Below are 57671 nucleotides of genomic sequence, written 5' to 3'. Positions count from 1 at the left end.
CGTTCTGTTCCCTAAAAGTAAGTATGTGTCGCCTACGAGGATTGCTAGTTATATAAACTAAAATTTTCCTCACATAATTTTATGAAGTTCTCCCGATTATTTATTACATCTTCTAAAATCCCCTGCCTATACAGCGAAACCAGTAATGCAGCCGATTTGGCTTGACAGTTAATCGATTTTTTCGGATTAAATTCGATATCAGTAAAAGCATCAAAATCCACCAATTGACTTAAAAGGTCTTTGTTGTCATAAACAGATTTTATGTATAACCAATCATAAAAGAGGGTCGGCGGATTGTTGGGCCAAATTTCCCCCAGCAGATTAAAATGAGTTATCTTTTCTGATGTCTTTAATCGTGTATCTCGTTTTGCATCTATTGGCAACCTATTTAATAAATCTATAAATGGTCCTCCGTTTTCAAAAACTTTACTGCCTTGAAAAACACATTCTAATAAATACGTCTGGTTAGTGTTTAAAAAATTTACCTCTAAATTAAAAGCACTAAGCTGAACGCCAAGTTTTTCAGTTGATTTACTTGAAATCTCTAATACTTTTAATCCTGGATTTTTTTCGAGGAAACTATCGTGCAAGGATTGGATTGACTTTACTTTTTGTGAAGGAGCAAATCCTGGGAACCATGTAAATTTGGTTACTTCTATTTTAACTAATTTTTCATTCGATACACAAAATACCGGTCTAATTGCCATTAAAGACCCTCTTCCTATTTTTATAGTCCCACTCATGGAACTTCAATTTAAGTTTTATTCAACTCCCGCAGGCAGTCCAAAATCCTTTTCAATAATTTTAAGAATCATTTTATATGCATCACACTGACCTAATAGGTATCTTTTGTGTGCAGAATCATAGTGGTTACTTTTCATTTTTTCATTGCTGTCGTCTAGAAAAATCTGAATCATATCGATAAGACTTTCTACTTTTTCCTTTTTGTAAGTTTGAGCCATTAAAAGCCCCCCTTCCATCTCAACGTTTTGTATTTGAGCCAAATTCATACACTTTCAGATTAATTAAAGCAGGCTTTACATCGCCTCCAATTATACGGCTGACTGATTTCGTCTGCTTTCATGGTTAATGCCGATATTTCGTTTGAACAAAACTTTGGATAGCGTGTTGTGTACGTTCCAATTCTTGAAGGAACAGTTAAATGGCGACATCCAACTTTATGAAGAACATTCCCTGTTTTTCCTCCAGCTCGGTTGAAAGCAAACCCGTTTCCATTCTCCAAACACCAATCTTCATAAGCTTTCTCTTGATTAAAAAAATAGAATACCACTTCATAACACCTCTTTTATTAAAATACCGATAGAGATAATATAAAGAAACAATTCTTCATTTTAGATAGGAAATCCTTCTTAAAAATACATGTGTAAATTGATCTGTTATTTTTTACGAAAGGCAGATTCATTCCACAAAAATATCATTATAATTAGACCAAATTGCAAAAAATGCCTTCAAAAATCATTTTTGAAGCAAAAGAAAACGTTTTCAATGCAAAAATGACGGTGAAAATTGATTTTTCGTCATTCGATTAAAGTTGCCATTCCCGTTATGGTTAAGAGGCCGGTATCGGACGCTATAACCAAATGTGTTGAAGGGTGGCAGGATAATCATGAGTATTAAATCGGGAAAAATTGAAGGTTTTGAAGAGTATTCGCAGTTTGCCAATTTGACAGATTTTAATCACAATATGGAAATGTGGCTACTGGAGCAAAAGAATCACTTTTCTAAAGGAGAATTGATGGGGTTAAAACGGCTGGTTCGCTTTGCGGCCAAAATTCCTGGTGTCTGCAATACGAAAATCGGTACGATCCTAAAGGCGATTCATGAGGAATATCATGACAATGGCATTTCCCGTTCTACCTTTAAACGTATGGTCCTGAAAGCAAAGGAAATCGGTATTCTCACCGTTCATGAAACCGAAAGAAAAAACGGCTCACAGTCCAGCAACCTGTATGTTTCAATCGTTTCCCTACAAATGAACCACCCAAAGCGGAAATAATGAACCAGCCAAAAGAAACTAATAATCTTTTAAAAACTGAAAAAGATCAAAAGAATAATAAACGTAAAGAAGAACCGTTCGTATTGGATCATACATATGTAAGCAGCCGTGTTCCACAGGAGTTTGTTCAGCTTGTTCAGTATTTCTATTCTGATGCTAAGACAATCGAAGAATATTGGCATATGACTGTGATTGCTGCCTATCGCAATAACAGTGAAACTGAACAAGAACGGATGCTGGAAGTAGCCATTGATTCGTTTAAGCAGCTGGTTCGGAAAATGAAAATGACTCATGCCGTTAAAAACCCGATTGCTTACTTCTACGGGATTCTGATGAAACAATTTAAGCACCGTTATTACGAGGACCTTTACGAAGTACATAGTTATCCAAGTACTTCATATAACGATCCCTTTTTTGATAATCCGTTGTTTCATTCCTGGGAAACTAATTTTGATAGCAACCACTCCTAAATGATTATTTTTTTGAAAAATTGTTTGGGTTTCGCACTTTTGATTATTCTCGAGTATCATTGCATTATGAATGGTAAAGCCTCCACTAGTTTAAAAACCTGTGAAGGCTATTAGATTTTATTATTCAATGATAACTACCCATTCACGATTTCTTGCCCAGGCTGAAGAATCTCCACACCTTCGATTTCCACTGTTTCAGGATACTTGATGCCAGCCCCTGTATTGAGGCATACCACATGTTCATTCTCTTGAATCCAGCCTTGTTCACGCAGGATTCGAGCTGCTGCGAAGGTGGCTGCTCCTTCTGGACAAATGAAGTTTCCTTCTAAAGAGGCTACCTGCTTTTGCGCCTTTAATAGATCTTCTTCTGAAATCGCAATCGCACATCCATCAGTTGCATAAAGGCTTTCTAATACTAAAAAGTCCCCTAACGCTTTAGGAACGTTAATACCGAAGGCAGATGTCTGAGAATTCTCAAAGAACTTCGATTCCTTTTCCCCTTTTTTCCATGCTTCTACAATCGGGGCACAGCCTTCCGCCTGTACGGCTACTAAGCGAGGAAGCTTGCCTTCTTCGATCCAGCCTAATTGCTGCATTTCAAGCAATGCCTTATAAATGCCAATGATGCCGACACCGCCGCCTGTTGGGTAGAGAATTACATCAGGAACCTTCCAGCCAAACTGTTCGACAATCTCGTAGCCCATCGTCTTTTTACCTTCAATCCGATAAGGCTCCTTTAGCGTCGATGCGTCATACACACCATGATTTTGCACAAGACTGGCAACGACTTTTCCAGCATCACTGATTAAACCGTTAATTAAATACAAGTCTCCACCAGCAATATATACTTCTTTACGGGTAATTTTCGGAGCATCCAAAGGCATCACAATCGTTGCCTTAATGTTCGCCTTCGCAGCATATAGCGCCCAAGCCGCCCCGGCATTTCCGTTTGTCGGCATGGCTAATTGCTGTACGCCCAGCTCCTTCGCTTTAGAGATTCCCACACTGGCCCCTCGTGTTTTGAAAGAGCCTGTAGGAATGATCCCTTCGTCCTTGATATATAAATGCTGGATGCCATACTCCGCTCCAAGAGACGGAAGCTTCTCTAACGGCGTCATGCCTTCGCCAAGCGTTACAACATTTTCCTCTTTATGTACAGGCAGTAACTCATGATAACGCCATAAGCTATTCGTCCGCTTAGCAATGTCCTCACGGGATACATTTGCCTTCACTTCTTCTAAATCATAACGTACCAATAAGGGCGAACCGCATTTACATAATTGCTGAACCTTATGCTCTTCAAATGTCTCGCCGCATTTTGGGCATTCTAGACTAGATATGTAACTATAGTTTGTCATTTTTCCTCCCCCTATAAAAAGTAAGAACACAATACAACTCTATTAAGGTCCAATCGACTAATTTTTCAATCTATTTACACCTAAATCTTAATCCTATATTTCCGATTAGTCAACTGCGATTTAGAAGTGGTAGACAGGTAGATATTTAGTTAAGATAGGTAAATATATTCGCAGATTGATGGGTCATGTTAATTTCCGTTTACGTATTTTTCATTTATTTTTCATTTGCATGAAACCACAAAAAAAAGAACATTATTATGCGAAAATTATAGTGAGTGTATTTTTATTCTCGAAGAAATCTTTTTATTTACATAAGTCTCTAAAATGGAGGAGTTAAACATGAAAAAAATCGAGTCGGATCTCCCAAAAGAATGGATTGAGTTAGTCAAAGAAGCAATGAAATCTGGTATAACGAAAGAAGATTTTAAGGTTTTTTTAGAAAAAGAAAAAGAGAATAGGAAAAACCAGAAATAAGAAAAGGCTGCCCAGTTCCTTAACTTGTTTAACAATATGCCACATGAGTTGGATCAGTAAAAATCCTTTCCAGTTGCACGTTATTTTCGTTTTACGATATTATTAGTCCTAATCTCTGTCGAGTTTTTTGGAATTTTTTTCAATCTGGAACAAAAAAAAGTAGTATTATTACATTATGATTAATTAGTTCTTTAACACTACATATTGAGAAAGAGCAATCCTTTACGAAAGTCATAGACTCTATAGCCAAGGGCCTAAATATTTTCATGTATTGATGGCTAGGTTGCCAAATTTCAGGAGGCTGGATAATGTCTGTTAAAACGATGGTAAAAGAAGAATTGGAACAGGAATGGTTGGACCTCATGTTAGAAGCGCGAGATTTAGGTATTTCCATCGATGAAATTAGAGATTTTTTACAACAATCTTAGACCCATTACGGTCTATTTTTTTATCTTTAGAATACACAATTGTAAGATAAGGTTTAAAGATGAGTTGGATTTCGGGACGGACACGGCATTGCTATCTTGCCATAATTATGATGATTTACATAGAGAGAAAATATAGTCTGGCCCCAAAATGGCACGCCCTATGCTTTGATAATTGGTCAAAATAGCTAACAACCTGAACTTTCAATATTCCTCTCCCCCAAAAACACAAAGATGCACAAAATACCAGTCTATTTGCCATTAAAGACCCTCTTCCTATTATTATAGTCCCTCTCTTGTTTTTTTCTTTATCATTTTTTTATTGTAAACCGCTAAAAAACAACAAAAATAGTAATAAAATACTTCCAGAATTCAACAAAGTACTAGATTCCGCTGTACTAGAATAGAGGAGAAGGGAGGGAAGAATTTAGTAGAATTTATCAACTGCTGAAATTGTGTGGAAAAAATTGTTGAACGAGGAGGAAGATGATTTGAAATCGAAAATTTTTAAAGTTTTGGGAATTAGTATTGTTGTAGTCTTGCTTCTATCCATGATGACCGGTTTTTCAAAACGAGATTCTACATATGATATTAGGCCAATTGTTTTTGTCCACGGCTTTTTTGGATCGGCTAATCAGTTTGAATCTCAAGCAATGCGCTTTTCGAGTAACGGTTATCCTGACAACTATCTGGCTGCATTTGAGTATGATTCATCTACTGCTAGTATAACACCAGCCGAATCCAGATTTACAAGACTGGATGCATTGATCAATCAACTTCTGAAAGAAACGGGAGCTGATAAGATTGATTTAATGGGCCATTCTCTCGGGACAACGGAAATGACCAACTATCTAAACAGCTCACCAGAAAGAGCGAGAAAGGTAGCACATTATGTGAATATTGATGGTGTAGCTGGAAAAGCTCTTCCGGGAGGCGTCCCGACTTTGGCCATCTGGGCCGAATTGGGGACACCAGGTCGAACATTTGTAGGTGCGGAAAACGTGACATTAGCTGGTCAATCTCATGTGCAAGCGGCTACCTCGCCTGAAGCTTTTGCCCATATGTTTAAATTCTTTACCGGAAAAGAACCGAAAACAACGCAAATTGTGGCGGAACCGCGCGGTCAGGTAAGACTTTCAGGGAAAGCCTTGATTTTCCCACAAAACACGGCTCCGGAAAAGGCTACATTGGAAATTTATAAGGTGAACAACAAGACAGGAGAGAGGGAAAAGAAGAAGCCGGAAGCCGTCTTTACGATTGCAGCAGATGGGTCCTGGGGGCCTTTTAAAGCTAAGGGTGGAGACAACTATGAATTTGTGATCATCCGTGACGGTGTTGCAAACCATCATTTGTTCTTTGAAAAATTTATCCGGAGCGATCATTTCGTTCGTTTACTGACCTCTCCGCCAGAAGGTGGGGTCACTTCATCAATGGATACCAGCGACCATCATACAAACTTAAGCATTAACAGAAGCAAAGAGTTTTTCGGCGACCAGGGTGCCAACAATGACATTTTAAAAATCAATGGCACGAACATTGTGAACACCGGGAATTCCGCAGCTAGCCTACGAACCATCAACTATTTTGTCTATGATGAAGGTGCTGACAAAGTCAATCATTTGAATGTTCCGACCAAAGCGTTCGCGGGATTGCCATTCTTAAAAGGAGTAGATATGTATATCCCCGGAGCCACCCCACCGAACAGTACCGTTACAGTTGAATTGCAGTCCAGAGGCAGCAATGGGAAGAAGCAAGTTATCAATCTTCCTAACTGGGCTTCATCTAAACTCAGAAGTGTGACCGTTCAATTTAAAGATTATGTGCAATAAGAAATAGATTGGAGTACCTAGGAATATTGGTGCCTGACCCACTGGCTTTGCATCGGTTGAAAAATAATACAATAAATAAGTTAATAAAAAGTATTTATGGAACATAAAAAACTCCTATTGCAGAAGTTAACATGTAACATTAAAAAAATAAACCTAAAACAAGGGTCAGATACCAATCGCGTTAAGGTTTTGCGAACTGGGGGTCTGACCCTATGGCCATTATTTTTAACGCGGCTGCTCCCTGCAAAGCACCAAGGAATTTCTATAATTTCTACTTAACTACGTAAAAGAAAACGTTGGATTTTACCACTTGGTGTTTTGGGTAAGGCATCAACGAATTCGATCATACGAGGATATTCATGAGCAGATAAATTACTTTTTACATACTGCTGAATGTCCTTTTCTAGTTCCTTACTAGGAACATAACTTGTTTTTAGGACAATATATGCTTTCACTACCTCGCCACGACGTTCATCCGGTACGCCAATGACGGCCGTTTCCGCCACTGCTACATGCTCCATTATGGCACTTTCCACTTCAAACGGACCGATACGGTAACCGGCACTTGAGATGATATCGTCATTTCGTCCAGAAAAATAGAAATAACCATTTTCATCATAACTAGAATCGTCGCCCGTTAAATAATATCGTGAACCATACAGATAACGTTCTGCTGTTTTCTCCTCGTTTTGATAGTAGCCTCTAAACCAAAAAAGTGGAGACTGCTCTCTATCAATACTAATTTGACCTTCGATATTTGGTCCTGCTTCGACACCATGATCATCTAGTATGGTAATTTTAAATCCTGGCATTGGTTGTCCCATCGTACCCGGTTTATAGGTGCTTTGTAAGTCAGGATGATGGTGATTATTGATGACCATACCCTGCTCTGTTTGCCCGTAATGATCATAGATCGGTAGACCCAAATAATTTTCGGCCCATTTGATCACATCACGATTTAAAGGTTCTCCCGCACTGGATAAAACACGGAGTTGTAACTTTCCTTTTAAACTACTATCGATTCCCTCCGCTCGCATCGAACGATATGCTGTAGGTGCCGCTGCAAAATTCGTCACTTTATATTCTTGGAATACTCGTAATGTATTTTCGACATTGAAAGGTGCATTGTAGACGATAAATGTTTCACCAAGAAGGAGAGGCCCGATAACTGCATAATATAAACCGTATGCCCACCCTGGGTCAGCAATATTCCAAAATACGTCCCCTTCCCTTAGATCTAACCCAAATCGCATATAGGCTTCAAAGGCAGCAAGAGCATATACAGGGACTTGCACACCTTTTGGATGTCCCGTAGTTCCTGAAGTATAAAGAATAATGAATAAATCATCCTTGGTGACGACTTCGTTTCGCTCTAATGGTTCTGTATTTTCGAATGTTGACCAATAATCCAGATCTCCATCCACTGGATTTGCATTGACAGTAATCACTTTTATTTTGTTTGTATCAATGGCGTCCATCCCTGCTGTGGTACCTTTTAGCTTTGGACGATTATTTGAATCCGTAATAATGAGTTCAGCACCGCTGTTTTCCACACGATAAAAGATGGCTTGGGGACCAAAGGCTGTGAAAAGTGGGACATGGACAGCTCCTAACCGCCAAATTGCTAAGACGGAAACAATCAATTCGGGGCCTTTTGGCAATAAAACCGCCACACGGCTTCCTTTTTTAACTCCTAAAGATTTTAATACATTTGCAAAAATGATAGAGTCGTTCTTTAACTCACCATATGTATAGCGACGCTTTATTCCGTTTGCATTTTCATAATAAAAAGCAATTTTATTTTCATCATGGCGGTCACAAAGTAATTTAGTTACTGAAGAAATTGGTTCCTGATATTGCTGAATAAAATGCTTCACTTGATCGTTGATAGGATTGCTCATTTTCTTTCCCCTCCACAGAATATAATCAGATTTATGCGTAATTATCAAAAAATTAGGTATACTGGAAAAATTCTTCACTTTAGTAAGGAATTCCTTCTTAAAAATACAAGTGTAATTGATTTAGTTACTTTTGCCAGAGTAAGATTCATTCCACAAAAATATCATTAAAATTAACCCAAAATGCAAAAAAAGCGTTCAATAATCATTTTTGAAGCAAAAGTAAGCGTTCTTAGTTTAAAATGACATTCAAAATTAATTTTTGGTGATTCGATTAAAACTGCTTTTCCCGATAGAACGAGTAACAATAGAAAAAATCCCCCGAATTATGATAATGATTCGAGGGGTTTTCGTATATAGATAAAGCGAATTTATAAAACTATACAAAAAATTGATTGGCATATGCTAATAAGTTTTCCTTTATGCCGCTAAAATCTTGTTGTAAGTCAAGAGATACAACAAAAATTTGATTACCTTTAATGTGATAAATATGGTTAGGTTGATTTAATGAGGTTGTTTTCGCATAAAGTAACATACCTGCAACCGTTTCACCCGGCTCTTTTTTCCAGTTATTTATATATGTAAATATTTGATAAAGGTTACCTGATTTTTGTTTTGCAGCTCCACCTTCAAATCTTGCTACCATATTCTCAGAATAAAATTTGGCATCCACAATCAATATTTTTTTATCTTTTTTAAGTACAAGGTCTGTTTGCATAATCGGTAATGCATCTCCGAATCCATCATCAACACTCCACTGAATTTGAGGATGGGATACATTATACTTCGTTTCACGTTTAAAAAATGCATAGATGAACTTTTCATATAAAGACGATAATCTTTGTTCGTCCTGAACTTCTTTCATCATTTGAGATGTAGAGCTTTCATCAAATAATAACTGCTCATAAAGATATCTACACACGTCTACAATAAATTGATAGCGAATGTTTTGGCGGTTATATCTAACGTTTTTCCATAGCTTCAAATCTAGCTCTACATCTGATACCTCTGTAAAATAAGGCAGCAAACCGTAAAATAATCTACGCTTTTTTTTGCTTATGTTATTTGAGCGCGATATGTAAACAAGTGTCGCTTTTATAATTTGATTCAACAATATATTTTCAGAGAACTCATCATAAACCACTGCAACTTTCTTATTTACCAACGCATTTTTCTTTATTGTAGAATTGATATCAATTTTCCCCTTAATAACATTGGAAGTCTCTTCAACACTTATATAATCTTTACTTAATCCTCCGCGAATCAAAACAGGTATACCAATCGATAAAATTTCTGTGTAAAGCTCTTTGACGTTCTCAAACTTTTCTGTTCCGATTTGTTTATACTCGGAAAGGTTTAGCGTTTGATATGCATAGGAAAGCATATAGTATATATTACGAATTGGAATATTTTTATTTCTCTCCATCGTAATAACCTCTTAGTCGTTCCGCCCAATCGTTTGCTTTCTGTTCATCATCAAACCAATACTCGAATAATTGTGGGATAATTTCATATTCGATTACTTCCTCTATACGATTAGCAGTATCTACTTTATAAGCATCACCTACAAAATAGCTATGCCCAATTTGAAAGCCTGTCCCAAGCTCTTCAACAATTTGATTATTTAAGATTTTAATTTCATCAATGATCCGATTTAAAGCTTCTGGATCATTTACTCCGTTTACATATGACTTAAATGTCTCATTTTGAAACGCCGGTTTAATTTCAAAAAACGAAAATCTTCTTCTAAGTGCGTAGTCTAACAAAGCTAAGCTTCTATCCGCCGTATTCATCATTCCAATGATGTATAAATTCGGTGGCACAGAAAATTTATCATTAGAATAAAGGAGATTGATTTGCACGCCTCGCTTATCAGCTTCGATAAGCATCATTAATTCCCCCAATATTTTACTCATATTCCCCCGATTAATTTCATCAATAATAAAGAAGTAATCTCGTTCTGGATCCCGTGCTGCTTTTCTAGCAAACTTCACAAACGGACCTTGTTTCAGTTCAAAGCCATCTCCTTCAGCTTTTGGACGGAAGCCTTCAATAAAGTCCTCATAACTATAGCTTTGGTGGAACTGAACCATATGGACACGCGTTTCATCTTTTTCTTCCATCATTACATACGCTAAACGTTTAGCAATAAATGTTTTACCTACTCCCGGTGCACCTTTCAAAATAAGATTTTTTTTATTTTCAAGTAGAGAAATTAGACGTACAAGCTCCTTCTTTTCGATAAAAACTTCGGAAAGAAACTCTTCCATTGTATAGGGTTCATTATCTTGTACAATAGGTTTAGATTCAATAAAACGAATGTAGTAGTCAATTGAACTTCCCGAAACACCTTTATATTTATTGTAGGATTCATCGGATAAAACGACATCCTTCAACTGCTTTAATTGTTCAATATCTGTTTCACCAAAAATTGTAGCATCATAATGGCGCTCTATATCCTTTAATGCATTTACTTTTTGTGTAACTGTGTTATCATTCAAGCTAACCCCTGTATCAGTAACTTGATTGGATAACCAATTTCGAAATTCATTTACTTCAGTAATTTTTGGATCGATAAAATCTTCATTCATTACTTGTTCAATTTCTTGAATAAGGTTTGGATAAGGATTTAGACTTGTTAATGTTTTTTGAGCAAAAGTCTGATGTAGTTCCCATTTTCCAACTTGAAGCCAATCTACTTTTCTTCTATGTTTATACTCTAATGCATCATCATCGTAGTAGTAATCTCCTGTAACAACACCGCGTGCGAGGATTTTCTTAATCCCTTCTTTCACATATACAATGTCGCCTGTTTGAATTTCACGGTAGAAATCCCACACAGCCTTTGTATCATTGACAGGGCGCACCCCATCCGCTCTTTGCTCAGCTATTTTTCGTTCAACAGCTTCTTTTGAATCATAGTTTTTTAAATCCCCTAAATAGTCCCAACCAATTGCAATCAAATTTTCTACATGGAACCGATCCCATAATCTTGAATATTCACCTGGTGAAATTACCCAATAATTAATGCTGTTATCAATTTCATCTTCTTGATTCGCAATTTTCTTCTCTTTTTTAGGATAAGTTAAAGTAGGATTTTCATCATAATATAAAAATATTAAATATGATCGCAATAAAACGCCCCAGTCAGGTATCCCACCTAAATTATTAGGCTTACTTCTTACTCCACGATTATATTCATCTTCTGCATATCTTTTTCTAAATTGAATTCTTGTCGTGCCAAACCTCTCTGGATATCGAGGTATACTTTTACCAGTTACTAATCTCTCAATATCCTCATCACTTTGTTCCGTGATTTGTTGGTAGATTTTTTTATATTCCGAATATGATCGATACTCAAAGAAATTTGCCTTATATCCGCTAGCTAATTCAAACTTTTCTAACAGATATCCAAGTTTTTCAAGATATGGTGTGTACCATATACCTGTTTTTTCACCTAAATTTTCCGTAACCCAAGCTTTATATTTTTCTTTTTGTTTATTCACAAATTCATTCATGGCGCACCTCCAAAAAGAACTTTTCACCTTAAATTATAACACTGTGCTACGTTAATAATGGACTTACCTCCCATTTTGGTCCTCTAGTATATTCTAGATGATAATATGCTCGGAACAAATCGTTTTAGAGGAAATCCTTATATTCATTAACTTATTATAAACCCTAATATTACCTTTCTTTATAGTCGATATTCAGAAAACGCAGGGGAATCTTTTAAGAAAAACTAATATGTAATTTGTATTCCTCAAGGACTCTTGAAAAATTATAATACAATTCGACCCTGCGATTTTGCGAAAGTTCTCCTAGGTATTCCTCAATTTGTCTCCAAAAAGTCCTATCTTGATATTCATAAACAGCGCAAAACACCATAAATACGGAAAGAGATTCCTTGAACAAATAACTAAAACTCTGATTCATCCCTTTACCATATAAAATCTTGATCGCTGCTGCCAAGTGATTAAAATCCTTCTCAGACAAAGGTAAATCACAAGCGATACCATTAACTTTCAGTAATTTCGGGGTAGCAGAAACAATTTCTTGAAATAAAAAAAGAGCCAACTATTCATAGAATAATTAACTCTTTCAATAAAGATATCCGAGAAACATTTGTAATACAAGATTTATCGAGTAGTGACTATGCACCGGAGTTATTCTGAACGATTTATTGTAGTACTTTTACTTGAATCTATTTTTCCTTTCCTCATACATCGCTCTGCTCACCGTTTTTTGCTAATATCCTCGTAGATCTCGAACATTTCATCAGCTTCTAAATCTGTATTAGCTATTGAAGTAATTTCCGTTATAGAGAATTTGGATTCGATTGCCCAAAGGATAATTTTCATTTGATCTGCATCAAAACTTGGATTGGCATAAAGCTTGATCTGCTCGATAGGATAGCCCTGTTCTATACCCCAACGGATTCTTTCCATTTGTTCCTCATCAAAATGAGGCCGTGCAAAGACATCGATTTCATCGGTTGTTAGCCCATGCTTTTTACCAAGCTTTATTTGTACTAATTGTGAATCTGAAAAATGCCCTTGATCCTTACACATTACGCTCACCTACCTACTATTTAACATGGCCAAAAACCATAATATAAAAATAAAAACTGCGATACCTATAATGATTATCAACGATGTTTCCTCCTTAATTTGCAATACCTATATACTTCTCCCATTCCTTATCAAAATCGATTTTCATATTGAAGATGCGATTAATGTTCTCTAAGTCTTCTTTAACAGAATCAGAATAGAGATTCATTAGCATAAAACGTTCTTCCATTGTAGCAATTTCATCTGCCACTTGATTCAAGATACTATCTATTTCAGTATTAGTTTCAGTTTCTAAAGTGGCAATGGCAGAATCATACTTATGGCTCGTTTCAACAAATATTTTTTCGATATTTGCCATCATAAAACCATATCTTACATTAAAAAGATCCGCCTTCTGTAGTATCAGCATCACCAAATTCGTTGTTAATACAATTGCAAGCATCTCAATAGCTTCCACTAAAAAGGATGGAATTGAAAATTGTTTCTCCAGATACTCCATTAAAATAATAACAACAGTATTTGCTATGGTAACTGACATCAAATTAAAAATACTATCCGCTTTTTGAGCTGGTGTTGCATTTTTGTCAAATAGAATTTTGACAGAATCCACGAGAGCTAGAACTAAATCCTTCACTAGATTCATAATGCGCTTTATTGTATCTTTGACAATAGTTAGTAAGATATCAAAAAATGTTTTTAGGAGCTTTTTAATAGAGTTTCCGGCAAAGTTGGCTAGAATATGTTTCAGTTTTGATGACACATACTTAATAATACGTTTTCCTGCTTTTTTTATCTCATGAAAAAAGCTTTCTAACGCTACAGAGCCATTGCCTAAAATCGTTTTGACTTCATAGACAAGTGGCGGTAGGGCATAGTAGATTAATTGACCGGTCATAATTTTCCCCATCGACATCGTGGTTTCGAGGACTGCATCACCACCAACTTTTTTATAGTTTGTGTATTTTAATGCTGTCATACTTTCAACATTTCCAATATGACGATAGTTTCTCTCAAGTTCCTTCTTTACTTGCTTTGGAACTTTTCCATCTTCGTTTATATAGCCTTTATCGAGAAGCACCTTTTTCGTGTCTGGTGAGGCGTTCTCCCACTTTTTAATTGTTTCTTCAACGTTGGCAGCAGTACCCTTGGACTGATTGGCACGTTCATTGATCCATTGCATATTATCCTCGGAATTATATATCTTTTTAATTTCTTCCACATAAGCCTGATCCAAATAATTGGAATTGTAGGAAGCATCTTTTACTGCCCGAACATGATCACCTTGAATTGTTTCTTTTCGTTCCGAATGACCGGTTAAATCATCGTTCATGAAATCACTATCAGCATTTATTTCACCGTACTTATAGTCAGAACGGGAAGAGTATTTCTTACCGGTTTTATCATAGTACGGTTCGTTTTTATTACGGGGTCCCTCGAATACCTTTTTAGTGGCATCTGCATTACGTTTATTGATGTTTTTTAACGTTGATGAAAATTCCAGATCATCGTTGTAATTCATGACTTCCTTTTGGTATTCGGTATTTCCTTGAAGAGGATCATATTCATCTTTATAATCAAACGATGTGATTCGTTTCGCTAATTGATCTACTGTGATGTATAAATCTCCCATATCAAAATACTTGCGGACAACTTGTCCAGAAATATCTCGTGCACATGAGGTGACTAGCTGTGTCCCGATATTCGTGGATAACAATTCTTTCATATTTGTATTCATTTGTGTCATAATATTTAGGTATATCTTCTTTTCTTTTTCAGCTAGACTATTTCTAAGTAGTACGACTTTTTTAAGCTCCATGTCTATACTCCTTCATCATGTTAATTGATAATTCTTTTTCTTGTTTAACTAGAACACTTTTTTGATCTTCAAGCTGCTTAAAATCGATATTCGTTGTTTCTTCATTTAGCAATTTTGTAAGAATCGGAGTGTTATAGATTTTTTTACATAAAATAAAAAATAAAAAGGAGTTCTTAACGAATCGATAATGTCGATCATAAATGGTCCCTTGTAGTAAACTAATATCCTTGTTCATTGGCGTATCCGATGGATTTTGATGAACTAGAATCATATTCTTAATGGATTCAGCCTCAAGCATTGCTTCAACCAATTCCATTTCAGGAAGGATCTTCTTTTCGATCGTTTGGTCAATCATTGCGATTGTAGAGTAGTATAAAACACCAATTTTTTTATCCGTATTTATCCGTTGTTGTTTAAAATCAATTCGCTTTTCACGGCTTTTGATTTCCATTTGAAATTCATTCAATTCTTCTTTCATTGAGGAGTTTTGACGTCTAGTCTCAGACCGTACACCAAAGATGGTTTTGAAGAACGTTTTAGTGAAGACATCATCCTTACTCCAATCAATATCTTTAATATAACTATCTGTGGATTCGAAAGCTTTTGTAGGGATGTCTACAATTTCTTTTTGTTTTTCATCTGCAAAGGTAATTGTACTTTCAATATTCCCGAATTTAACTAAAAAATCGAAAAGATTTTCAATTTTTACTTTTACCTTATCTGTTCTAAAGTTGTTCAGTTGTTGAATGCCTCGATTAAAGTCTTCAATCAATCTGTTTAATAAAGCGATCTTAGTATGAACCGTTTCCTTATGTTCCGAATGTACATCCTTAAATTCTTCTACTAACGCTCGCCTGTCCGCTTCTCCAGTAAAAGATTGTACCTTACTTGATGCCCAATCTAAAAAGCCCACCTTTACACCTCCTTATAGTAGATAAACTCTTGATGTCGACTATTATCTTTACATGCAATAATTACACCGTCTTTCACTAAAAACTCAAAGCGATTATCCTTTTTAATAATAAATTCCCCTGTATTGCCAGTAGCCACATACTGTCCATTTTTATTACTAAAATTCACCTTAACCGTTTCCATAGGAACTTGCTTAATCGTTTTATTTTTGATTGTAAAAATAATCATGAATAAAAGAATAAAAACTAAAATCAAAGCAACTAACAACATATAACAATTCCCCCTTTTTGCAGGAGAATGGTTCTCCTGCTGTTTTTCCGAGTAAAGTTTTTGCAGGAAATCCGTCCCACTGCTCATAAAGCACCTTATGACAGTTTTATAAGTCTTTTACTGTTTGTTTTTTTGCTTCATTTCCAGCATGGTTTTTTTCTTTACTTGTCATACCAGATAATAAGATAAGTCCATTGGAATAAATCAGTGAAAGGAATGCCAAATTCTGTATATGACGTAAATCTATTTTCCTAAACAATATTTTTCACAGGATCCCTCTTTTAGGCACACACGTAGCATCTGCTATTTCAAATATCTCTGGCGATATATGTAGATGCACCTCCAAGATCCAAAATAGTGTAAATATCCCCTTTTTTCTTACTTTCATATTTGTTAATTCCTCTTTTTCATTAGGACATTATGAAAAATCCCCCAAATATACATTGAATTCGAACTAGGAAATAATATCTACGTTTTATTTTAATACATATTAAAACAAAAACAAGAAAGTTTTCGCTTTCGCATTTGGCAGTTTTACTGCTCTCGTTCAAGCATGTGACAGTTATTTTCTACTAAGATGGGACTTAAATCATAGTTCCCTTAGGAGTTATTCTCTCAATCCAAAAGAGCTCCAATGAAAATTTTATACTTTACACATATTCTAATAGTTTTAAGAAATTTACACTAACCAAATTTGGTAAAACTGAATTGATTTTTCCAAATGAATTAATATGCCATGGGCAGTTAAATCTTGTAAGCGGTACTGTCAATTTTAGTAATTTCGGGATAGCAGCAACAATTATTTAAAACAAAAAGAGCTAACTATTCTTAGAATAATTAACTCTTTAATAAGTGATATTTATGAAACATTTTTGTGAAATAAATTTATCGGATAGTGACTAGGTAATTGTGTTGATCGTTATGACCATAATCATCTTCTTCCTACAATTCAGCAGTAGATTCCCTTGCCTGCTGTTCCATATATTCTTCACGAATCTGAGATAACGACTTGCCGCTATCTTTATGAATGGCAACACATATGTCTGTACACTAGACCAGCCATAGATATCCCTTAACCATGCTTGCATAGATTGTTCCTTAGCATCTACCATGATATTTCCATTAGGTAGAAGCATTCCTTCATCGCCTCGATCTTTAGCGATAATAATGTCACCGGCTTTGACCACTCCCCAATTAAGCATCGCATCTATCTTAGGTAGTGTCCGTCGAGTACCGCCTTTATTTCTTTTTACCGGTGAAGGTAAGGTTTTATCCATTAGATTTACATAGTAATCAGCATAATTTGCTACAGGCAAAAGTTTTTCAGCATGTAAATAAATAATGCCGTCAACCTTATATGGGGTAAGCTTAATGCAACTCATATCTACACGATTATTAATTAGCCAGGACACTGCGGATAATGTCTGTTCATCAAAGTCTGAAGCAATCAAAATAATCTTCTGCTTTTTATTAAAGCTATTTTCTGCCTCGTTGACTTTCAAAAATTCATTCAACTTTCGGATGCCGAGCTCATAGGAGGTCAGTTCGCCAAGTTCAAATTCACTGCGGTGTTTATCGATATCAAGGAGCATACACTTTTTTCACAAGATCGTCCGGGCTCTCTATAGTAGCATAGCTGGCAGCGTTATCGAATCGCTTGAAATTCAAAAGCCTCTTTCCTTCCCTCAATGTCCTTTCGATCACGTTTAATTTCGATCAATACGATATTCCCGTTATTATCAATGGCAGTTAAGTCACTTCGGCCATTCTTTTCATTCTTGACTTGTTGACCTACAATAAGCATCGATTCCTCATCATCACATAACATATCAATGCTGCACCGTATGATTTCTTCCATATCACTTTCTTGCATGCCAAGATCTGAAAAAGTGACTGGCTCTATTTTTTCGGCTTTCTTTCCCTTTAAAATATACATATTGAACCCCTCATATTGATTTAAATCATCACCCATCAGTTTGGTCATTCATTAAATATTTTAAAATAAAAAAGTTATTTAGTTATCTATTCAGGAAAGACCAGGAGTTTTTTGTCAGCTCAAAATGTCCTAATGTTACTGGTATAAGTGTCCTTAATCTGCTTCTGAATCTTGAACAATTTAAAATAAAAAGCACCCTAGGCATTAAAATGGGGGGTTGTTTTGATCGAGACACTATTAATTTTTCTGTTCTCCCTTTTCATCAAAACACTCTTATAGGGACATCAGATTCGTCAATTACCGGACAGGCAATAACGTCAACTTTCTGACAAATTAGTTTAGCAAACACAACTCTATCGTTCTTAGACAAAAGTAGGGCGGTGCTAGGCACCACCCTTCATCCTGAGATCCTAATCTACGAAGAAAATTCCCTTATTTTTTTATTAACGGGTTTAAACCAAATAGGTTTTTAAATGTATTTTGCAAAATATGAAGCGGGTAGGGAACGCTCAAATAGGAAGCATAAGTTAATGAAATATTTCGTAAGCGATGGATTTCTTCAATAATAGACCAATTGTTAGCCGTTGTTTTTATTTTGAGTGCCGTTCGATTAAGGTAAGCCTTATTGGCCAGTTGGCTGTTTAAATGCACAGGGATTTGATGTGTTATTGGTTTGGGTGGGACTGAAAAATAATAATCCTCGTCTTTTGTTAAGAATGGTCCGAACATCGCTTCTTCATGCTTTTCCCTGGCAATATAAGGATTTTTATATTTGCTCGGTGACAGTAACCCTATTTCAAAGCTAATCTGCTGATGATTATACTCATGATGTAGCTGTTCATACGTATCCTTCTGTAAATAATCCAAAAACACCACCGAACCTGGCTCAACATAATCCTTTATGAATGTAAAAAACTTGGCTTCCGTAGCAATAAATTGTTCCATTTGTGCGGTGATGCCAAGAGTCTTCATTGCCTCGCCATATTCATACCATCCTTCCTGCCTCGTAAACTTATAAAATATCTTGCCATTTTCGAACTTTGATAGAGCATACACATATTGCGGTTTTTTATCTTTAACTTTAAACTCAAATTTATCGGCAAAATAAACTGGGCAAACAGGACTTTTTGCAACATGAATCATTTGATTTGTAAATCCTTCTTTTTCGAAAATCTTATAAAACGTCATCCTCACCTTTTGCTTCATTTCATCTTGCACTTTCATAAATTTACTTTTCAATTTTTCTAGTTCATTTTTAGTTTTTTCTGATGAGTTTAGTACATACTCATCATTCAATCTACTCATTTTATTGATAATGTTCTTTAAGTAAGCGACATCAATATTATGAGAAACAAAACCTTTTTCCAATAGGGCAAATTTTACCGCGGCTTTCGGATCAATGGATTTATTTTTATAATTTGGCATATCGATGATAAAATAGCTATTTTCAGACACATCAAAAGTCAGCTCTTTAATTACATCGATTCGATCCAGTGTACTGGAAAGATAGCCTTGTAATCGATCAAGACTTTTTGAATAAGGGATTAACTTATCCGTAAAATGGACAATAAGTTGGAAGTCCCCTTTTCCTGGAAATTCCTGATCTTTATATAAATAGGTTAATGTCCCCTTTTCCTCTTTTACGAAGGAAACAATATACCGGTGAACCGTTGTCCGAAATTCTGCAAATTTCCCATTCATCATTTTGAGTTCACCGTTTTTATCCAAGGCAGGCTTGGTAATCTCCTCAATAGCCGCCTTAACTATCGGGATGGCAAGGTCTTGACTATCCGTTGCAACCACTACTTCCAGTTTTTGTTTCACATAGAAATCTGGACGGTCTTTTTTTATACTCCCACCTTGGATGAGGGCATTTTCAACATAAATAGGCGGTTTGATGGCTTCCACTCGTTTATATGGTAGCAGTGATGAAACATGATTAAAGATATGTTGGTGTTCGTTTAAACTAAGTCCCGATTTAGCATTATGAGTCCTCCCCATATCTTCCAATTGATAGGGTATAAACACCCCGTCGTTTAAAAAGCTGATTTTATCGTTATATTCTTGTTCTTCCCCATGGAACCTGGAAGGCTGTTCAAAAACGTCATGATAATCCGGCAACCTAATGCTGGTATTAAGGCGTAGGTAAGACCGGGTCATTTTCCCGAAAAAGATTACTGGCTTTTCGTTTTCCGCATCCCATTTTACCGGTACTCTTATCATTTTCCGACGGTGGCGATTGTTGATGATTACATAGGATGTACGTTGTTTCACACCCTCACCCGACGGATTCGGATGAAAGCTATACTTTCCTTGGTCGTCCACCAACTTTGCCATGATGAATCTTGTCTTTTCTAAGTAGAAATTAATACGCTTTTGATTGTACGTATTGTCTACAATCATTTTAATCCGATATGCTATCGTTATTTTTCTCTTTCCTTGTTTAATTATGATAGGATTCGATAATAAAGAAAAATTAGTGTCATTATGGTCTGGCAGCCATTCGGTTGGGAGCACAATGGAGGTTACACTTTGATGCCGAGTATAGTGTATTTCCGGAAGATTTTCCTTAAGCCAATCATAATGGGAATAAATGATTTCATTTCCGATAAAAGGAATGATCACCCGGTCAAAGTCCTGAGAATAATATAGATCCATTAGAGCTTTCTTTTCATAGTTCAAACAATTTGGCGGCAATTCAAACTTCTCTATAATCTCCGAAAATCCATTGAGCCAATCCTCAACAATGGTCAATATTCCCTCGATCACTTCATCCTTTTCCTCCTCGCTGAAATCGGCAGGGAGGAAGAGCCAGTAGCGATTGCCGTGAATAACATCCCAATCGAAATAAATCCCAAGGATTTCCGGATAAAAATAAAGAAGCACTGCTCGTAGATTAGATGGGTAAAAAGGAATATTTTGATCATCAGCATAAGTAACGAACAAATTGGATAGTTTCGACGGCATCTTACATGCGATTACCTGTTTTTGCCTGAAATCTTCGGGAATCAATTGTAATGCATGAATGGCCGCAATTTCGTCTTTATTTTCCTTTAAAGTCATTGGCAGCTGTTCAATGACTTCACTAATAAGCGATTTACTATGAGACATGAACGGATTCTCCTCCATTTTCGTTTATTTTTTCTGGGCTAAAAGCAGGTCTTGAAGCGCCAAATATAAGTCATGGTAAAGCTCCTTTGTTTCTTTCGACTGACTGTTTTCCAACATGAAAAGCCAGTCATGCAGTAAAGATTTGGTCATGGCTCCTTTATCTGAGGTCGGCATCCAACTGGCATCAGCCAGTAAGATTCTGGCATCCGTTTCCCCTCTTTGGGCGCGGCCGATGGTTTGCCTTACGTCCTTCATTACATACCAAGAAATTGGATAGCGGTATTCATCCTCCAGCCTTGAAAATGTTTTATCAACAGAAAGTAATTTTTTCATTAATAGTAAGGAATGTCGCTTTAAAGCCAAAGCCCCCTTCCCTAATACCTGCTGATTCTTAACAAGATTTCTAATATAGGGATAAGAGGAACCGCTCATCACTTTGATCATATCATCAAGCTGACCAGGAGGCGGTAACGGGCGGACCAGGAAAATAACCGTTCCAAAGAAAGATTTGCTACTTCCCTTTTGTAAAATGTTTAAACCTGTACTAATTGGTTTCATTGGTGCGAGAAGAATTCTCGAGCCAAATCCGGCAAATTGCTCAATCAAATTTAACGGAATTTGATTTTCTTTCAATCTGCTGTTATTCCGTGCCAACGAATAAATGGCATGGTTGGGCATATGGCGATTTAATTCCATATGAACGACATTGGCTTGTTCATATGAATTGGTAATAAGCAATACTCCCCGGCCGATATCGCTTCCCCTTCGCTGATTCCAAAAGACTAATTCCTTCATAATTATGGATGGCAAATCGCCCATGGCCATTTTCTTCAACGCCTGCTTTTTTTCTTCGTCACGCAGTCCGGAAACAGAAATTGGTGTATTATTTTCATCATTACAGATAGCAAATTCGATGGTAAATTTACTTTTTTGATTTTCCGATACGGTACTGCTTATGATATAATCCACTTCTTTCTCGATATGAAAATGCGGGGAATACGGTGCAACACTAGTTCCTGACAACAAAACAACTGCAGGTCCTTCAATCCCATCAATATCTCGGTAAACGCGGGAAAATTGTAACAATAATTCTCTTCCAACTCCCCTATATTCATATAGGGAGAACGTCCCTATCTCTTCACTTTCTCCCACTTTATATTGATACTGGAAGCTCCGTTCAGTGAGCGGTTCTGGCATAAAAGGTATATACTTTTTAATAAAGTCAAATCTTTTTTCAATTTCATGTTCATCATGTAGCGGAAGCGATCCAATAAGGTTTATAAGCATCATATAAAGATGATCAAACTGAATTAAAAAGACAGTAAACATAAAAAGGGCTGTGTGATTCATTGAAAGATCCTTTTTTAATGGCATCTTTAAGATATTGCTCATTTTATCAATCAACTCAGCTACAAGCTGATGCATATGTTTTGACCTTAAATCAATTGCAGTGAATTTTTGAAGTTTAATACTACTGAATCTTCTGAAAAACGATTCGATAGGCTCCCTCAAATCAGCTTCTTCTTCCGCGATTTCCAAAATGGCTTCTTGAAATCGTTCACTATCCTCACCATTCACAACCAATTTTTCCGCCATTTCGCTGACCATTTCAAAAATTGTAAACGACCTGTTTTTTAATGAATGGCGAAGGAAGCTGCTATCCAATAAGAGCCCGATTATATTTTTCACCATTATGGTAGCATTTCTGGTATGTTCAATAAAAAGGTTGACATCAGTATTGTTTGCATGTCGGTGGCTTAGTTCTAATTCGTTTTTTATTGTTAAAATTTCTTTTTCGAAGGTTGAGTCAAGCTGTCCAAAAATATCGTTATGTGTAACAGGGAGGATGTCCATTCTTTCTTGGGAACTGTCTCCTTCATCCACGAATAGTAAATCTAAATATCGATTTGCAATTTCAGCATAAGACATGTTCATATCATTAAAAATGGGTAGGGGCCTTGATTTAAACAAGGAATCAATCGTGCCGATCCATACGTCTGCTTGTAGTAATGCCCGATCCCTTGTTCCCGCTCCGCAAATTGGATAAAAAGGACAACTCCGTTTTTGCTTTTTGCCGTCAATAGTTATGATTAAATTTGTACAAGGAAAATGGCCTTCCTCCCTAATCCCAGCTAGCGTATTGAGAATACAGTCATTTGAAAAATATGTATATTCCTGCTGTTTAACTAATTCAGATAAAGGCTGCCGGAGGAAATCCCCGCTCACTTTACTATGTAGACTCGTTATTTCTGTTCCCAAGTGTTCAAGGATACTAGTTTTCCCAATAATGGGAGCTGCAAAGATTCCATGCGATTGGAGCCTGTTTACTTGCTGAAACACATCTTGGACTTTAGTTAAAACTACGCCACTTTTTGCCCCATATGTTCGGACCCTGGCTAATTCTAACTCAATAAAGGTATTTTTCCCTGAACCTGTTTTCCCAATGATATGGAGTAACGGCTTGTATTGAAACAAAGACGGTTCTGTCCCATTTATTGCATTAATCTGAAAGCTTTTTCGTGAAACAAGGTAATCTCTTCCGGTTTTCCCATATTTGCTCCGCTGTAGATGAAGGAAATTAGCTGCTTCCATATAGGGATCGGATTTCATATCAACACTTAATTCGGACAACTCTACTTTGCGCCGGTTTTCACTTCTAGAAAACTGCATTTGCTCCAAGCAGTTGTCTAAAACCGCTGAGACTGTTTGTTGGCCATCGGGATTATTCATGGCAAGCATGTTTTGAACTACAGGCGATCTTTCTTTTATGGAGTCCCAAAGATGGGCGGGGATGGCATTAATCACCATCTCTTTATTTCTTATTTTAAGGGTAATAGGACCGTCTTCTGCCTGAAAAACGGGCGGAAGTTCTTGCCTTTGATGTTGATGAAATATAGGCTCAAAAAATAAGTCAAAAAATAAAAAACGATAGCGGGCACAGTTGGTTATTTCGATTTTCATAGTATTTACTCTGTTATCAAACACTACAGTGAAATTACGCCTTTCTTCAGACACCAACATATACAGTTCAAGGGCTTCTCGAAGTTGGAAGAGTGTATACTTGCCTTTAAAATGCAAACTTATAATATCGATTATATATCTTTTGCTATCCTCAAATGGGATTAGGTCTAATTGTTTGTATAGAATCGACCAGAGATCTTCGATTAAGAACGATGATTGTTTAAAGCAAATATAAAAACCATACATGAGCGACTCCATTTCGTAAACCGGCTGATAGGTTTGCCAAAGATCATTTTTGGATGATAGCTCTTCAAGCAAAGTGACATATTCTTCTTCCTCCTCACTTGACTGCAAACTAGAAGTGTCCAATTTTGAATTATAATTGGCTTCAATCTCCTTTTTTAAACTATTTTTTACTTTAATAAAACTGGGCCGCACATTACAGCCCCCCTTCTAATCTTTCTATATGGTGTATAAAGCTTTTTGTAGAATAAACACGATAGTGGATGATTCCATTTTCTTTAAGTTTCAGGTTCACTATTTTCACATAATTATTTTGGTTCCGCTTATTTGTTACGACGATATAGGGACTCTTTATCTTTCCGGCATTTGCTAGCAGGTAACGGATGAGATTGTTGGGAGATTTATAGTCTTTGACATCAATAAAATATTGGTTCTTTTTCGTATAAACTGCGATATCCCCCTGCTGTTCGATTTTTGGATAACGCACCAGTCTTTCAACCACTGACTGCTCCAGGAGTTGATGATACACATCCCTTTCTGCCAGAGTAGGAATCGTGGTGGATCTCTGTATTTGCGCTTTTAACCGAATATCCCATTCTTTTGGTAATGCCCTAATGGTAAAAGTGTTAAAAGACGATTTACAATCAGTTCGGACACAACGAATGGTGTCATTCATTGTTCGTTCCGCTGTCCAGCCGCAATGCTGACATACATAAAACTCTTTATCAGCCGGGATGTGTTCGTAGCATTCAACCATATACTTGGTTAATAGCGGGTCAATCTCTTTAAATTTTTTGATTTCAAGATTTCTTTTCCTTTCCGAATGACCCGGATGATCGGATAGATAGTCACGTATTTCCTCATATACCTTTTGCCAAAAGGGATAATTATCTTCTTGCTCCGCCTTGTTTATACAATAGTTTAATATTTTTACAATCGGCTCAGAGACAATTTCATGATATGAATTTTCCTCTAGCAGCTCTAAAATGTCCTCATTTAATCCTGTCCTAGTTGTAATAATTGCCAAGTTGGTAGGAATACCCTCTGCCTCCAAGGCGTCTAGCTCCTGATTATCGAAGTAACCCCAAGTCTCAATTGGTGTTGTAAACAACGCCAGAAATTCAATGATGTTCAATGGAAAAGTCTTCATAGTCGATTTCGAAAACATATCAGATTGAACCGTTTTGTAGAAATCATAGAACCGAGCATCATGCACAGCAGGAACAATCCTACGAATATCCTTATTTATAATCTGCAAATGCTCAAAGATATAAAATATCTTTTCCTTTGGTGTCATATCAAGTAAGACCATGTTATTCACCCGCCTTATCAATTAGATAGTTCCGAATGCGGAACCTTTTGATGAAAATCATAATTGGAAATCTATGTGTTGTCAACAACTTTTTTCCAATAATAAAAGTTTTCAAACGATATAGTCCGAAAGGTCTATGCGCATTTTGGCGATTACCTCCTGAAAAAAAATGTACTTGATTTCGAATTTAAGTTTTACAAAAAAAGGAAAAACATAATCAAATAAATGATTATGTTTTTCAAATTTAGAATATAAAATTTTCACATTAATATATTTGAAGTCTACAGTCAATGATTAATAATTTAATAAATGAATAAAGAATAGTCGATTGGTTGTTTTCCTTTCTTATTCATAATTAAAATAAGGAATTTGTTAGGAACTTTTCTTTTGAATGATAAGTTCCAAATCTAAGTAGTCTAAAATTTTAATTAATGTTTGGATATTATAATTTTCCCCATGAAGTACTCTTGAAACTTGAGCTGGTCCCATTCCATTAATATGTTTCGCTGTTTTCTTTATTGAGAGTCCATTCTCTTGAATTCTTTCCTGAATTATTTTGGAAATATTTAATTTAACTTCATCTATTTTTTCATATTCATCCGAAACCATTAAAAAATCTTTCAAACTCTTCTCATTCACTTTCATCTCTCCTTTCATTCTTAATTCTATAACTTCATAAACTTAGCTCTACTCAAATAGGGTTGGGTTTACAAGAGGAATGTGATATATTCCTCCTGTATCTCCCTTTACCTTTGTTCCTAAATTTCTAGTTTTTCAATTTGAAATGTCTCTGAATTCGTTTGGAATGTTATTAACAAGTTTCCGGACTTGCTGTTTATTTGATATGTTGTTTTTCCACTTCCTATTGAACATATCATTTCTCCTCCTAATAACGAATTATTTTGGATTCCAAAGATACTTAACCTTTTAAAGAAAGTATACAACCTTTCTTTTTGAGATTTTGATAGATTAAGAGACATCATTTGAAAAATAACTTCTTCTAGAAAAGTGAGGTTAGGAAGATCTTTGAACATCCTAATCATTTAATCACCTCATTATTTTGTTCTGAGCAGACTAAGTTTCACCTCGATTCTTTTATTTGATGATTATCATATCATAAATTTAGTAAATAATTAACAAGCTATCTTCCCATTCTTTAACTAAGTAGTTATAGACGTTATAATTTTCAAATAAGGCCTGCTTAAAATCACTTAAATTTTTCTAGTACAGATTTTTAAAAGGCCGATTTTTTTTAGTTTTTCGTTTACATATCTTCTGTCCCCATTCTTCAATTCGGTCCGCTGTTTGAAAAATAGAATTAAAACTTAATTCTGGTAATACTTTGTTTTTTTCATTTTTGTAATTCACCAAGTACTTTTCAGATGTTGAAATAAGTCCTAATCTATTACAGATTATGTAGGTCACGGTTTCAGCTTCTATTTCCTCTGTTATGATATTGCAGTCTGAACGATCAACCCACCAATTTATTGGGTCCATACCAAGATGACCACAGAATATATGAGCGAGTTCATGGATAAGGGTTGAGAATTGATCATTTTGTGGTAAATTAATATTAATTACTATTTTGTAGTTATAGACCAAAGGTGGTTCCTTTATATCATAATCTTCCTTATTATTTTTATTAACCCTCTGTGCATACCCCGCTTTATTTAATGCCAAGGATTCCATTATCACTTTAATTCCATTTAGGTCACAGTTACTAATCACATTTTCAAGAAAGAATTTTGGAAATTCCCCTTCTGTTTTAAATGGTCTAAGTATTTCTTCTGGAATATTCCTTCCAACTGTATCCATAACATCGTATAAAAACATAACTGGACCAAATGGTTGCAAAATTACCAGGGGTCTAGCATCCTCTTTGGGATATCTTTCAAAATTTCGTTCCCAATCACGGATAGAGGCTACGTAGGTTAAATTGGGATTTTGAATATGCATTAGCATACAGTTATATGGAGAGTATTTCTTAAATTTACTTATAAAACGAATTAATTCCATATACTCTTGACTATTTCTATATATTTCTGTCTTATAAAACAACTCATCAATAGCAGTCAGTTCGGAATCTTTTATTACTAATTCTTTAGATTCTCCTTGTTTTAAGCTACTTCTAAATATCACTATATTAGAAGTTGCTAAATTGGCAACTAAATAAGATAGATATAAAGGTGAATTAACGCCTTCATAGATTATTACTGTATCAGAATTTTTTATCATTTCTTTTTGTAAAGTACCATGTATAACAGTTGTAGCTAGTACTCTAGAATTTGATATCAAATTTTCTCTAATTGAAATCAATTCATTATTTAACGTTTTAAGATTTTCACGAGTTAATTTTGCTTGGAGTTCAACATTATATTTTCTTTTATTGCATTCATTTACAGATTGGTAACTTTCTTTATATAACTTCATTTTTGTATATTGAATATAAAGGTCATGTAATTGTTTCTGGGTAATTTCAAGTTCTTTCTCTTTACTATCTATATTGTTCTTGATTTCTCTTATTTTGCTTTGAAGAACATCTCTTTGACTTATCAATTTATCTCGTCTATTCCCTATTAGTAATAATCGGCATGGAGATTTACCAAGCTTTTCAGTTAGCTTTCTTTGTTCTTCCAGTAGACTATCTTTTTCGAATTTTAGATTATCCTTTACTCTTTTCACTTCATCGACATACGATTCATAAACTTTTATTATAGTAGTAAGTTCTTCATTTTTTTCAAAAGCTTTAATAACTTCTTCTAAATGAGATATTTCAGTTATATACTTACATAAATCATATTCATTATTATATATTTGATTTTTTATTTTTTTGTAACAATTTTCTTCTAAGCACTTTATGTCGATTATATTTTCATAATCAATTAATTCCTCTTTTATACTTGGACCTAATCTTAATATTTGTCCTTTAGTAAATTTGTTCCAAGGTTTCAATAAATCTAATATGACACTATCTACTAATATATTGTAATTAGAAGCAAACAGGACAGTCTTCCCTTTACTAAAAAACCGTTTAACTAAATAAGATATTATAGAAGAGTCTTCAACAAAAGTTGAGCTTTCAATTACAGTATATTTATTAGATGCAACATGTGAAAAAAAATCTTTTTGATTATTAACTAAATTATTTGTTATGCTATCCCTTATTTGATTTTTTTTATTTGATACGTCATCTTTTCCTAATGACCGATTAATTAATGTTTGCACACTATTATTTTCGGCAAACTTTAGTTCGCTTAAAACTTTTTCAAGAAATATATTATATTCAATGATAAGATTAGCACTATGAATAAAATATCCAAAATCTTTATCCAAAGATATCTTTAATTTCTTTTTGCTTATACTAAGTATTTCTCCCTGAGACTCTTTGTCGGCAAATAGACGTATTGGTGTACCGTCTAAGAGTTCCAAATCCTCCTCTAATTCAAATTCATACATATAATAATCTAGTGCATTGTAGTTAATTTTATAACCATTTGAAAGGAGAACTTCCATTGTTCTTTTCTTGTTTATCAAATTCATATCTTTTTCAATAGAATAGATTAGATCATTGATATCCACGGGCAGATGATCTCCTTAATTAATATTTACAATACATGCAATGATTTTTCGAAAGTTAAACTACTTGTGAATAAATACTTAGCATACTTTCATTTTTCCATAAAAATAACGGATAAATACACTGGAATTTATATCAAGTATTATATTATTATATTTTCAAATTTGAAGGTCTTTTTACCATTCAAACCTTTCCATTTTCTCAAAATCAAACCAACTCCATCCATGCTGTGGAAATTTCCAGTTTCCATCCTTAACTAGATTTCCTACACACCATAATTCATCACAATTCAATATTTGCTTCATCTCTTGTATACGTTCACGATAGTTTTGATTAAACCCCTTCCGTTTTGGATAGCCGCCCCATGCAACAATAACCCGATCTCCATTTTTGAGGTTTTCAATTATGGTTTGAATTTTTTTATTGTTTTTACTTAAATTATCACCACCATATATGTTCTCATCATGAATACTATTAAACACTGAGCCATAAACAGCGAATAAATTTAAGATGATTACCTTTGAGAAATTTTCCTCATGTTTATATACATAGTCAGTTACCTTGTATATAGTCTCGTCTGAAAGTCTCCGATTATTGTTGCAATCATATTTTCCAGCTTTACTAGGATTTTTCATTATCACAACTGCAGTTTTTTCTTTCTTCTGATTACGTTTTTTAAATGGCATTGTTATAGAATAACGATAATAACTAGTATCTATCTCATTTAAGGGTGGATCAGTAATAATATTTTCCTCATCTATAAAGTTCGAAAAATATATAGGCTTCTTTTCTTTTTCCTTAGTCATAATCTACTTTCCCTCCTATCCGAGAATAACATCAGTATTATACAAGATTTATCCCAAGTAATGTTAATTGAACTACTTATAATTTATTAGCTAGATTCTTTAAATTATAAACATAAGTTGGATCCTTAGTTACTTTTATGACAGCAGTTATTAGGTCAAGTTTCTTTGTTTTCTCAAGATTTCCGTTAATTACCTCTAACAAAATTAAGTACTTTTCCAAAGGATAAACATTTCTCAATTGATTCATAGATATATTATCAAAAAAATTGGCAATATCAGTGACTACAACATAGTTATATATATTAGTAAAGTCCCATATTCTACTTTGAAAATCAGGCCAAAGTTGTCTCCAATCATATGGAAATGAATCATCAATATCCTCAATTGATTTTCTCCCATGACTTCTACTAAAGTATGACTGTTTTGATGGTTGTTTACTTAATATTATGGGGGAAATACCATCAACTATGGTTTGTAGGACTATTGCATCTTGAGGAGATGGTATTTGTAAATGCCTAGATATACCATTCCCTTTTTCAACTCTAATAATATATGATTGCTTGGGGTAATAAACTCCACTAGTCACTTGATTTAAAATAACATTAAATAGTGAGTCTTTGTTTTTATGAAAATCATAATAATCATGTAAGTCAGTAACTTCTTGCTTCCTTAAACCATCTCTTACTGTATTTTTCCACGCAGCCTTCATATTCGAATGTGTAAAAACGGAAGTTAAATCAACTTCTCTCTCTTTCAATCGAACTGTGCTATTTGTTAGTATCATAATTTATCACCTGTACAAAATCGAGATATACTATCATTCGACAAAACCCATGATTTTCCTGCAAAAAGCCAGAAATCATTTGATTTCTGCTAGCAAAGTTATTTAGTTCATACAACCCCCAAAGCCTTAAAAACAGCATCTTCCGGACTTTGGTAAAAACTAATTTGAAACTTAGCAAATAATTCTGGTGGAACAGTCCCTATATTAACAGCAGAAACCATTGGTAATAGAACTTTTTTTTCCCCTGAATCAAAGCAAACCTGTAAAACATTTGCAAGTTCTTCTACCTTGTTAATAGTACCACTTATACTTATTGCTCCAAGAACAGCAAATTGACTTTGCACGGGCTTTTGCATGGCTCCAGAACACAATGCAATAAAGGCTGCAAGAGACAGTTCACTAGTTAACCCAATCCCATGAATATCCTGAATATGCATCAAATAATTCTTCAAGGTTTTACTTATCGAACCACTTATATTTTTACTGTTGGCTTTAAAATATCGAAAAGCAGTATCAATACTTTCTTTAGCTTCACGGTCCGTCCCAAGGCCAGTTCTTTCAAACTTACCACTGCCACTAACAACTTCGGTTTCAATTTTTAAAAGTACCAATCATGCCTGATTTACCACGTGCAACAGTGTATATATGTCCCGGCTTGCCTAAACCTTCAGGGATAATTTTGCCGCCACCTTGTTCTGGAACATTCTACCTTTTTCACCCGTTTTCCTCAAAAACAAAAAACACCCACAAACATTGATATATCAACGTTTGTCAGTGTTCTATAGTTTCTAAGATACCGGTGGTCGGGATATAGAATCCTATCTAAAGTTTTTTTAATGGCTTGTGTAAAATAAAATGGATGTAAAAAATTTATAAGTAATACCCCATTTATTACTTTTACACAATTATGTAAGGTATCTTTACCTAAAAATGATTAGTACTAATATTTAATTATAATCATTATGTAATTATGTAATCATTGAATTATAAATTCATGGTATTACTTTGAAAGATCCTTTTCTAAAAGTAAACGCTTAAAATTTTTAAACACTATTTCTTCAAAGTCAGGTATTATTTTTTCTATCATTAAATAAATATTCTTTATATCTTTTGGGTGAATTGTTTGCTTATTTATCCTAACAAATGGTCCATCCGTTTCAAACAACAGCAAGTTCCGAGGAATTCGCTCAATAACTTTTTTTCCACTATTGGTTAGTACCATTTTAGGGTTAATTGAAAAGTAATATCCATTATCTACAAGTTTATCCAAAGTAGTTAACTTCCCCGTGTACCAATGTAAAATAGCGTGTTTCACTTTATTATTTAGTAGTACCTTTAAAACATCGTCCTCAGATTGGTTTGAATGTATTGAGTACACTCTTCCTTTTGAGAAATGAGATGAGGTAACATAATCAAAAATCTCATATTGTTTTCTTCGTATTTCCTTAAATTCATTCTTATAGTCTAATCCTACTTCACCAATATACTTTGTGTTATCTATATATTTATCAAACAAGTGATATTTAAACTCAAATTCGCTTGCAACCTGTGGGTGATAACCCAGACACAGCCTTACATATTTATAGTTGTTAAATACCTTTTGATGTTTTTCATATAATTCCGGTAAATTTGTAACAAATAAAGTATAAATACGGTTCTTTTCATAACTCTCAGCTATTTGATCTGGATATGAATAAAAATCAATGTGGACATGAGTATCAATTAGGGTCATACTTGTTTAAAAACCTTTCAAATTCATTTGAAAACTTCTCTAACATTTGTTTATTTCTTATTAAGTAATCCTCAATTCCTTGATAATACTCCTTTTTTACATCCATTTCAAGGTGAATTCGCTTCTCTCTAATTAGATAAAAATAGTCCATGAAGTACTGAATGTTGGATTCATAATCTTTTCGATAAACAATTTCTGTAATATCAGAATACTTTATATTATAATCATAATAGTACTTATCATCATATTCTTCATTATCATAAGCTGCAATGGAAATTTTTCTAAGTAAGCAAGGAATGCATATACCACATTGTCCTTTATGAATTCTTTCTGGATGAGTTCTACTCTGACCACACGTAAAAGTATATTTTATTTGTGATTTAAAATTCTTATCCATGTTATCGATAATTTGCCCTTTTGTTTCAAACATAAAAGGGTGATTTATTTTTATATCAAAATTCTGATTAAATAGAATATTATTATACATATATATTGTCTTGGGGTGAGTTGTCTTTGTTGTGAATCTACCGGAGATTTCTGGGTTTAATGATAGTATTCCATTTTCGTACAAATACACTTCATTTGAGTTGTTAAAAAAGGCATTGGCGACTGCAAGTGCCATATACAGTAGTGATCTAGTTGCTTGGGTGTAGGTATTTTTTCTTAGATTTGGTTTGTCTATAAGTAGGATTTTAGACTCCGCACTATTTATTTTTCTATAAAATTCAGCAATTTTTCTTTGTCGGGTAGCTTCCTCATTTTTGTTAATGAACCCAATGTAATCGCTCTTTACTCCATTTTTGTAGTTAAAAAACGCTCCAGATAATGAGTCTAATCCTCCCGAAAATAATGTAGTGTTTAAATCAGAGTTAATAGAAAGTGTTATATTTTCGAAGGGTTCAAGTTTATTTTCATAAAAACTTAGATTATATTCATCACCTGAAACCCAATTAGCAAGTTGTTCAATATCCCTTTTAGCATTCTCCCATATATTAGGACGAAAAAGTGGAATATCTAAATTTATCGTTCTTGGTCGATCTCCAACTTTTGATTCGTATATGTCTGCACAATAGATACTACCCATTATAGTAACAAAATCTAATGGTATAAGGTTTGATTCTTCATCGTTGTATGAAAAATCTTTCAATAGATCTTTGTGTAGGTTAGCAAGGAATTTATACTCTAGCGCCATTAAAATACCCCGAATTCAGCATTATCTGTAGCTTTAGTAATAACTTCTAATAAATTGCTGAATGAGACCTTCCTATCAACAAAATCATTTACTTTTGAACACACTTCGTTATTCATTATTTTATCTGTTAACGAGGTAACCATTTTCTTTATCTGTATATATGATAAATCTTCATAACTATCTTTTAGGGTCTCGTATAGTTCACTTAAAAGAAGTTGGTAGACGACCTGATAAAATAATAGTTGTGAAAACACATATACATCAAAGGATTCTTCTTCTAGTAATTGAGTCATAACAATTTTAAGTGCTTTCTCTAAAACTTTAGAATTAATTTTGCTCCCGTCTTCTATTTCTTTAAGTATCATTTCTAAAAATTCTTGCTGCGTGAGCTCATCTTCAATTATTTCTTTTTTTGTTTTGCCCTTATATCCACTGTTACCTAATGAAATAAACCTTTTAGTTACTACCTCAATAGTGGTGTTAACTACCTCTTCATTATCCAAAGACTTTGTTAACGATTCTTGAGATAAAACTACTTTTGAGATATCAGGAGCGAAAACATTCAGTTGATCTAAAGGTTTTTCTTTAAGCATTTTTTTAATTTCGTTATTCATGTTTTTCTTCGATGTTCCCATTACATAATCCCCCCTTGGTAATTTGATTTTTTTATGAAAAATAATTGAAATAGAATCTATTACTATTATAAACTATTTTTCTCAATATACAAAAGTTTCCAAAACAAATATACAACCCTCGTATTTTGGCGGATGTTAATAACAAGGGTGGATAAATATGTCTGAATCAATAAGAGGAGTTATCGCTAGTGCCTACGACAGATTGGAAGAGGCTCATTGGAATATTCATCAAATTAAAGGGTGATAAAAGAAGTTCCTCAGATACTTCAAATGGAATTAAAAAATAGAACTTGCTTTACGCAATGGTACAGGGAAAGACGTCAAATTACAAATGCAGATCCCTTGATTGCAGACTTATTTAAGAAGCGTGATATTGTAGTACATAAATCAATGTTAAAACCATAGAGGAGTGCTTATCTTGGTATAACTGAAGGAAGAAGGTTAAAAATGGGAATGCGTATGCCGCTTGATCCATTTCAAGTAGCGATTTTCTTATGGTGAGATATCTGTTAATAAATGCCAAATCTAGTAAAGATATGGATGTTTTTTGGATATTGGGTAACGATGAAGAACAATTACCATGTATCGTGCGTCATTGGGGATTAGAACCTTTTGAAGATGAAATCTTGGAGTTAGCTGTACAAGCATGGGAACAAATTACTGTCTTAATAAAAGATACTATAGAGTGGTTGGGTGACGATCCAACTCAATTGAGACTAAGTATTGATTGCATACATAGTAGTTCTTCAGTTGCTCTTTTAACTTATAGGCGGGAATGGATAAAAATCTTAAATAAAGCAATTGATGGGGGAAAAGAATTTAATGAACTAATGCATATACTTAGAGGACTAAGATATCGACATTAATATCAGGATCAATTGTTTCTTATAATTCGATGTATAAACTGTATAAACAAAAGAACTTATACCTTCCCCATTTAGGTTTAATTTCGTGTAAAAAGTAAGAGAGATATTATTAAAAATGGGGAAATTACACTATTATTTTAATACAAAAACGAAATCAGCCAGCAATTTTTTGTGCTGGCTTGCTACAATTCTTAAGATAAACGATTTAATATTTACATAACCCTTCCTTGAATTAGAAAAGTAGCCTAGTTCGGCAGATGATCCTTAATTCTTGTAATCCATTGGTTGAACAAATAATTTCCTTTTAAGAGCAGATTATCAGCAACAGCTATTAACCTGACAGATTCATGTAGCATTTTTGAATTGGATTTTACAAAAATAAAAAAAGCAAAGAATTTACATTCTTTGCTCAGCCTAAATATTATTTACTCGGTCCCTCAAGTTCTTTTCTCAATTCATCTGGAATCAACTCTTGCAAAAAATGAAATGCCGTTTTTCTTTGCAAATGTTTAGTTAAGTAACCAAATAACTTTCTCTCTAATTAAATTCCAATGATTTGTTCCATTTTCACTTCTTCTACGATATAATGTTGTTGATTTACCACATAAACATATACTGATCCATTTAATTCTTGGTAATCATTTAATTCCAATTGCTGTGAAAGCAACTCTAAATACGGTGTTAATAAAATAAATCGTGTATTCCCCTCTGCTTCTTCACTCGTGAAATCGACTAAGCCAAATGCATTCTTAGCACGGATATTTAATCGTCCATTTTGATATTCATACTCTTTTACAGCTTCTATGAAATCTTTTGGGATAATACGTGCTGCACTTACAATTGGTTGTACATGCAGTTGTGTAATCGGCTTAATGGACCGTAACTGAATACTTCTTTCCCTTTCAATATCTTCAAGCCTATCTTTACTACGTTCCTCTAAGTCTTCAATTTGAGTATAGGTTTGGTTAATTAATGCGCTATTTTTATTATTTAAGTTATCACTTAAATAATTTGTTAATCTTTCTTGTAGCGTTTGCATTTGTTCATCAAATGAACGACGTAAATAAGTACTCTTTCTGTTTAAATAATCATCACGTTTCATTTGAACAGATTGAAGTATTTTTTTTGCTTGAAGAATAGATTCTTTTTTAAATGATTTATCTTCTGTACCTACTGTATTGATTAATTCAAATTGCTTTTGGAATAGGAAATACGGATCTACTTGAATGAACTCCCCAGTTTCTCTTTTAGCTAATAACATTAATTCTTGTTCTAACTCTCGGCCTGTACCATCAACTACACTAATACGGCTAATTTCTAATGTTAAAGGTTCACTAACATACGTTTTTACTGTACAAATTGGTAAAGCCACTTGTTGTAACTCTTGACTCGCTAATTCCATCGCTAATTTTTTTAATGGATGGTCATTCGGTAATATAGATAACTGTTCTGTTTGTTTATCTGGTCTTAATGTAAACCGTAATGATTCATCAGTTCTTAAAGAATATTTTCGCTTCTTAATTAGTTCACGAATATTTTTAGGGAAACGATCAATTCGAACTGTATTGCCATCATTTGAGATATTTACTTTAATACGTGTTTCTTCAAACTGTTTTACTACAAACTCACCATAGACTCGCGATGGCATACTGCTAATTGAAATTTCTTGATATGCACGTCTTGCACCCGGTAAATCAAAACTGGAATCATCTAAGCGTTCTTGTTTAGCTAATTCTAATAATCGTTCATGTTCTTCAGATAATGTTTTTTCCATTTGTGCAATCAGCTCATCTAAATTTTCACGGCCGCTAATTGCTTCCTCCATTAAGTGAGATAAATCGATATTATTTTCTTCTAGCACCTCACCAATAATATCATAGACTTGATCTTGTCCTAAATCTGTGCGCATTTGTTCCATCTTATCAAGTAGACGTATCAGTACATCTCCTTCACGTGTATTCTTCGCAACAAGATTAAAAACGAATACTTCATTCTTTTGTCCAATACGATGAATACGTCCCATACGCTGTTCTAAACGATTTGGATTCCACGGAATATCGTAGTTAATCATTTGATTACAGAATTGAAGGTTAATAGATTCTCCCCCGGCATCTGTAGCAAGCATAATTTGGACATCATTTCGGAATCGCTCCACTTGTTCACGACGTTGATCCATCGAAAAATTCCCAACAATTTTTGTGACTTCAGGTACATGTTGTAGGAGCTTTCTTTCAAGATAATATAAAGTATCTTTTGATTCCGTAAAAATAAGAATTTTTTCTCCTTTGGAAAGCAATCCATCCTGACCGAATAACGTGTTTTCAAGCTCTATATATTTACGCTCAATATCCTGATTTACGAGCATCCCTGCTTTACGAACTAATCCATCTAGAATTTCTATTTCTAACTTTAGTTCCTCTATATCAATAACATCAGTTTCTCCTTCAACTAAAGTCTCTATTTCTTCTTGTTCGTCTGTTGAAAGTTCATCGTAGTCAAATGGCTCAATTGATTTATTGGCCGTTAACTCAGACTCTAATAATTCTTCTAACTTTTCTTTACGTCGTTTTAGGGATAAATAAATAGCATCTAAAGACGAACTTAGACGACGTTGTAAAATCATCATCGCAAATGCTACGTTTGGTTTATTATTTTGTTTTGCTCGATTAAAATGCTCGCGTGCATAAGCAGTTACATCTTCATAAAGCTCGCGTTCACCATAACTTAAATCAAATGTAATTGTCGTTGTCGTTCTTTTCGGAAATAACGGAGTACCATCAAAATTTTTCATTGTCTCCTTTAAACGACGAATAACAAAAGGATTACTCTTTTCATATATAGAATCACCTGTATTTAAACGTGAAAAAATATCATGGTCTACCAAACTCATTAAATGTCGGAAATTTTCTTTATCTCCTTTATGGGGTGTAGCCGTTAGTAATAAGCAATGCTCTGTATGACGTAGTAAACTCTCACCAAGCTGGTAAATTTTCGTACGATTCACTTTACGTTTCTTGATGCCATGTGTATATGCAGCCATTTTATGAGCTTCATCAACGATTACTAAATCAAATTGTGCTTTTAAAATAAATGCTTTAATTTCTTCACGTGAAGCCCAATAAATTGATGCAATTATTTTGTCATGTGATTCGAATGGATTTACTTCACTTGAGCTATTTAATAAACTTCGATTTACAATGGTAAACTCTTCTCCAAACTTATCTTTTAGCTCTTCCTGCCATTGTTTCAGTACTATCGGGGGAACTAAAATTAAAATTCGCTCTGCTGCTTGTCTTGCAATTAACTCACGTATTAACATACCCGACATTATCGTTTTCCCTGCGCCCGGATCATCCGCTAATAAATATCGTACTTGAGGTGACTGTAACATGCGACTATACACTGCTTCAATTTGGTGTGGAAGGGGGATAATCTTTTTGTTTCCTCGCGCACGAGCCTTCGAAAATTTATCCTCTGTCTTTAAAATGTAGTATTGTAAATAGTGTTGCAGTCTTTCAGAGTTAAATGAACTTTCCTCATCTTGAATGTTTTCTAATTGTGATAGTTGCGCCCTATCTAAATACTGCTCATAATATTTATTAGTTTTACGCCCAATTGATTCAACTAAAAATAAATCATCGTCAATTTCTTCAAAATGCTTAATTTCAACAATTTCCGGCCAAAAAGATCCTTTAATAATTTCTCCTATCTTTAACAAAATAACATCCCTCTCAATACTTACGTTCTCTTAGTTTAAATTATATAGTAAACTCCCAGATACTGTTAGAAGAAATATAAGAAAAAAAAACTAGAGAACGGAAAAATCAGAACGAATCAACTCGTACTCAAAGCAGAATCGGTCTAGTAATGCTTGTGCATTCTCCTTCGAAGCACCCAGTTCAAGAGCGATCAGTATTTTTGAGATGCGATAGATTCCGATACTAGTAGTACAACTATTCGTAAGCAGGTAAATATAAAAACTTCTCTCTTCTACATTCATCTTTTTAAAAAATGGTTCTTCCCAAATTTCAACATTAATACCTCTACGATTTCCCATGATTAACACTTCCCTTTTCATTATTTTTTAAAAAACTTCAGGTCGCCTTAGGGGCTATTACTTATGCCTAGAGGTTAACGAACGCCCCATATTGTTTGTTAAACCCGAGCTCAATGGTCCCGGTCGGTCCATTGCGGTGTTTTGCCAGAATGATTTCCATCCTGTTTTTCTTTGGCGAATCGCTATGATAATAATCGTCGCGGTACAGAAATGCGATCAGGTCAGCATCCTGTTCAATTTGCCCGCTTTCGCGAAGGTCCGAGAGAATCGGGTGTTTGTCATGTCTGGATTCGACTCCCCGGCTTAACTGCGAGAGGGCGATGACCGTGACGTTCAGTTCCCTTGCCATGGTCTTGAGCGCCCGGCTGATTTCGCTGATTTCTGCTTGGCGGTTTTGATAGTTTTTTCTATCGCCTTCAAGAAGCTGCAAATAGTCAATCACCACAAGGAGGCGCCTATTCTCACCATATTCCTTGCGCGCTTTGCGGACCTTTGACCTGATATAGGCCACATCCATTCCAGCCCGGTCAAAGATATGCAACTGCAGGTTTGACAGTCTTCCGATTCCATTGGCAAATTGTTCCCACTCCTCGTCCCCAAACGACTGTTGCGGATTCCGCATTTTGAGGCTGTCGATTCGCCCTGTGCATCCGGTCATTCGCTTGACGAGCTGTTTCTTGGACATTTCCAGTGAAAAAACAAGGCTCACATCATTTTCTGCTGCTTGAAGTACCAAATTCAGCGCGAATGCGGTCTTCCCCATACTTGGCCGTGCCCCGATAATCACCAAGTCTGAAGCTTGAAATCCGCCTGTCAACCTGTCCAAATTATGAAAACCGGAGGGGATTCCGACCATTTCACCTTGCTCCTGCTCGCACTCTACAAATAACTCCACCAATGATGAGGTGATTTCACCCGTGTCATCGTCGGTCTGCTCTTCTTCAATTGTCATGAGTTCATGGATGCCGTCCCTTAGTGTTTTGTCAATATCCTCACTGGTTGCCTCGTCGATTATTTTTTGACCAACTGCGATCATCTTTCGTTTTTTGTCGTACTCCTTGACCAGTTTTTCATAGGAGCGAAAATGGGCTATACTTGGCACACTGCCTGCCAATTGGGAAATGTAGCACATCCCTCCGGATGTCCGAATTCGCTCTACTCCGATTTCATTGAGTATCGTAACCAGGTCAACTGGTTTTCCTGTTTCCACTAGGCTACGAATGCCCGCATAAATGAGTCTTAGATGCGGAAGGTGCAGCTGTTCCGGGCGAACATTACACTCTTTTACTAAGTCACCATCGAGGAAAAAGGACCCGACAAACGCTTCTTCCGCTTCTTGATTATAAGGTTCAAATGGTGTCATCCTGCTTCTCCCTTTCTATGCCCAATAGCTTTCTGATATTGGCCAGTTCTTTCTGTACGACTTCGTTCGTTGCCGGCACATCATGACGGGTGAGGATGACCTTTGTCTTATCTGGATCCGGAACAATTCCTGATCCAGTGGACTTTATGTAAAGCTCCGACACCTTGGGTGGAAAAGGTGATTGCCGCACGTGTTTTAGCAGATTCTCCTCCATGTCGACAAACGTACTGTCCTTCACTGCCTCGTGCCAAAGGTTCACCTTCTCTTGATCAAAACTAAACTGTTCATAAAACACCGAAATCATTTTCAATAGGGCAAATGTTTCCCGCTTATTCATCTAAATCAAAGTCCTCCTCGTTTAGCTCTTTTTTCCATGACTTTTGGTTGCGATAGGCCTCAAATTTCGACCCAAATAATGTTTCCGGCCGGAGATATTTGCACATGACCGGATCCTCCAGCCATTCCGCCGCCTTTAAGTCGATTACCGCTTTGAAATCCTCCAGGGTAAACCCTTCTCTTGCCCTTGCCCGAATCAGTTCCTTTGTTTTCGGGCTGCTTGGCTTGTAAGCTGCATTTGTTTTTTCATTCAGGTATTGGATGACTTCGGCAACTGGTATTTTCTCTGGTACCGTTGCTGGTGTTGCTTGTTTTGGCATCGATTCGTCTACGCTGTCATCCAACAACTCATATAAGTCGACCTGCTTGTTGTTTGGGTCTGTTTCTGCTGCCGTTGTCTCATGATCGGCTCGATGTGGTTCCTCTGAAGGGGTGATTTGCTCCCCTTCTGTCAGTTCCTCCAGCTGTTGGTAATCGATGGTATACCACTTGGTCTTATCCATTTTCGACCGATTCCAGTTCCCGGATAGCAGCAATCCTTGCTTTTCCAGCGAGTGAATGGTCCGTTTAATCGTGCTTTCAGACCAGAACGGAAGCTGTTCCTGCCACTCCTTATACGTGTTAAAAATCCACTTCCGACCTCCAATGACATGTCTGCTTCCATGAACCCAATAATGGATTTGCTGCAGGATCACAGCTTCGTTCAGGCCAATTTTTACTGCCAGTGATGGAATGATCATCACCGGGTTTTCGTTGATTAATAACTTGCTCACCCTATTTCCTCCTCTTTTTTAATCACCAATGGACTGGTTCGTCCTGCTTGAAGGGCTGACCGATGCATCGGCTCATCCGCTTCACCCTCTATATACCGATTAGGACTTAAAAAGGACAGGGTGGTTTAAAAAATTTTTTGTGAGTTTTATTTTTATTTGTGGATAGGATGTTTTTACTTGCGGATAAGCGGTTTTTATTTGCCTATAGCATTCTTTTACTTGCGGATAAGCGGTTTTTATTTGCGGATTGACTTTTTATTCGGGTTTCGTAATGTGGAGACAAGTATATATATTTCTCTGTTGTATTCTTTGAAGTAATCTATGTGTTAATCTCTGGTATTGCTTGGTTCGGGATTGTTTCATCCATGAAGCAGACTGGATAGGTATACGGGTCATCCTGAGACGCACATGGCTTAATCTGCATTTTACATCCGTTCCATTTGGGTCGTGAGCAGCTCAAGTTGATGTTTGGCTTCCACAGTGTCACTTATAAAACTTGGCAGAGAAAGTCGTCCGGTATTTTTAACAAAAAAATAAGCAACGCGATTGCGTTGCTTTAATCTACTATTTCTCATACTAAGTTGACTTAGATATTTTATAATTTTTATGATTGACTATTGTTGTAATGTTGACATCTAGTTAAAACGCCTGGATAGCTATCCAAGTTCATGGACTATCATTATTTGTTTGAATATTTTCTGAAGGGTGCCTGGCACTTTGTTACATTTTCATTTTAAATTTCAACTCTTTTTTCAAGGCTGAATAATCTTTTATCCATTTCTGTTACTCTTTTGTTAATATAATCCACTTCGAAATCAAGATTTTTCTTTTGTAATTTTAGAAGGCCGATTACGTCATCTTTTTGGGAAGCCTCGATTCTTTTCACCGTATCAAATACCTGGTCAAGTTTATCTCCCATGTTATGTTGTCTATCATCAATTTGTTCTAGCTTAGCTTCCATGTTATGCTGTCTATCATCAATTTGTTCTAGTTTAGTTTCCATGTTATACTGTCTATCATCAATTTGTTCTAGTTTACTTTCCATGTTATGCTGTCTATCATCCATACGTTCAAGTTTTTCTTCCATTCTTTCCTGTCTATCATCCATACGTACGAGTTTTTCTTCCATTCTTTCCTGTCTGTCATCCATACGTACGAGCTTTTCTTCCATTCTTTCCTGTCTATCATTCATTTTTTCTAACAAATCCAATATTTTGGTTTCCATTTTGTTCACCATCCATGAATTTATTATATAGTTTTTCAGCTTTCCTTACTATTGTTTTAAGACGTTAATCCTTTCCATCAATTGCAACAACACTGGTTTAACAAGGTAAATATCGGAAAAAATACGTTAAATTCTCATGACATCAAGATATCCCTTCCTTTTATATTCCTCATATGAAATGAGATATCTTGATGGCACCTCACCGAACAAGACAGTAAATTCTCCGTCAGAATAAGAAACCAAATTGCTTTTTTCCAAATCAATCTCATTATCTTTTTCTAATTTTTCTTTATACTCATTTATTAACTCTTTCGTAATAGGGGTATCAATGCTATATAAATCTTTGGAACCATCTTTCTTTGCAAGTCTGAACATTCCGTATCCTTTGGATTCTTCTTCCTTTAATTTAATCTTGTTTTCCACTTCATCAAAGTATTGTTCACGAAAATAAGTGTATCCGCAGCAATAACAGTAGATGTACCTCTCCCCTATCTTATAATAATCGTCATCGATTGCTAAACCGCCACGCTGAGGGCAAGCACGATTAACCATCATGGAAGCCATAATGAAATCCTCCCAAATTTATAATTTTAATAATACCTTAAAAAAAATTAGAACTATCATTGGAAAAGTTAGCCTAAAGAATCGTGAGTATCAGTAGAGAGCCTTTTGTTGAGGAAAACATACTTAAGTGGAATTTAATTAGTGCTATTTATATAATCTTTGAAAAACACCTCCCAATAGAATTTAATCCGCAGAAGAGAAGAAAATTAGAGAAAATGCAAGACATGAATAAAGAACAGAAGTGAATAAAAGTGCAAACAATGTAGAATTATGGAGGTAATTGCAGATAATTGAAAAACTTATAAATAGTATAGCAATGTATAAGCATCGTTGAAATATTTTTTTAAAGATTTCAATAAATTGTAATATTATGGGTTACTTAATGGAGTAGGTTCCGATTAAGTCGATTACTACCACATGAAAATGCGGCAGTGTTAGTGGCTACGATTTATTACTATTCTCCTTATCTACGTTTGCCCTGAGCACCCGAGCTGATAAATAGACGGAGAAATTTCGCCTAATTAGTAACTTTTATTAAAAAAGGCTTAAATAGACGGAGAGATTCCGCCTATTTACGCGATAAATGTGAAATTGAAGGAATTTGCTTTGCATGGAAACCCCCCCCCTTATTTTCTCAAAAACGAGCTCTATTCTGCATTTAACCGGAAGCTCTCCGATTATTTTACTTTTATTGGCTACCCGATTAAGCAAGACATCTTACTGGAACAGTGTGAGTGGTGAAAATTAATAAATTCTTTTTTAGCGAACAATTAAAGTCACCGTTCACCATAACGAATTTCGTCTCGTAATCATCCGTTAAACTCTTTCAAAAAAATAGATACATGATATTTCAAAGTTAGACAATCTTTATTCATTTCGTGTTACGAAATGTCAATAAATCACTAACACTAGTTGTAGAAATATTCAGATATTAACTGCTATCCTTATATTAGACAACGAGTGTTCCAAGAAACTTAAACTTTTAAACCTTAGCACTTATGAAGAAAGGAGCGATGATGAAGTCTGTTTTACATCCAATTTTAATTAGGAGGGACAGTTAGGTATGAAGTTTTTTAAAAAACCGTTTATTCTTTTAACCGCTTTATCTTTAACACTGTCTTTGTACTCTTCAGCAATGGCAGATCAACCTGCACCTCAGGAGAAGTCAGCTGCGTCCAATGTTAGCAATCCTGTTGTTTCCGGGCCGGTTCCATCAAGTCCATTGGGAGATCCTTCCCACAATTATCCGCAGTTGGCGACAAGTATTGATTTAGACAAGTATGGGTACATAGAGGAGGAATTCTTTTTCGAAGGAAAAGCGACACGCTATAGTACCGCCCAAGCGTATGAGATCGCCACTCCTATCTCCACTGATCATCCTTACAAATCACGTATGTTGGTTCGGCGTCCGGCATCACCAGAAAAGTTTAATGGGAAGGTCATTCTGGAATGGTTAAATGTTACGAGCGGATACAATCTTGACGCGATGTGGATGTCTTCCTATGACCATTTCCTCAGGGAAGGTTATGCCTATGTCGGAGTATCGGCACAACGTGTTGGTGTTCACCAAGGGGATAAGGCAGGTGAACCTACAAGCGGCTTACGGGCCTGGAGTCCGGTTCGTTATGGAACACTTGATGTCACCGATGGAGGCAAGATTGTCGATGACCGTTTGGCTTTTGATATCTATTCACAAGCAGCTCAAGCGGTCCTCCATCCAGTTGGCGTGAATCCATTAGGCAATCTTAAGCCGGAGCTGATGATTGCTGCTGGCGCCTCGCAATCCGAGAGTTATCTTGTGCGTTACTATAATAAGATCCATCCTCTTACCAATATCTTTGACGGGTACATGATGTACCTTGGAACTGGCAGCAAACTGCGAACGGACCTTGATACGAAGGTCATTAAGGTCAATACAGAAAATGATTTGATTACGCTTGGGGAAGTGGCAGCACGACAGGATGATTCCAATGTGCTTCGCACTTATGAAGTGGCTGGTGCGTCTCACGTTGGCGGTGGCTCGGACTACCGTACCAATATCCTGATTCGTGATCACCTCCCTGTAGCAGACATATCTGTTTGCCAAAAACCTGCATTAAGCCGTGTCCCGACTGGCTACGTTGTCAATGCCGCTTATGAGCATCTTGTTCGCTGGATTGGAGATGGAATTGCGCCGCCAAAGGGTGAACGAATCCAAGTGCAATCCACTTCCCCTGTTGTCATAGCCCGTGACAGTAATGGAAATGCCCTTGGTGGCATTCGTTTGCCTCAGCATGCCGTACCAACTGCAACAAATACGGGTATGAACAGTGGAGGCGGTTTCTGCTACCTGTTTGGAACGCATGAACCGTTTAGTCCCGAAAAATTAAAGAGTCTTTATCGTAACCACGGATCGTATGTATCAGGTGTCACCCAAGCTGCTAATGATGTAATCAAGCAAGGATTCCTGCTGAAAGAAGATGCAAAGAAAATCCGTGAGGAAGCCGCGCAATCCGCGGTTGGTAAATAGACTGCGTGTAATGTATTTGTTAGTATGTTGATTTGCACCGCTTTTGCGGTGCTATTTTTTATAAAGCTATGTTAAAGGATATCGTTGATTTTATAATAAAAAGAGCACTCAATAGTTATTGAGTCCTCTAGATATATCGATTTAAAATAGCCTATTTGGAAATTAAGTATTTTTCTTTAAATATTGGACTCAATTCACTCCAAACATCAAATTTATTTCCATTTATATCATAGAAAACAAAGTTTCTTCCTGAGTGTCCTCTGTTTTCAATTTCTCCAACTCTAATTTGTTTTTCAATAAAATCTTTATGTATAGCTTCTAAAGCACTTAACCCGTTGACTTCAAATGTTAACGAAAAACGTTCTTCGCCATGAATATCATAAAAATTTGAGCTTTGATTTTCATTAGACTTTACAAGAAATATGCTTTGATTAGCAAGGTTAAGGATAGCTTTATCTTCATCTTTATAACTCAATTCAGCTCCTAATTGGTTCACATACCATTCTGAAGAGAGTTCTACATTTGAAACTGGGATATAAGTTGTTCCAACTCTTAATAATTTTTCACCCAATTATTGCTCCTCCTTATAAGTCCCCTATTCTGGAAATTCCGATAACCTAAATTTATCATAGGTAGCACACATTGAGAACTTGCAACCTTCAACAATCATCTTGTTAACTGTTATGTCATCATTTCGATGGCTGATTTGGTCTAATAATTGTAACCAACTCAAATAATGGTCGAGGTATTTTATTGTCACGCCATTAAATCGATTTATCCAGCCATCCAACGACTAAGTCATAAATGCCCGCTAAGCATCTTTACAAAGAACATTGGTAGGAGATCGTTTAAAACCAATAGCTTTATCCAATCGGGCTTTTACAATCCGTCCCTGACCGACGACTTTTGAGTATGTCTTTAGTTATCCAGATAATTACAAATCAAAGGCAATTTCCGCTCTTTCCTATGCCGTTTTGTCTTTAAGAGGCTTGGTCAAAGACATGTTCCCCTTTTTTTGGGGGATACTAACGGGAAAGTTTGGAGGTGTGAGCATGATTTTATTAGCCTTTTTTAACAGTGAAAAACGGCGAGAGAAAAAAATTCAAAGAGGAATATGCCCTGATTGCTCGGGAAAGGGATTTTACTCTTCAGGTTTTGAATCTGTCCATGTCCAAGACTGCAGCACTTGTTTGGGTACAGGGAAAGCCGTGAAGGAATGAACAACTGGGTCTTTTTGAAAGAATAGAGAATGGAAAACTTGCCTCACACCACGGTCCATGAAACTGTGGTGATTTTTGTATTCTTATTTAACTTGGGTTGGGTGAAAATGTATAATAGTATGATACATACCTTATTTCCGTTAGGAGGAATCAGCTGTGAAAATGGAACATGTGGGGATTATGGTGAAAGATATGGACGAGTCGTTAGCGTTCTATCAAAACAACCTCGGTTTAGAATTAAGAAATAGAGAACGGTTAAATGATTCTGTAGAGCTAGCCTTCTTATTTTTTCCGGAGCAGCCAATTGTAGAGATTGAACTCATCTATGGCGGCCATGGTGAAGGCGAAGGCATCGTCAACCATTTGGCGTTTACTGTTGAAAACATAGAAACTGAACTCGTTCGCTTAAAAGAAGCAGGCGTCAAATTGGTAGATGAAGCACCAAGAAGCATTTTAAACGGGTCTGTTAAAATTGCCTTTTTCCAAGGTCCGAATGGTGAGAAGCTGGAATTAGTTCAAAGGTAAATGGTAGTAAAGTAAAAAGAGCTAAAAATAAGCGAGTAGTATATAAAAACTTGAATATTTTTAGCTTTTTTTATTGTGTTAAAGCCCCATTTGTACCGAACTGAAGCTGCATCATATGTTGGAATAACTTCACCAGGTCCCCATCTTCCGTTGGCAGAAATAAGGTCTTCACGAGAAACATTCATTGTCACCTTATAATCGTTTCTATGTTCACAAGGGTACCTCCGCAAAGAATACCCTCCCCCCTTATTGGCCGTGACATATGTTCCCTGATATTCATCCCCAGATTATTGGCTATTATGAAAAAACATTAAATATCTGAAGAATTTATATAACGCACCAATATTTTTAAAAAATATTCAGTATACTAAGGTATGCCAATTGACGAGATTAACTCTTGATATCGAATGTATAAGGAGTGAAACATCATGAATCATCCCGAAGTAGGAATTAAACCTTCAAAAAAATTTGCCAACGGAACCATACATGAAAACGCCTCAGGAAGATTTCAAATCCTTGATCGATTTTTAGAAAATAATGTCATAATGCTAAAATATCAATGGCTCCATTCAGGAGAAATTGAGGTGAACAAAGAAGTTAATATTAATGCTAGTCTTTGGAAGTTCCAAAAAAGTCGCGGGTTGATTGATTCTCCAGAATACACACCTCATATAGATGCAGTTACACCTGCAGACAATCATGAATTACTTGAACAGCTACTAAATTTAGAAAGCGATGCTTCTAAGCAAAGACAAGATATAAAAGAACAGATAGACTTATTAAATGAAAAAGTTTTGCAACAATCAACCGCCATTAACCACTTAGTCGAACTTGTTACTCGCAACCAACAAATTCTTGCTGAATTTGTTAAAGAAAGAGAGTTAGTGAACAAGTTGATTGATAAAATTTAATTTGAAATCAATTAGAAAAGATTAAAAAGCAGTATTTTTTAAAATGTAGAAAGAGTCAAAAATACGCATTTCGTGTATAATAACTTGCTACTTTTGGCTCATTTTTTCTTTGTGTTAAGGCTCCCTGTCTGGCTTCATTTACATTTAACGCCACACATTTATAAGGATAATTTACCACCATGATAACAATAGTAAGTTTTTGCATCTAAATTTTTAATCTTATCCTAGGACTCTTCTGCTTTCCCATTATCCAAACAGAAATCTGGGTTAGCAATGACCAATTTGCCATTTTCATTAACAGCTGCGTCACCAGTAATAACCGCTTTAACACTGGGAAAGTATAATCAAATATGACCTGATGTATGACCGGGAGTTTGAACAATCGTACATTTCCCATCTAAAATCTTACTGCCATCAGTTACTTTTTCATCAACTGAGACATGCTTCAAATTCTTAAGTTGCTGAATAAACCATTTGCCAAATTCGACTTCTTCCATGGGCAATTTTTCAAGGAGTTTTTCAGCTTGAATTAATCTCTCCGCTTTCTGCTCACCACTAATGTATTTTGATTCAATCTCACTAGCTATGATCTTAATCCAAGGAAATTTTGCTTTAACATCATATAGGGACCCCATATGATCATCATCATAGTGAGTGATAATAATATTCTTTACATTCTTTATTTCATATCCCTTTTTATTGATTTCCTTTTCAATTAGAGGTAAGAAATTTGAATATCCGGTATCTACTAACGTTAAATCATTATTAGAAATAATTAAGCTGGGATAGATTAGATTTTTTTGTCCATTATATTCAAATTCTATCGGCAGTTCTAAAATCTCCATGTTACTCCCCTTTCCAAAATAAACCAACGCCCCGGTTTAATTGCATTTCTTCAATTCTGCTACATACTTATTTCTTTGTATCTATTCTGCTTTTTAGCTGGGTAAAAAGCTAATTTATAAGCCTATCTATTTCAGAAGCGTATTTATATCTATTCTCATAAATTTCTAAAATGATCACATTATCACTTTTTATGTAATGTACGCCAATTCTTTGTAATTGTTGGAGAAGTTTATCCATTTAGCCTCACCCCTTTTTTATACAATTCTTTCCTTTCCCTAAATATCCTTTTTCGATTAACCTGCCCGTTCAACAAGATAAAAAGACGGCCACAGCGATCTTGCTCTCGAGCCTCCCGTTACTTCAATAAAAAAGCGTCCCCACTTATATGTAGAAACGCACACTATAGTTTAATTGCAAAACTTCACAAGGTCTTATATATTGTGCGCGTTCATACAGAGCCATTTTTAAGAATGAATTCAACTTTCACAAACTTACGTGACATAACGAAAAAAATATAATTTATTAATTATTAAACAAAATAACAATTCACAATTTTTTACACATATGCTAAAATAAAATTAAGTAAAAAATAATTTAGTAAAAAATAAATTAGTATAGGGAAGGAGAATTTTAAAATGAGTCTATTAGATATTTATCTGCAAAAGAACGGGAAAAAACGATACGATGTATTTAAAGAAACTGGAATCAGTCAGCAAATGCTTTCAAGTGTTAATAAAAAAAGTGTCAGTCATTATTCAGTCAAAACAATTCAAGCCATTGCGAAAACAGTAGAGAAAAGTGAAGGAACTGTGCTAGATGAATTAATACAATTAGAGAAGGAAAATGCTTATTTCGAAGTTTATAATGCTGAAGATTTACTATTAGCCTTTAGAAATAAGGAAGAATATATTCTAATCAAAGGCGAATACAAAAAAGAAATGGATGAATTAGCGAAGTCACAACTTTCTGATACAGAAACATTAGGTTGGGAATTAGGGGCAGTATGGTCAGGTGGATTAGTAACTGTGTTGACAGAAGTATTTTTGCACATAGTAGATTTATTCAGTAGTGAAGATGATGACAAAAAGAAAATTGAAAGCCAAGTTCGTAAGTATAAGTTTAAAAAACTAAATGAAAATGAAATCTTATTGTATTTACGTCAATTAGATTATTAGGAGTTTAAGAAGAAGTGACACTGCGGGATAGTTGTTAGTAAAAGAAAAGTGACTGGAAGAAGAATCCTGCCAACTAAAGAATGTTTAGATCGCTGGAATTTCAAATAAATCTATCCTTAGAGAGTCCCTCTTGGATAGATTTATTTGTTTATTGGCTAATAATATATCCCCGTTCTTAAACAAAACTGCCCGTTTGTTTAAGAAGAAAAGAGCCTCCGCCGCAACTCCCTGTTGAACTCTCGCCCCCGATAGTTTAAGTGAAAATGTTCATAATTTTTTTACCTTACAAAATCTAATCCCTTTATGTGTAGGGGCATATCAAAAAGACGCCTTCTTACTAAAGAAAAGTGCCCTATAATTGAAATTATAATTCGCTTAAAACAGAAAATATCCTTCTTCAACAAACCTGCCCGGTTTTGCAATAAGAAAAGCCGCAAGTATTTAGATAAACTTGCAGCCTGTAATCTCTAATTTATAAACCTGGGTAAATCCAAGTTCATACAACCATCCATGAATACCCGCAAACGCTTAGAATATAATGGTATATGATCAGTTCATTAAATAAAAGCCGTTAGTAAAACAACAGAAGATTTCTTAGTCAAGAACCGCTCCAATCGTATTACGTTTATTACATATCATAAGGTTCAAGCCTCAAAATAAATTCTTCAACATCCTTGCCTCTTGCGTTAGAAAAACCCTTATCTTCAGAGATGATTTTAAACCCGCATTTTTCCAATACCCTGATGGAGGCTAGGTTATCTTTAGCGGCACGAGCATAGAGCGGACGTACCTTAATATACTCCAGAAATTCTGACAACGCTTTAGTTGCAATACCTTGCCCCCAATATTCCTTCCCAATCCAGTAGCTTACTTCGGGTTCGCCGAACTGTTCAAAGTTCGAGACGTGTCCAGTGACAATGCCATTGAATAATATGGTCTTAATTGTGATGGTTTCATCAGCGGTAATTTTTGTCCAATGGTCAAAAAATGCGTTCTTATCAGTGGGGTCTTTAGTTGTGAAGGCAGCCATATAGTTCGCCGTTGAATCTAGTTGTTGTTCAAAAAAGATAGGAAGATCTTCCTCTGTGATATCTCGTAGCTTTACTTCGCTTTTACTATTGGATTCCATATTTTTCACAAGCTCCTTAAACATATCTTTGAATATAAATTCTTCCAAGATTAGAGAAATTCCTTCTTCAACTATCCTGCCACTTTCAAGAAGAATTAGCCCCCAGTGGTACATTTTTATTCACAATCTTATTCAAAAATGAACACCTTATGAGGAACTTTCTTTTCTCATTTTTCGACTATATTCCAGTTCAGTGAGACTATATTAATTATCCATTCTTACGATTTCAGTAACCTCAACCTTCGGTGGGTAGGATTCTAAAATTTTGCTAAATCCTATCTTTACTTTTTCCCCTGATTTTATGTCTAATGGAACTTCGTCTAAAATTAGTAACATTAAGTCATTATATTTAACCTGCAATTCTTTAAGAGAAAGGTTCATATCTATAATATTAAAATTCTTATCACTGATTAATATAGTTATGTCTGAATCTTTAAGAAAAACAATATATCCTTGTATTTTTCCATCCACAATCTTACCTTGAGTCGCTGTTCCATTATCATTATTCACTTGCTCAATTTCACCTTGATTTGTTGTTCTATTGTTTTTATTTGCTTCTCTTGAACAACCAAATACTAAAAAGAGGGATAACATTAAAACCATTAAAATACGCATCTTCTCACCCCTATTACAAATAGGATTAGCGACTCTTAAAATGCCCCTATACTTATTAAAGATTATTTCTTTTTTGCAACGCTTTAACAGCTAAATGTTCTTCATCTTTTTTTACATAAATATCATATTGTGTATTATCCTTAAAACGGTTAATTCGGGTATCGGTGCCTCTGTATGGAGTATCAATTTTTAACTTTATTCCTTCTGTTTTTAATATTGCAATTATCTTAAAGTATTCCTCATTACCGTATGCAGTGTATATTAATTTCCAGTTCCTGTTTGATGAAGTTCGGATTATTGAAATTATAATGAATACTAAAGCGAGAATACCAATTCCTATATACATTTCGTTTATTCCCCCTCGAACTTCCAATATTATCAACATATTTCTGTATATATTATGTAATTCCATCTTTAACCTGCCCTGTTCAACAAGAAAAAAATGACCACCGTAGTGATCACATCATCCCAACAAAAGCTACCCGGTAGTTCAAGAAGGTCCTAGTTATTTTTTTATAATGTTTTTATTATCTTTAAAGACTGATAGGTACTTGGAGGATTTACTTTTGCAGCATAAAACATCGGACATTCGTATCTAGACATTTCAAGTACTTGTCCGTTTTCAAATTGTATAAAACCTTTTAATTCAGAAATTATGCTTGCTGTTTCCATTGTTCCATACAACTCTCCTGGAAATGTTAGAATGATGTATTGATTTCTTCCATTTCCATTCCGTCCTAGATAAAAGTTATAATCAAAAGCAGCCTGTGTGAAATCATTAGGCAAGGAATATACTGCAAGTGACGATAACAAACTACCCTTTTCTAACGAATTCAACAGGCGTTTCTCAGTTCTCTTTACAGTTAAAACTTTCCCTGATTTGAATTCTTCACCGATCATTCCAACGTAGTTAGGTTCAAATGACAGGCTTTTTGAAAGTCTTTTAGCGTAATCGTAAAAGGTAAGCCAACTATTTGTATTGTTTTTGTCAAACTCACCGTACAAGACAATGGATGTTGTCATTTCAGACATTTTCTACACTCCCTAACCTTTTTTACAATTCATTTATTAAAGCACCCTTTAAGTGCGTTTATTCACAAACTTATCCGTTTTTACAGTTCATTTATTACAGGGATGCTGTCTTGTTTGTAAAAAAAAACTGCTCTTATTTGCAATCGCCCTCGATAGCTCTATTCTGACTAACTACTTCACCAAATGTTTCCTATTAAGCGAATTATCATTCTTGGTATAAACATTAAGATGTTCCAAACCACTTCAAATATAAACTCAATTAGGGTATCTTTAAAAAAGCCGTCTTATTTCTTTTTTCATTTTTTCATCTTATACTCCCAATTAATCAATCGTTGTTTACCTATTCTGACTTGGAATAAAAAATTCAATCCTTAAAATAAATTCTACTTTTATTTTCTATTTCCTTCTTTAGCTAATCTCCCGTTACTTCAATAAGAAAAAAGCGTCTCTACTTATTGTAGAAACGCTCCTTTTAGTTGATGAAGAAAAAGAGGCGCTTATTTAACAATTGCGCCCTTTTCTTGAATAACTGATGATTATATTGGTTGGTATTGTGGAAGATCAAAAAGTTGAAGACTAAATTTAATCAAATTATTTTATTCATAATAAATGACATTCTTCCATTTATTATTTGCTGTGGGCTTTTTAACTGAAAACTGTTCATTGAATCCGAGTAATCAATTTTTAAGTCCTCGTCGTCAAAAAAAATGAGCTCTGATTTCTCCAACAATACAGGACGATCGTTAGTCTCAAATAGAATGTCTTGGGTTTCATCTCTGGATAGGACAAAAAACAAAGTAGGTACTCCTGCCCCGCAGGCAAGCCCTTCCATTACGTTTTTAATTTTAAGATATCCCTTATGATCCCCTATTTTTTTGTTTAGTTCTTCTGATGCCCTTTCTGTAATGGTCATTGCCATTTGTAACACTCCCTCTATTGTTTTTACAAGTGATTTATAATTCAGATAAAAAAATCCAGCATAACCGCCGCTTTAATTTTAAAAGACCGTTTAATTTGAAAGGTTTAATATGTATTTCTACATCTTTTAATTACTCAGATTATTTCGAAGAAACCTTACCTTGAATTTCAATTTTAACATCTGCTTTTTTCAATAAATTTCCCACTTCGCATCCTTTATCTGCAGCTTCAGTTGCTCTTTGGGCCGACTGAATTTGTTCTTCTGTTGCATCAGCAGATAAAACGATATGCGGATAGTGAGTAATTTTAAACTCATTTTCAGATATATTTGCCTCAGAATTTACTGATAGTTCTACAACAGGTAGTTTTCTACTTTCAAGTACAAACGTAAGCGTTGCTGTATAACAAGTAGTTACAAAAGAAACTAGAACCTCTTTTGGATTTGCTCCGTTACCACTGCCTCCTAAAGATGTCACAAACTACAAATTACTATTCATACTTATTAATAAAAAAATATTCAACTCGTTCTCCCATACCAGATTCCCAACCATTTCTCACTTTGTTATACATCTCGGATTCCAGTGAACTATTACTTTTTTCCCACAACAGCTCTGCAGCCTCCATTAATTCTTCCGCGTAGGATAACCATTCACTTAAAGCGTCGTCAATTATAAATTTTGATAACTTTAACGATCATCAATGTTTAATTTTATTTCATCCACTTTTAATAATTTCACTATAACCTGGTCAACTAATTAAGTTGTTTTTTTCGGCACTTAAATTAGCAATCTGCCCCCTTGACAGGCTATTGCACTACTGTTTGATGCATCAGCTTCTTCAACAATTCTGCCCGTTTGTTTAGGTGAAAGTGTTCACAATTAAGAAACAATTTTATATCACTATAGAGCCTTGTTTATTCATTGTTTCCTTATCTAATTTTCGTATGTCCTAGGTATAACCACCTGCATCAGAGATAACCTATCTTATGGAGGTGCTAAACATGGGTCGAAAATTTGAAAAAAACCTTATAAAATTGCTTTATTTCTTTGGTATTAGTTCCTTTATTTACTTAATTAAAAAGCCACTTGCAAAGGACTGGCTCCTTGTTTTCTTTATAAAAAGTTATTATGCATCATTGGTCGATAACCTGGTTGTAAATAAAGGTTATGTTAAATATCCCATCAGATTTCCAAAACAAGTTAATACAAGTGTGGTGTTTGACTACATCCTTTTCCCAATTTCTTGTGTCCTTTATAATCAACTGACAAAGGATTCTCGCATCCTTCAGTGCCTTTTAAAAGTTCTGTATTTCAGTGTACCGATGACTATCACTGAGCTATGGCTAGAAAAAAATACACAACTTGTTAAATATAAAAAGGGGTGGAATTGGAAAACCACTTTTTATTCGCTTTCTTTTTCCTTTTTATTGGTCAGATTTTCAATGTATGTTATAAGACGTCTCTTTAATAATAAATACGATTTTTCTTAGATGAAGGTTCTTAATAAACAATAAGAGTAAAAAAGATGAGGCATTTCTTCTTCCTTTCGTATTATAAGTTCAACCAGATATTTCTGGTTGAACATTTTTTTAGCTACAAGAAAAACAAGACCGTCGCAGCAATCATCCTCAACCATCACAATAAATGAATTTCTCCTCCTTTATGAATATTCCAACCATTTAAGATAATTTACCAAATATAAAAAAAAACTTAAAGAATGTATCCCTCCTATTTTTGGAACAATACAATTGATTCTATTAATGAATAAGGAGGTTATTTAGAAATGGATAATCAAAAATTAGCCGATCATGAATCATTGGATTTACATGAAGTTATTAATTTCAAAACCCTTTGCTTAGCGAAATCAAAACTAATGCAAGGATTGGTATTTGATCATGATTTGAGAGCATTAATGCAAAAAGATGTTGAACAATCTATGCAAGCGCTTAGTGAATTACAGGCAATTTATCAACGTGCGCCTTTTGAAGCTCCTGTTCCTCAAAACCGGCCAACACCAATAGTAAATTGAAAAGGAGGCAAATTCATTGAACCAGGACTATTTAGACCCTATAAACGCGCTACACGTACCAGAGCTAGCAGATACTACATTTGCGATGGATTTACTTCTTCGTGCCAAAGAAGGTGTGCGTAATATTGCTGTCGCTTTAACGGAGGCGGCATCACCAGATGTTAGAACGGTCTTACGAAACCAGTTAATGCAAGGGATTGCCATGCACCAAGAAATTACAGAATTAATGATTAGTAAAAAATGGTTCCATCCATACGAATTAAGTGAACAATATCAATTAGACCAACTCTCTGCCAACAATACTTTGATGATTGGCAAAATGAATCTATTTCCTGTTGAGACCAATAGAAAAGGTATGTTTGACCGGACACCTGATGAACACTAACACTGGAGGCTGTAACCAATGAAGGCAGTAACGTATCAAGGTATTAAAAATGTTGTAGTCAAAGAAGTTCCAGATCCAAAGATTGAAAAACCAGATGACATGATTATTAAAGTAACGAGTACAGCTATATGTGGGTCTGATTTACATTTAATTCATGGCATGATTCCTAACCTGCAAGAAAACTATGTTATTGGCCATGAACCAATGGGAATCGTCGAAGAAGTTGGTCCAGGTGTGACAAAGCTAAAAAAGGGAGATCGAGTAATTATCCCCTTTAATATAGCATGCGGTGAATGCCATTACTGTAAAAACCATTTGGAAAGCCAATGTGACAATTCAAATGATAATGGTGATATGGGTGCCTATTTCGGATATTCTGGTACGACCGGTGGCTATCCAGGTGGGCAAGCTGAATATTTAAGAGTGCCATTTGCCAACTTTACTCATTTCAAAATTCCAGAGACTTGTGAAGAACCAGATGAAAAGTTAGCAGTTATTGCCGATGCGATGACTACTGGTTTTTGGAGTGTTGACAATGCAGGTGTAAAGGATGGAGATACAGTTATTGTTCTTGGCTGTGGTCCCGTTGGTCTTTTTGCTCAAAAATTCTGTTGGTTAAAAGGGGCAAAGCGAGTCATTGCCGTTGATTATGTCAATTATCGCCTGCAGCACGCAAAGCGCACCAACAAAGTAGAAATTGTTAACTTTGAGGACCATGAGAATGTAGGAAGTTACCTGAAGGAAATCACCAAAGGCGGCGCTGATGTTGTCATTGATGCAGTCGGTATGGACGGTAAAATGACTGATATGGAGTTCCTTGCAAGCGGAATGAAGCTTCAAGGCGGAGCATTAAGTGCGTTTATCA

The 57671-nt window shown here is 35.2% G+C and carries 50 protein-coding genes and 3 pseudogenes; 14 read left to right on the top strand and 39 right to left on the bottom strand.

The window, feature by feature from the left end; genetic code table 11:
* Window positions 1-44: 44 nt before the first annotated feature.
* Both AR334_RS01125 and AR334_RS01120 read right to left on the bottom strand, forming a co-directional pair.
* Window positions 45-707 (bottom strand): hypothetical protein, encoded by a 663-nt coding sequence (locus AR334_RS01125; protein ID WP_066304028.1) that lies wholly within the window; start codon window positions 705-707, stop codon window positions 45-47.
* A 54-nt stretch (window positions 708-761) separates the two neighbouring features.
* Entirely contained in the window at window positions 762-962 is a 201-nt protein-coding gene (locus AR334_RS01120; RefSeq protein WP_066304026.1) for a hypothetical protein, read from the bottom strand.
* Window positions 963-1627: 665 nt separating this feature from the next.
* On the opposite strand from AR334_RS01120, the gene AR334_RS30240 reads away from it, so the two are divergent.
* Entirely contained in the window at window positions 1628-2017 is a 390-nt protein-coding gene (locus AR334_RS30240; RefSeq protein WP_253701147.1) for a hypothetical protein, read from the top strand.
* The gene (locus AR334_RS30235) at window positions 2017-2487 is read left to right on the top strand and encodes a hypothetical protein (protein ID WP_253701146.1); all 471 of its coding nucleotides are present in this window, start codon (window positions 2017-2019) and stop codon (window positions 2485-2487) included. Before AR334_RS30240 ends, AR334_RS30235 begins: the two co-directional genes overlap by 1 nt.
* A 134-nt stretch (window positions 2488-2621) precedes the next feature.
* On the opposite strand, the gene AR334_RS01110 is transcribed toward AR334_RS30235, so the two are convergent.
* A complete protein-coding gene (locus AR334_RS01110) occupies window positions 2622-3845 on the bottom strand; it encodes a threonine synthase (protein WP_066304024.1) in 1224 nt (407 codons plus the stop codon).
* Between the two features lie 339 nt (window positions 3846-4184).
* On the opposite strand from AR334_RS01110, the gene AR334_RS28635 reads away from it, so the two are divergent.
* The 3 genes from AR334_RS28635 (at window position 4185) to AR334_RS01105 (ending at window position 6573) form a co-directional block, all read left to right on the top strand.
* On the top strand, window positions 4185-4319 hold the full coding sequence (locus tag AR334_RS28635) for an anti-repressor SinI family protein (RefSeq protein WP_156431139.1): 135 nt from the start codon (window positions 4185-4187) through the stop codon (window positions 4317-4319).
* A 323-nt stretch (window positions 4320-4642) separates the two neighbouring features.
* Window positions 4643-4747 (top strand): anti-repressor SinI family protein, encoded by a 105-nt coding sequence (locus tag AR334_RS28630; RefSeq protein ID WP_156431169.1) that lies wholly within the window; start codon window positions 4643-4645, stop codon window positions 4745-4747.
* Between the two features lie 488 nt (window positions 4748-5235).
* Window positions 5236-6573, top strand: a complete 1338-nt coding sequence (locus AR334_RS01105) for an alpha/beta fold hydrolase (protein ID WP_066304022.1) — start codon at window positions 5236-5238, stop codon at window positions 6571-6573.
* 275 nt (window positions 6574-6848) lie between these two features.
* Here AR334_RS01105 and AR334_RS01100 read toward each other — a convergent pair whose 3' ends face one another.
* From AR334_RS01100 to AR334_RS01000, 20 genes and pseudogenes are all read right to left on the bottom strand, one after another.
* A complete protein-coding gene (locus AR334_RS01100; protein WP_066304020.1) occupies window positions 6849-8474 on the bottom strand; it encodes an AMP-binding protein in 1626 nt (541 codons plus the stop codon).
* A 376-nt stretch (window positions 8475-8850) separates the two neighbouring features.
* Window positions 8851-9897: a restriction endonuclease gene (locus AR334_RS01095; RefSeq protein ID WP_066304019.1), complete on the bottom strand. Its 1047-nt coding sequence runs from the start codon at window positions 9895-9897 to the stop codon at window positions 8851-8853.
* The gene (locus AR334_RS29805) at window positions 9884-11989 is read right to left on the bottom strand and encodes an AAA family ATPase (RefSeq protein WP_066304016.1); all 2106 of its coding nucleotides are present in this window, start codon (window positions 11987-11989) and stop codon (window positions 9884-9886) included. The genes AR334_RS01095 and AR334_RS29805 overlap by 14 nt, the downstream gene beginning before the upstream one ends.
* Before the next feature lie 717 nt (window positions 11990-12706).
* The gene (locus AR334_RS01080; RefSeq protein ID WP_066304009.1) at window positions 12707-13042 is read right to left on the bottom strand and encodes a hypothetical protein; all 336 of its coding nucleotides are present in this window, start codon (window positions 13040-13042) and stop codon (window positions 12707-12709) included.
* A gap of 94 nt (window positions 13043-13136) precedes the next feature.
* Entirely contained in the window at window positions 13137-14858 is a 1722-nt protein-coding gene (locus AR334_RS01075; protein WP_066304007.1) for a hypothetical protein, read from the bottom strand.
* Complete coding sequence (locus AR334_RS01070) at window positions 14848-15771, bottom strand: hypothetical protein (RefSeq protein ID WP_066304005.1); 924 nt, start codon at window positions 15769-15771, stop codon at window positions 14848-14850. Before AR334_RS01070 ends, AR334_RS01075 begins: the two co-directional genes overlap by 11 nt.
* 2 nt (window positions 15772-15773) lie before the next feature.
* Window positions 15774-16040: a hypothetical protein gene (locus AR334_RS01065; RefSeq protein ID WP_066304002.1), complete on the bottom strand. Its 267-nt coding sequence runs from the start codon at window positions 16038-16040 to the stop codon at window positions 15774-15776.
* 899 nt (window positions 16041-16939) lie between these two features.
* Window positions 16940-17632, bottom strand: coding sequence for a hypothetical protein (locus AR334_RS01060; protein ID WP_253701145.1), 693 nt, complete (start codon window positions 17630-17632; stop codon window positions 16940-16942).
* Between the two features lie 53 nt (window positions 17633-17685).
* The gene (locus AR334_RS30230) at window positions 17686-18012 is read right to left on the bottom strand and encodes a hypothetical protein (RefSeq protein ID WP_253701144.1); all 327 of its coding nucleotides are present in this window, start codon (window positions 18010-18012) and stop codon (window positions 17686-17688) included.
* A 396-nt stretch (window positions 18013-18408) separates the two neighbouring features.
* The gene (locus AR334_RS01055) at window positions 18409-21087 is read right to left on the bottom strand and encodes a hypothetical protein (RefSeq protein WP_066303999.1); all 2679 of its coding nucleotides are present in this window, start codon (window positions 21085-21087) and stop codon (window positions 18409-18411) included.
* A gap of 24 nt (window positions 21088-21111) precedes the next feature.
* Window positions 21112-24486 (bottom strand): hypothetical protein, encoded by a 3375-nt coding sequence (locus AR334_RS01050; protein WP_066303997.1) that lies wholly within the window; start codon window positions 24484-24486, stop codon window positions 21112-21114.
* 1 nt (window position 24487) lies between these two features.
* A complete protein-coding gene (locus AR334_RS01045) occupies window positions 24488-25603 on the bottom strand; it encodes a hypothetical protein (protein ID WP_066303995.1) in 1116 nt (371 codons plus the stop codon).
* Window positions 25604-25975: 372 nt separating this feature from the next.
* Window positions 25976-26242, bottom strand: coding sequence for a helix-turn-helix domain-containing protein (locus AR334_RS01040; protein ID WP_066303993.1), 267 nt, complete (start codon window positions 26240-26242; stop codon window positions 25976-25978).
* A 582-nt stretch (window positions 26243-26824) separates the two neighbouring features.
* Window positions 26825-29182, bottom strand: a complete 2358-nt coding sequence (locus AR334_RS01030; RefSeq protein WP_066303988.1) for a hypothetical protein — start codon at window positions 29180-29182, stop codon at window positions 26825-26827.
* 174 nt (window positions 29183-29356) lie between these two features.
* Window positions 29357-29986: a DUF1643 domain-containing protein gene (locus AR334_RS01025; protein WP_066303987.1), complete on the bottom strand. Its 630-nt coding sequence runs from the start codon at window positions 29984-29986 to the stop codon at window positions 29357-29359.
* Window positions 29987-30062: 76 nt separating this feature from the next.
* A complete protein-coding gene (locus AR334_RS01020; RefSeq protein WP_066303986.1) occupies window positions 30063-30770 on the bottom strand; it encodes a hypothetical protein in 708 nt (235 codons plus the stop codon).
* A gap of 107 nt (window positions 30771-30877) precedes the next feature.
* A pseudogene (locus AR334_RS01015) lies at window positions 30878-31475 on the bottom strand (S16 family serine protease); the annotation flags it as partial.
* Between the two features lie 295 nt (window positions 31476-31770).
* Window positions 31771-32502, bottom strand: coding sequence for a TatD family hydrolase (locus AR334_RS01010; protein ID WP_066303981.1), 732 nt, complete (start codon window positions 32500-32502; stop codon window positions 31771-31773).
* A complete protein-coding gene (locus AR334_RS01005; protein WP_066303979.1) occupies window positions 32489-33694 on the bottom strand; it encodes a 7-cyano-7-deazaguanine synthase in 1206 nt (401 codons plus the stop codon). Before AR334_RS01005 ends, AR334_RS01010 begins: the two co-directional genes overlap by 14 nt.
* Window positions 33694-34329 carry a hypothetical protein gene (locus AR334_RS01000; protein ID WP_066303977.1) on the bottom strand — a complete coding sequence of 212 codons (636 nt, stop codon included), beginning with the start codon at window positions 34327-34329 and terminating at the stop codon, window positions 33694-33696. Before AR334_RS01000 ends, AR334_RS01005 begins: the two co-directional genes overlap by 1 nt.
* 554 nt (window positions 34330-34883) lie before the next feature.
* On the opposite strand from AR334_RS01000, the gene AR334_RS00995 reads away from it, so the two are divergent.
* Window positions 34884-35195 (top strand): hypothetical protein, encoded by a 312-nt coding sequence (locus AR334_RS00995; protein ID WP_172799136.1) that lies wholly within the window; start codon window positions 34884-34886, stop codon window positions 35193-35195.
* 541 nt (window positions 35196-35736) lie between these two features.
* Here AR334_RS00995 and AR334_RS00990 read toward each other — a convergent pair.
* From AR334_RS00990 to AR334_RS00960, 7 genes are all read right to left on the bottom strand, one after another.
* A complete protein-coding gene (locus AR334_RS00990) occupies window positions 35737-38913 on the bottom strand; it encodes a DEAD/DEAH box helicase (RefSeq protein ID WP_066303974.1) in 3177 nt (1058 codons plus the stop codon).
* 90 nt (window positions 38914-39003) lie between these two features.
* Window positions 39004-39252, bottom strand: a complete 249-nt coding sequence (locus AR334_RS00985; protein ID WP_066303970.1) for a hypothetical protein — start codon at window positions 39250-39252, stop codon at window positions 39004-39006.
* A 67-nt stretch (window positions 39253-39319) separates the two neighbouring features.
* Complete coding sequence (gene dnaB / locus AR334_RS00980; protein WP_066303968.1) at window positions 39320-40615, bottom strand: replicative DNA helicase; 1296 nt, start codon at window positions 40613-40615, stop codon at window positions 39320-39322.
* On the bottom strand, window positions 40602-40952 hold the full coding sequence (locus tag AR334_RS00975) for a replicative helicase loader/inhibitor (RefSeq protein ID WP_066303966.1): 351 nt from the start codon (window positions 40950-40952) through the stop codon (window positions 40602-40604). The genes dnaB and AR334_RS00975 overlap by 14 nt, the downstream gene beginning before the upstream one ends.
* Window positions 40945-41724 carry a conserved phage C-terminal domain-containing protein gene (locus AR334_RS00970; RefSeq protein ID WP_066303965.1) on the bottom strand — a complete coding sequence of 260 codons (780 nt, stop codon included), beginning with the start codon at window positions 41722-41724 and terminating at the stop codon, window positions 40945-40947. The genes AR334_RS00975 and AR334_RS00970 overlap by 8 nt, the downstream gene beginning before the upstream one ends.
* 733 nt (window positions 41725-42457) lie before the next feature.
* Window positions 42458-42949: a hypothetical protein gene (locus tag AR334_RS00965; protein WP_066303963.1), complete on the bottom strand. Its 492-nt coding sequence runs from the start codon at window positions 42947-42949 to the stop codon at window positions 42458-42460.
* Between the two features lie 126 nt (window positions 42950-43075).
* Window positions 43076-43513 (bottom strand): hypothetical protein, encoded by a 438-nt coding sequence (locus AR334_RS00960; RefSeq protein ID WP_066303959.1) that lies wholly within the window; start codon window positions 43511-43513, stop codon window positions 43076-43078.
* A gap of 1063 nt (window positions 43514-44576) precedes the next feature.
* On the opposite strand from AR334_RS00960, the gene AR334_RS00955 reads away from it, so the two are divergent.
* On the top strand, window positions 44577-46022 hold the full coding sequence (locus AR334_RS00955; RefSeq protein WP_066303958.1) for an alpha/beta hydrolase domain-containing protein: 1446 nt from the start codon (window positions 44577-44579) through the stop codon (window positions 46020-46022).
* Window positions 46023-46173: 151 nt separating this feature from the next.
* Here the strand turns inward: AR334_RS00955 and AR334_RS00950 are convergent, their stop codons facing one another.
* Together AR334_RS00950 and AR334_RS30225 are read right to left on the bottom strand one after the other, a co-directional pair.
* On the bottom strand, window positions 46174-46593 hold the full coding sequence (locus AR334_RS00950; RefSeq protein WP_066303957.1) for a VOC family protein: 420 nt from the start codon (window positions 46591-46593) through the stop codon (window positions 46174-46176).
* 24 nt (window positions 46594-46617) lie between these two features.
* Window positions 46618-46938 (bottom strand): annotated as a pseudogene (locus AR334_RS30225) (IS1595 family transposase); the annotation flags it as partial.
* Window positions 46939-47404: 466 nt separating this feature from the next.
* Here AR334_RS30225 and AR334_RS00945 point away from each other — a divergent pair.
* Together AR334_RS00945 and AR334_RS00935 are read left to right on the top strand one after the other, a co-directional pair.
* Window positions 47405-47767 (top strand): VOC family protein, encoded by a 363-nt coding sequence (locus AR334_RS00945; protein WP_066305154.1) that lies wholly within the window; start codon window positions 47405-47407, stop codon window positions 47765-47767.
* Between the two features lie 428 nt (window positions 47768-48195).
* Window positions 48196-48678 carry a hypothetical protein gene (locus AR334_RS00935; protein ID WP_066303949.1) on the top strand — a complete coding sequence of 161 codons (483 nt, stop codon included), beginning with the start codon at window positions 48196-48198 and terminating at the stop codon, window positions 48676-48678.
* A gap of 158 nt (window positions 48679-48836) precedes the next feature.
* Here the strand turns inward: AR334_RS00935 and AR334_RS00930 are convergent.
* A pseudogene (locus AR334_RS00930) lies at window positions 48837-49523 on the bottom strand (MBL fold metallo-hydrolase).
* A 636-nt stretch (window positions 49524-50159) separates the two neighbouring features.
* Here AR334_RS00930 and AR334_RS00925 point away from each other — a divergent pair.
* Window positions 50160-50699 carry a hypothetical protein gene (locus tag AR334_RS00925; protein ID WP_216637997.1) on the top strand — a complete coding sequence of 180 codons (540 nt, stop codon included), beginning with the start codon at window positions 50160-50162 and terminating at the stop codon, window positions 50697-50699.
* Window positions 50700-51327: 628 nt separating this feature from the next.
* Here the strand turns inward: AR334_RS00925 and AR334_RS00920 are convergent.
* The 6 genes from AR334_RS00920 to AR334_RS00895 form a co-directional block, all read right to left on the bottom strand.
* Complete coding sequence (locus AR334_RS00920; RefSeq protein ID WP_066305150.1) at window positions 51328-51828, bottom strand: GNAT family N-acetyltransferase; 501 nt, start codon at window positions 51826-51828, stop codon at window positions 51328-51330.
* A 204-nt stretch (window positions 51829-52032) separates the two neighbouring features.
* Window positions 52033-52443 (bottom strand): DUF3221 domain-containing protein, encoded by a 411-nt coding sequence (locus AR334_RS00915; protein ID WP_066303946.1) that lies wholly within the window; start codon window positions 52441-52443, stop codon window positions 52033-52035.
* A 55-nt stretch (window positions 52444-52498) separates the two neighbouring features.
* On the bottom strand, window positions 52499-52855 hold the full coding sequence (locus tag AR334_RS00910; protein WP_156431136.1) for a hypothetical protein: 357 nt from the start codon (window positions 52853-52855) through the stop codon (window positions 52499-52501).
* Window positions 52856-52956: 101 nt separating this feature from the next.
* Window positions 52957-53475 carry a hypothetical protein gene (locus tag AR334_RS00905; RefSeq protein ID WP_066303942.1) on the bottom strand — a complete coding sequence of 173 codons (519 nt, stop codon included), beginning with the start codon at window positions 53473-53475 and terminating at the stop codon, window positions 52957-52959.
* A gap of 586 nt (window positions 53476-54061) precedes the next feature.
* Window positions 54062-54394, bottom strand: a complete 333-nt coding sequence (locus AR334_RS00900; RefSeq protein WP_253701143.1) for an iron-sulfur cluster biosynthesis family protein — start codon at window positions 54392-54394, stop codon at window positions 54062-54064.
* A 139-nt stretch (window positions 54395-54533) separates the two neighbouring features.
* The gene (locus tag AR334_RS00895; RefSeq protein ID WP_066303937.1) at window positions 54534-54869 is read right to left on the bottom strand and encodes an OsmC family protein; all 336 of its coding nucleotides are present in this window, start codon (window positions 54867-54869) and stop codon (window positions 54534-54536) included.
* Between the two features lie 524 nt (window positions 54870-55393).
* Here AR334_RS00895 and AR334_RS00890 point away from each other — a divergent pair.
* From AR334_RS00890 to AR334_RS00875, 4 genes are all read left to right on the top strand, one after another.
* Entirely contained in the window at window positions 55394-55882 is a 489-nt protein-coding gene (locus tag AR334_RS00890; RefSeq protein ID WP_066303935.1) for a CBO0543 family protein, read from the top strand.
* A gap of 293 nt (window positions 55883-56175) precedes the next feature.
* Window positions 56176-56421 (top strand): spore gernimation protein GerQ, encoded by a 246-nt coding sequence (locus AR334_RS00885; RefSeq protein ID WP_066303933.1) that lies wholly within the window; start codon window positions 56176-56178, stop codon window positions 56419-56421.
* Window positions 56422-56437: 16 nt separating this feature from the next.
* Window positions 56438-56806 carry a spore coat protein gene (locus tag AR334_RS00880; RefSeq protein ID WP_066303929.1) on the top strand — a complete coding sequence of 123 codons (369 nt, stop codon included), beginning with the start codon at window positions 56438-56440 and terminating at the stop codon, window positions 56804-56806.
* An 18-nt stretch (window positions 56807-56824) separates the two neighbouring features.
* A partial coding sequence (locus tag AR334_RS00875; protein WP_066303926.1) for an alcohol dehydrogenase catalytic domain-containing protein occupies window positions 56825-57671 on the top strand: 847 nt, incomplete at its 3' end.

The sequence above is a fragment of the Bacillus sp. FJAT-29814 genome (assembly GCF_001510715.1).
In the GTDB taxonomy this organism is placed as follows: Bacteria; Bacillota; Bacilli; order Bacillales; family Cytobacillaceae; genus Neobacillus.
This window is presented reverse-complemented; position numbering and strand designations above follow the sequence as displayed.

What these genes read in the sequence shown, in the direction of transcription:
- AR334_RS30240 (WP_253701147.1), top strand. Translation starts at nt 1,628, where the DNA reads ATGAGTATTAAATCGGGAAAAATTGAAGGTTTTGAAGAGTATTCGCAG.
- AR334_RS00975 (WP_066303966.1), bottom strand. Translation starts at nt 40,952, where the DNA reads ATGAATAAGCGGGAAACATTTGCCCTATTGAAAATGATTTCGGTGTTT.
- AR334_RS01060 (WP_253701145.1), bottom strand. Translation starts at nt 17,632, where the DNA reads ATGCTCCTTGATATCGATAAACACCGCAGTGAATTTGAACTTGGCGAA.
- AR334_RS01095 (WP_066304019.1), bottom strand. Translation starts at nt 9,897, where the DNA reads ATGGAGAGAAATAAAAATATTCCAATTCGTAATATATACTATATGCTT.
- AR334_RS00965 (WP_066303963.1), bottom strand. Translation starts at nt 42,949, where the DNA reads ATGGAAACCAAAATATTGGATTTGTTAGAAAAAATGAATGATAGACAG.
- AR334_RS00925 (WP_216637997.1), top strand. Translation starts at nt 50,160, where the DNA reads ATGAGTCTATTAGATATTTATCTGCAAAAGAACGGGAAAAAACGATAC.
- AR334_RS30235 (WP_253701146.1), top strand. Translation starts at nt 2,017, where the DNA reads ATGAACCAGCCAAAAGAAACTAATAATCTTTTAAAAACTGAAAAAGAT.
- AR334_RS00885 (WP_066303933.1), top strand. Translation starts at nt 56,176, where the DNA reads ATGGATAATCAAAAATTAGCCGATCATGAATCATTGGATTTACATGAA.
- AR334_RS00960 (WP_066303959.1), bottom strand. Translation starts at nt 43,513, where the DNA reads ATGGCTTCCATGATGGTTAATCGTGCTTGCCCTCAGCGTGGCGGTTTA.
- AR334_RS00900 (WP_253701143.1), bottom strand. Translation starts at nt 54,394, where the DNA reads ATGGCAATGACCATTACAGAAAGGGCATCAGAAGAACTAAACAAAAAA.
- AR334_RS00920 (WP_066305150.1), bottom strand. Translation starts at nt 51,828, where the DNA reads ATGGAATCCAATAGTAAAAGCGAAGTAAAGCTACGAGATATCACAGAG.
- AR334_RS29805 (WP_066304016.1), bottom strand. Translation starts at nt 11,989, where the DNA reads ATGAATGAATTTGTGAATAAACAAAAAGAAAAATATAAAGCTTGGGTT.
- AR334_RS01045 (WP_066303995.1), bottom strand. Translation starts at nt 25,603, where the DNA reads ATGGTCTTACTTGATATGACACCAAAGGAAAAGATATTTTATATCTTT.
- AR334_RS01080 (WP_066304009.1), bottom strand. Translation starts at nt 13,042, where the DNA reads ATGTGTAAGGATCAAGGGCATTTTTCAGATTCACAATTAGTACAAATA.
- AR334_RS01020 (WP_066303986.1), bottom strand. Translation starts at nt 30,770, where the DNA reads ATGATACTAACAAATAGCACAGTTCGATTGAAAGAGAGAGAAGTTGAT.
- AR334_RS00915 (WP_066303946.1), bottom strand. Translation starts at nt 52,443, where the DNA reads ATGCGTATTTTAATGGTTTTAATGTTATCCCTCTTTTTAGTATTTGGT.
- AR334_RS00935 (WP_066303949.1), top strand. Translation starts at nt 48,196, where the DNA reads ATGAATCATCCCGAAGTAGGAATTAAACCTTCAAAAAAATTTGCCAAC.
- AR334_RS00910 (WP_156431136.1), bottom strand. Translation starts at nt 52,855, where the DNA reads ATGGAATTACATAATATATACAGAAATATGTTGATAATATTGGAAGTT.
- AR334_RS01075 (WP_066304007.1), bottom strand. Translation starts at nt 14,858, where the DNA reads ATGGAGCTTAAAAAAGTCGTACTACTTAGAAATAGTCTAGCTGAAAAA.
- AR334_RS00955 (WP_066303958.1), top strand. Translation starts at nt 44,577, where the DNA reads ATGAAGTTTTTTAAAAAACCGTTTATTCTTTTAACCGCTTTATCTTTA.
- AR334_RS00905 (WP_066303942.1), bottom strand. Translation starts at nt 53,475, where the DNA reads ATGTCTGAAATGACAACATCCATTGTCTTGTACGGTGAGTTTGACAAA.
- AR334_RS01055 (WP_066303999.1), bottom strand. Translation starts at nt 21,087, where the DNA reads ATGTCTCATAGTAAATCGCTTATTAGTGAAGTCATTGAACAGCTGCCA.
- AR334_RS00985 (WP_066303970.1), bottom strand. Translation starts at nt 39,252, where the DNA reads ATGGGAAATCGTAGAGGTATTAATGTTGAAATTTGGGAAGAACCATTT.
- dnaB (WP_066303968.1), bottom strand. Translation starts at nt 40,615, where the DNA reads ATGACACCATTTGAACCTTATAATCAAGAAGCGGAAGAAGCGTTTGTC.
- AR334_RS01120 (WP_066304026.1), bottom strand. Translation starts at nt 962, where the DNA reads ATGGCTCAAACTTACAAAAAGGAAAAAGTAGAAAGTCTTATCGATATG.
- AR334_RS01005 (WP_066303979.1), bottom strand. Translation starts at nt 33,694, where the DNA reads ATGGCGCTAGAGTATAAATTCCTTGCTAACCTACACAAAGATCTATTG.
- AR334_RS01000 (WP_066303977.1), bottom strand. Translation starts at nt 34,329, where the DNA reads ATGGGAACATCGAAGAAAAACATGAATAACGAAATTAAAAAAATGCTT.
- AR334_RS30230 (WP_253701144.1), bottom strand. Translation starts at nt 18,012, where the DNA reads ATGGGTGATGATTTAAATCAATATGAGGGGTTCAATATGTATATTTTA.
- AR334_RS00890 (WP_066303935.1), top strand. Translation starts at nt 55,394, where the DNA reads ATGGGTCGAAAATTTGAAAAAAACCTTATAAAATTGCTTTATTTCTTT.
- AR334_RS01110 (WP_066304024.1), bottom strand. Translation starts at nt 3,845, where the DNA reads ATGACAAACTATAGTTACATATCTAGTCTAGAATGCCCAAAATGCGGC.
- AR334_RS28630 (WP_156431169.1), top strand. Translation starts at nt 4,643, where the DNA reads ATGGTAAAAGAAGAATTGGAACAGGAATGGTTGGACCTCATGTTAGAA.
- AR334_RS01025 (WP_066303987.1), bottom strand. Translation starts at nt 29,986, where the DNA reads ATGACTAAGGAAAAAGAAAAGAAGCCTATATATTTTTCGAACTTTATA.
- AR334_RS01125 (WP_066304028.1), bottom strand. Translation starts at nt 707, where the DNA reads ATGGCAATTAGACCGGTATTTTGTGTATCGAATGAAAAATTAGTTAAA.
- AR334_RS00945 (WP_066305154.1), top strand. Translation starts at nt 47,405, where the DNA reads ATGGAACATGTGGGGATTATGGTGAAAGATATGGACGAGTCGTTAGCG.
- AR334_RS28635 (WP_156431139.1), top strand. Translation starts at nt 4,185, where the DNA reads ATGAAAAAAATCGAGTCGGATCTCCCAAAAGAATGGATTGAGTTAGTC.
- AR334_RS01065 (WP_066304002.1), bottom strand. Translation starts at nt 16,040, where the DNA reads ATGTTGTTAGTTGCTTTGATTTTAGTTTTTATTCTTTTATTCATGATT.
- AR334_RS01100 (WP_066304020.1), bottom strand. Translation starts at nt 8,474, where the DNA reads ATGAGCAATCCTATCAACGATCAAGTGAAGCATTTTATTCAGCAATAT.
- AR334_RS01010 (WP_066303981.1), bottom strand. Translation starts at nt 32,502, where the DNA reads ATGACCCTAATTGATACTCATGTCCACATTGATTTTTATTCATATCCA.